General features: G+C 36.9%; 51 protein-coding genes and 1 tRNA gene (2 of these 52 cut by a window edge). 6 read left to right on the top strand and 46 right to left on the bottom strand.

Annotated features, from left to right (window positions below; genetic code table 11):
* The 3 genes in view from M2919_RS01635 to M2919_RS01625 are tightly spaced (at most 55 nt apart) and all read right to left on the bottom strand, a layout consistent with a single transcriptional unit that may run on beyond the window.
* Positions 1 to 403 carry the 5' portion of a YpmS family protein gene (locus M2919_RS01635; protein WP_248849025.1) on the bottom strand. 239 nt of this gene lie to the left of the window's left edge, so only the first 403 of its 642 coding nucleotides appear in the window; the start codon lies at positions 401 to 403; its stop codon lies beyond the left edge, outside the window.
* Positions 390 to 1,220: an SGNH/GDSL hydrolase family protein gene (locus tag M2919_RS01630; RefSeq protein ID WP_248849024.1), complete on the bottom strand. Its 831-nt coding sequence runs from the start codon at positions 1,218 to 1,220 to the stop codon at positions 390 to 392. Before M2919_RS01630 ends, M2919_RS01635 begins: the two co-directional genes overlap by 14 nt.
* Positions 1,221 to 1,275: 55 nt before the next feature.
* Positions 1,276 to 2,115 carry a DegV family protein gene (locus tag M2919_RS01625; protein ID WP_222317802.1) on the bottom strand — a complete coding sequence of 280 codons (840 nt, stop codon included), beginning with the start codon at positions 2,113 to 2,115 and terminating at the stop codon, positions 1,276 to 1,278.
* Positions 2,116 to 2,241: 126 nt separating this feature from the next.
* Between M2919_RS01625 and trhA the strand changes: the two genes are divergently transcribed.
* Positions 2,242 to 2,886 carry a PAQR family membrane homeostasis protein TrhA gene (gene trhA, locus M2919_RS01620; RefSeq protein WP_126761108.1) on the top strand — a complete coding sequence of 215 codons (645 nt, stop codon included), beginning with the start codon at positions 2,242 to 2,244 and terminating at the stop codon, positions 2,884 to 2,886.
* Between the two features lie 50 nt (positions 2,887 to 2,936).
* Here trhA and M2919_RS01615 read toward each other — a convergent pair whose 3' ends face one another.
* From M2919_RS01615 to rpoN, 14 genes are all read right to left on the bottom strand, one after another.
* Positions 2,937 to 3,653: an amino acid racemase gene (locus M2919_RS01615; protein WP_126761106.1), complete on the bottom strand. Its 717-nt coding sequence runs from the start codon at positions 3,651 to 3,653 to the stop codon at positions 2,937 to 2,939.
* Positions 3,654 to 3,656: 3 nt separating this feature from the next.
* On the bottom strand, positions 3,657 to 4,901 hold the full coding sequence (locus tag M2919_RS01610) for a carboxylate--amine ligase (protein WP_126761104.1): 1,245 nt from the start codon (positions 4,899 to 4,901) through the stop codon (positions 3,657 to 3,659).
* Complete coding sequence (murE, locus tag M2919_RS01605) at positions 4,898 to 6,415, bottom strand: UDP-N-acetylmuramyl-tripeptide synthetase (protein ID WP_248849023.1); 1,518 nt, start codon at positions 6,413 to 6,415, stop codon at positions 4,898 to 4,900. The genes M2919_RS01610 and murE overlap by 4 nt, the downstream gene beginning before the upstream one ends.
* A gap of 81 nt (positions 6,416 to 6,496) precedes the next feature.
* Entirely contained in the window at positions 6,497 to 8,380 is a 1,884-nt protein-coding gene (gene asnB / locus M2919_RS01600; RefSeq protein ID WP_248849022.1) for an asparagine synthase (glutamine-hydrolyzing), read from the bottom strand.
* 209 nt (positions 8,381 to 8,589) lie between these two features.
* Positions 8,590 to 9,084 (bottom strand): dihydrofolate reductase, encoded by a 495-nt coding sequence (locus M2919_RS01595; protein WP_222317823.1) that lies wholly within the window; start codon positions 9,082 to 9,084, stop codon positions 8,590 to 8,592.
* 30 nt (positions 9,085 to 9,114) lie between these two features.
* Positions 9,115 to 10,062: a thymidylate synthase gene (locus M2919_RS01590; protein ID WP_023606211.1), complete on the bottom strand. Its 948-nt coding sequence runs from the start codon at positions 10,060 to 10,062 to the stop codon at positions 9,115 to 9,117.
* A 31-nt stretch (positions 10,063 to 10,093) separates the two neighbouring features.
* The gene (locus M2919_RS01585) at positions 10,094 to 11,992 is read right to left on the bottom strand and encodes an ABC-F family ATP-binding cassette domain-containing protein (RefSeq protein ID WP_248849021.1); all 1,899 of its coding nucleotides are present in this window, start codon (positions 11,990 to 11,992) and stop codon (positions 10,094 to 10,096) included.
* A 109-nt stretch (positions 11,993 to 12,101) separates the two neighbouring features.
* Positions 12,102 to 13,724: a glycoside hydrolase family 13 protein gene (locus M2919_RS01580; protein WP_248849020.1), complete on the bottom strand. Its 1,623-nt coding sequence runs from the start codon at positions 13,722 to 13,724 to the stop codon at positions 12,102 to 12,104.
* A 19-nt stretch (positions 13,725 to 13,743) separates the two neighbouring features.
* On the bottom strand, positions 13,744 to 15,375 hold the full coding sequence (locus M2919_RS01575; RefSeq protein WP_248849019.1) for an alpha-glucosidase: 1,632 nt from the start codon (positions 15,373 to 15,375) through the stop codon (positions 13,744 to 13,746).
* Between the two features lie 156 nt (positions 15,376 to 15,531).
* On the bottom strand, positions 15,532 to 15,987 hold the full coding sequence (locus M2919_RS01570; RefSeq protein WP_023606207.1) for a hypothetical protein: 456 nt from the start codon (positions 15,985 to 15,987) through the stop codon (positions 15,532 to 15,534).
* A gap of 80 nt (positions 15,988 to 16,067) precedes the next feature.
* The gene (locus M2919_RS01565) at positions 16,068 to 16,418 is read right to left on the bottom strand and encodes a thioesterase family protein (RefSeq protein ID WP_248849018.1); all 351 of its coding nucleotides are present in this window, start codon (positions 16,416 to 16,418) and stop codon (positions 16,068 to 16,070) included.
* Between the two features lies 1 nt (position 16,419).
* Positions 16,420 to 17,628, bottom strand: a complete 1,209-nt coding sequence (locus M2919_RS01560; protein ID WP_248849017.1) for a CCA tRNA nucleotidyltransferase — start codon at positions 17,626 to 17,628, stop codon at positions 16,420 to 16,422.
* 13 nt (positions 17,629 to 17,641) lie between these two features.
* Positions 17,642 to 18,001: a nucleotide pyrophosphohydrolase gene (locus M2919_RS01555; protein WP_202585258.1), complete on the bottom strand. Its 360-nt coding sequence runs from the start codon at positions 17,999 to 18,001 to the stop codon at positions 17,642 to 17,644.
* 27 nt (positions 18,002 to 18,028) lie between these two features.
* Positions 18,029 to 19,363 carry an RNA polymerase factor sigma-54 gene (gene rpoN, locus M2919_RS01550; protein WP_248849016.1) on the bottom strand — a complete coding sequence of 445 codons (1,335 nt, stop codon included), beginning with the start codon at positions 19,361 to 19,363 and terminating at the stop codon, positions 18,029 to 18,031.
* 84 nt (positions 19,364 to 19,447) lie between these two features.
* Between rpoN and M2919_RS01545 the strand changes: the two genes are divergently transcribed.
* Both M2919_RS01545 and M2919_RS01540 read left to right on the top strand, forming a co-directional pair.
* A tRNA-Arg gene (locus M2919_RS01545) sits at positions 19,448 to 19,519 on the top strand.
* A 169-nt stretch (positions 19,520 to 19,688) separates the two neighbouring features.
* Positions 19,689 to 20,207: an outer membrane protein assembly factor BamD gene (locus tag M2919_RS01540; RefSeq protein ID WP_248849015.1), complete on the top strand. Its 519-nt coding sequence runs from the start codon at positions 19,689 to 19,691 to the stop codon at positions 20,205 to 20,207.
* A 32-nt stretch (positions 20,208 to 20,239) separates the two neighbouring features.
* Here the strand turns inward: M2919_RS01540 and M2919_RS01535 are convergent, their stop codons facing one another.
* From M2919_RS01535 to trxB, 15 genes are all read right to left on the bottom strand, one after another.
* Positions 20,240 to 20,443: a CsbD family protein gene (locus M2919_RS01535; protein ID WP_023606201.1), complete on the bottom strand. Its 204-nt coding sequence runs from the start codon at positions 20,441 to 20,443 to the stop codon at positions 20,240 to 20,242.
* Positions 20,444 to 20,525: 82 nt separating this feature from the next.
* On the bottom strand, positions 20,526 to 21,137 hold the full coding sequence (locus tag M2919_RS01530) for a DUF5052 family protein (RefSeq protein ID WP_023606200.1): 612 nt from the start codon (positions 21,135 to 21,137) through the stop codon (positions 20,526 to 20,528).
* Positions 21,138 to 21,268: 131 nt separating this feature from the next.
* On the bottom strand, positions 21,269 to 21,727 hold the full coding sequence (locus M2919_RS01525; RefSeq protein WP_248849014.1) for a MarR family winged helix-turn-helix transcriptional regulator: 459 nt from the start codon (positions 21,725 to 21,727) through the stop codon (positions 21,269 to 21,271).
* 134 nt (positions 21,728 to 21,861) lie between these two features.
* Positions 21,862 to 23,685, bottom strand: coding sequence for an FtsX-like permease family protein (locus M2919_RS01520; RefSeq protein WP_248849013.1), 1,824 nt, complete (start codon positions 23,683 to 23,685; stop codon positions 21,862 to 21,864).
* On the bottom strand, positions 23,685 to 24,452 hold the full coding sequence (locus tag M2919_RS01515) for an ABC transporter ATP-binding protein (RefSeq protein WP_168413496.1): 768 nt from the start codon (positions 24,450 to 24,452) through the stop codon (positions 23,685 to 23,687). Before M2919_RS01515 ends, M2919_RS01520 begins: the two co-directional genes overlap by 1 nt.
* Before the next feature lie 107 nt (positions 24,453 to 24,559).
* The gene (locus M2919_RS01510) at positions 24,560 to 25,942 is read right to left on the bottom strand and encodes an aldehyde dehydrogenase family protein (protein ID WP_248849012.1); all 1,383 of its coding nucleotides are present in this window, start codon (positions 25,940 to 25,942) and stop codon (positions 24,560 to 24,562) included.
* A gap of 55 nt (positions 25,943 to 25,997) precedes the next feature.
* On the bottom strand, positions 25,998 to 26,672 hold the full coding sequence (gene pgmB, locus M2919_RS01505; protein WP_248849011.1) for a beta-phosphoglucomutase: 675 nt from the start codon (positions 26,670 to 26,672) through the stop codon (positions 25,998 to 26,000).
* Between the two features lies 1 nt (position 26,673).
* Entirely contained in the window at positions 26,674 to 28,977 is a 2,304-nt protein-coding gene (locus M2919_RS01500) for a glycoside hydrolase family 65 protein (protein ID WP_248849010.1), read from the bottom strand.
* Positions 28,978 to 28,989: 12 nt separating this feature from the next.
* Positions 28,990 to 29,805, bottom strand: a complete 816-nt coding sequence (locus M2919_RS01495; RefSeq protein WP_248849009.1) for a carbohydrate ABC transporter permease — start codon at positions 29,803 to 29,805, stop codon at positions 28,990 to 28,992.
* Positions 29,805 to 30,665, bottom strand: coding sequence for a carbohydrate ABC transporter permease (locus M2919_RS01490; protein WP_248849008.1), 861 nt, complete (start codon positions 30,663 to 30,665; stop codon positions 29,805 to 29,807). The genes M2919_RS01495 and M2919_RS01490 overlap by 1 nt, the downstream gene beginning before the upstream one ends.
* 58 nt (positions 30,666 to 30,723) lie before the next feature.
* Positions 30,724 to 32,022, bottom strand: a complete 1,299-nt coding sequence (locus M2919_RS01485; protein WP_248849007.1) for an ABC transporter substrate-binding protein — start codon at positions 32,020 to 32,022, stop codon at positions 30,724 to 30,726.
* A 274-nt stretch (positions 32,023 to 32,296) separates the two neighbouring features.
* Positions 32,297 to 33,646: a Sapep family Mn(2+)-dependent dipeptidase gene (locus M2919_RS01480; protein ID WP_248849006.1), complete on the bottom strand. Its 1,350-nt coding sequence runs from the start codon at positions 33,644 to 33,646 to the stop codon at positions 32,297 to 32,299.
* 80 nt (positions 33,647 to 33,726) lie between these two features.
* A complete protein-coding gene (locus M2919_RS01475) occupies positions 33,727 to 34,062 on the bottom strand; it encodes a thioredoxin family protein (RefSeq protein WP_248849005.1) in 336 nt (111 codons plus the stop codon).
* Between the two features lie 7 nt (positions 34,063 to 34,069).
* Positions 34,070 to 35,245: a nucleotidyltransferase gene (locus tag M2919_RS01470; RefSeq protein ID WP_248849004.1), complete on the bottom strand. Its 1,176-nt coding sequence runs from the start codon at positions 35,243 to 35,245 to the stop codon at positions 34,070 to 34,072.
* A gap of 78 nt (positions 35,246 to 35,323) precedes the next feature.
* Entirely contained in the window at positions 35,324 to 36,241 is a 918-nt protein-coding gene (gene trxB / locus M2919_RS01465; protein WP_126761403.1) for a thioredoxin-disulfide reductase, read from the bottom strand.
* A 224-nt stretch (positions 36,242 to 36,465) separates the two neighbouring features.
* On the opposite strand from trxB, the gene M2919_RS01460 reads away from it, so the two are divergent.
* The gene (locus M2919_RS01460) at positions 36,466 to 37,809 is read left to right on the top strand and encodes an MATE family efflux transporter (protein WP_248849459.1); all 1,344 of its coding nucleotides are present in this window, start codon (positions 36,466 to 36,468) and stop codon (positions 37,807 to 37,809) included.
* Between the two features lie 38 nt (positions 37,810 to 37,847).
* On the opposite strand, the gene M2919_RS01455 is transcribed toward M2919_RS01460, so the two are convergent.
* The 5 genes from M2919_RS01455 to tyrS form a co-directional block, all read right to left on the bottom strand.
* Positions 37,848 to 39,638, bottom strand: coding sequence for an ABC transporter ATP-binding protein (locus tag M2919_RS01455; RefSeq protein WP_248849003.1), 1,791 nt, complete (start codon positions 39,636 to 39,638; stop codon positions 37,848 to 37,850).
* Complete coding sequence (locus M2919_RS01450) at positions 39,638 to 41,386, bottom strand: ABC transporter ATP-binding protein (RefSeq protein ID WP_126761036.1); 1,749 nt, start codon at positions 41,384 to 41,386, stop codon at positions 39,638 to 39,640. Before M2919_RS01450 ends, M2919_RS01455 begins: the two co-directional genes overlap by 1 nt.
* A gap of 79 nt (positions 41,387 to 41,465) precedes the next feature.
* The gene (locus tag M2919_RS01445; RefSeq protein WP_023606181.1) at positions 41,466 to 41,690 is read right to left on the bottom strand and encodes a YneF family protein; all 225 of its coding nucleotides are present in this window, start codon (positions 41,688 to 41,690) and stop codon (positions 41,466 to 41,468) included.
* Between the two features lie 108 nt (positions 41,691 to 41,798).
* Positions 41,799 to 42,686 (bottom strand): deoxyribonuclease IV, encoded by an 888-nt coding sequence (locus M2919_RS01440; protein WP_248849002.1) that lies wholly within the window; start codon positions 42,684 to 42,686, stop codon positions 41,799 to 41,801.
* Between the two features lie 129 nt (positions 42,687 to 42,815).
* The gene (tyrS, locus tag M2919_RS01435) at positions 42,816 to 44,078 is read right to left on the bottom strand and encodes a tyrosine--tRNA ligase (RefSeq protein ID WP_126761031.1); all 1,263 of its coding nucleotides are present in this window, start codon (positions 44,076 to 44,078) and stop codon (positions 42,816 to 42,818) included.
* A gap of 190 nt (positions 44,079 to 44,268) precedes the next feature.
* Between tyrS and M2919_RS01430 the strand changes: the two genes are divergently transcribed.
* Complete coding sequence (locus tag M2919_RS01430) at positions 44,269 to 46,641, top strand: transglycosylase domain-containing protein (RefSeq protein WP_248849001.1); 2,373 nt, start codon at positions 44,269 to 44,271, stop codon at positions 46,639 to 46,641.
* Between the two features lie 60 nt (positions 46,642 to 46,701).
* Here the strand turns inward: M2919_RS01430 and ccpA are convergent, their stop codons facing one another.
* The gene (gene ccpA / locus M2919_RS01425) at positions 46,702 to 47,703 is read right to left on the bottom strand and encodes a catabolite control protein A (RefSeq protein WP_126761027.1); all 1,002 of its coding nucleotides are present in this window, start codon (positions 47,701 to 47,703) and stop codon (positions 46,702 to 46,704) included.
* Between the two features lie 201 nt (positions 47,704 to 47,904).
* On the opposite strand from ccpA, the gene M2919_RS01420 reads away from it, so the two are divergent.
* Complete coding sequence (locus tag M2919_RS01420; RefSeq protein ID WP_248849000.1) at positions 47,905 to 49,008, top strand: M24 family metallopeptidase; 1,104 nt, start codon at positions 47,905 to 47,907, stop codon at positions 49,006 to 49,008.
* An 87-nt stretch (positions 49,009 to 49,095) separates the two neighbouring features.
* Here M2919_RS01420 and M2919_RS01415 read toward each other — a convergent pair whose 3' ends face one another.
* The 8 genes from M2919_RS01415 to ribF all read right to left on the bottom strand — a co-directional run.
* Complete coding sequence (locus tag M2919_RS01415; RefSeq protein ID WP_126761023.1) at positions 49,096 to 49,629, bottom strand: DUF2179 domain-containing protein; 534 nt, start codon at positions 49,627 to 49,629, stop codon at positions 49,096 to 49,098.
* A gap of 56 nt (positions 49,630 to 49,685) precedes the next feature.
* Complete coding sequence (locus M2919_RS01410) at positions 49,686 to 50,573, bottom strand: metal ABC transporter substrate-binding protein (protein WP_248848999.1); 888 nt, start codon at positions 50,571 to 50,573, stop codon at positions 49,686 to 49,688.
* 146 nt (positions 50,574 to 50,719) lie between these two features.
* On the bottom strand, positions 50,720 to 51,865 hold the full coding sequence (gene dnaJ / locus M2919_RS01405) for a molecular chaperone DnaJ (RefSeq protein ID WP_126761019.1): 1,146 nt from the start codon (positions 51,863 to 51,865) through the stop codon (positions 50,720 to 50,722).
* Between the two features lie 142 nt (positions 51,866 to 52,007).
* Positions 52,008 to 53,834, bottom strand: a complete 1,827-nt coding sequence (gene dnaK / locus M2919_RS01400; protein ID WP_126761401.1) for a molecular chaperone DnaK — start codon at positions 53,832 to 53,834, stop codon at positions 52,008 to 52,010.
* A gap of 33 nt (positions 53,835 to 53,867) precedes the next feature.
* On the bottom strand, positions 53,868 to 54,425 hold the full coding sequence (gene grpE, locus M2919_RS01395; protein WP_126761017.1) for a nucleotide exchange factor GrpE: 558 nt from the start codon (positions 54,423 to 54,425) through the stop codon (positions 53,868 to 53,870).
* Positions 54,426 to 54,445: 20 nt separating this feature from the next.
* Complete coding sequence (gene hrcA / locus M2919_RS01390) at positions 54,446 to 55,492, bottom strand: heat-inducible transcriptional repressor HrcA (RefSeq protein WP_126761015.1); 1,047 nt, start codon at positions 55,490 to 55,492, stop codon at positions 54,446 to 54,448.
* Between the two features lie 146 nt (positions 55,493 to 55,638).
* Positions 55,639 to 56,778 (bottom strand): radical SAM family heme chaperone HemW, encoded by a 1,140-nt coding sequence (gene hemW, locus M2919_RS01385; protein WP_248848998.1) that lies wholly within the window; start codon positions 56,776 to 56,778, stop codon positions 55,639 to 55,641.
* A gap of 3 nt (positions 56,779 to 56,781) precedes the next feature.
* On the bottom strand, positions 56,782 to 57,671 hold the 3' portion of the coding sequence (ribF, locus tag M2919_RS01380) for a riboflavin biosynthesis protein RibF (RefSeq protein ID WP_248848997.1). Its footprint extends 58 nt past the window's final position; only the last 890 of its 948 coding nucleotides appear in the window; its start codon lies off the right edge, out of view; its stop codon occupies positions 56,782 to 56,784.

Raw genomic sequence — 57,671 nt, 5'->3', positions numbered from 1 at the left:
GCTGGATGTTTCCATTTTCCATCACATACGGGTCAAAATATAAATAGAATTCTACTGGATAGCCTAATAATTTAAAAGTTCCAGTCAATAACGCCTGATCTTCTAAATAGAAATCATATGACACACCAGATTCCTTTAAAAATTCATTTAAATAGTGACTGATAACAAAATTTAATTGTTTTTTAGTACTAGTAAGTTGAAAACTTGGATCTGCTTGTGTTTTAACTCGTTGTTCCACTTCTTGTCGATATGTCACTTCTCTTTTATCCGTGATTCTATACCCTACAAACAAAATGATCGCTAATAAGGCGCCTATTAAAGAAAAGAACGCAATACGCCACGGATTTCTTTTATCATTCTTTTGTTCGTGCTTGGTTTCTAAATTCGTCTCATTTTTTTTCAAGCCACTCACTCTTTTCACTTATTAATTTTTCGGTAAATTGATTCGCAATAAGCTGGTACCCCATCCGATTTGGATGAAATTTATCTTCATCAGACAATAGATTGTTTTCAGTTGTTTCTGATGTGGTATCCATACCAGAAGATAATAATTCATCTATTGGAACAAAGTACGCTCGTTTATCTTCTTTTGTCACTAATTCGCTTCGCTCATTCCACCGTGTCACAATCTCATCCATTCCTTCAATTTCTTGAAAAGTTAAATAAAAAGGATTGTAAATACCTAACTGAAAAATGGGTGCCTTTTTATTATACATTCGAATGGTTTCATACAAAGCAGATAAATTATTTTGATAATCAGTCGCTGGTTTAGCAAAAGTTGTAACATCCAACTCTTTAAATAATTGCTTTCGTATCACTTTCATCAAGTCATTTCCGCCAACAGTTAGTAAAATAAAGTCTGCCTTTTTTAAACTCGCTTGAATCTCATCATTCGACTCAATCCGCTTTTTAATTTGAATACTCGTGTCACCTGCTTTACCAAAATTAGATGCGTCAATCGCCTCTATACCGGTAGCTTCTCGTAATTTATCAGTGACTATCGGGACATACCCACCTTTATTTTCAATATCACCAATACCTTCAGTCAGGGAGTCGCCGATTGCCACGTATTCTAAGCTATCCTTATATTTAATGCGTTGCTCATTCGGCTTCATTAAATTTGGCTGTTTTGGAATGAAAAGAGTCAGAGCCACTACAGCTAAGGTTAAACATAGGATAAAGCCTAATAATTCACCAAAATATTTTTGAAAAATTCTCATATTATCCCTCTTATCTATTTGGAATAAAAAAACAGATCAAATGATCTGTTTTTAATTAATCTGTATAATACATAATCGCAAATGCACCTTTACCGGTATGCGTTGAAATAGTTGAAGATGTTGTTAAAACAGGTATGTGCATGTTGGGAAATAATTTTTGCAATTCTTCTTTATAATAAGAAGCAATCTCTAAACCGTTTGCATGTGAAATACCAATAGCTCGAATATTCTTTTTTGAAGCTATATCTTTCTTTACTTCTTCAAACCATCTTATAAAAGCTTTGGCACCACGGCCCTTGCTCATCGTTTCTAAACCGGTGTCTAAAAGTTGCATGACGACGCGGATATTAAACACATTTGATAAAACCCCAGTCGCACGACTAATTCGGCCACCTTTCACTAAATTATCTAGCGATGCAACACCGATATATAAGGTAGTGTTTTCTTTTACTTTTTCAACTTCTTGAATAATTTCTTCTTTTGTAGCACCTTCAAGTGCCATTTCTGCAGCACGGATAACTTGAAAGCTTGTCCCTTGGTCTGCAAAAGTACTGTCAATCACAGTGACATCGGTTTTACTAATTTGTGCAGCCTGTCTAGCTGCTTCGACTGTACCACTTAGCAAATTAGTTAAGTGAATGGATATAACGCTACTACCGTCTTTCCCTAATTCATCATAAGCTTCTACGAATTCGCCAATTGGAGGTTGACTTGTTTTAGGAAGAGCTTTAGCATTCGCCATCATGTCCATAAAATCGTCGCCATCCAAATCCGCATCACGATAAATTACATCATCTACCATGACGGAAAGCGAAACAATTTTAATTCCTAATTTTTCAGCCAGTCCTGGTTCCATCGTGCAAGCTGAATCTGTCACAATTTTAACTTTGGTCATATTTATACCCATCCTTTTACAAAAGAGTTTTTTCGTGTAGAATAAGTATCAGAGAGATACTTCCTTTCAAGTATAACAGATAAGAAAGGGTTTTTCACTTAAAAATAGTCGAAAGGACGTGGAAATATGGAGCAATCCTATTCATCGAAAAGATATTTAATCGTTAATGAGGTTTTAAACGCCGTCACACACGGAATTGGCGTTGGTTTAAGCATTGCTGGATTAGTTATTTTATTAGTCAAAGGAGCAAAGATGGGGTCGCCTATCCATGTCGTTTCTTACGCCATATATGGTGCTACCCTCATTCTTTTATTTTTATCTTCTACCCTCTTTCATAGTTTAATTTTCACTAAAGCGAAAACGGTCTTTCAAGTTTTTGACCATAGTTCTATTTATTTACTTATCGCAGGTAGCTACACACCATTCTGCTTAACAGTCATCAAAGGTCCTTTAGGTTGGGGACTGTGCTTAGCAGTATGGGCTTTAGCAATTGCTGGCGTCATTTATAAATCCTTGTTTTTAAAGAAAAAAGGAAAAACAGACGTCGTGCTTTACATTATTATGGGTTGGTTATGTCTATTTGCTTTCAAACCACTTTTTAATGGACTTGGCGTTGAAGGGACATTACTCCTTGCTGGAGGCGGGGTTGCTTATACCGTTGGCGCACTGTTTTACAGTCTGAAAAATGTTAAATTCATGCACGTTGTTTGGCATTTCTTTGTTCTGTTGGGTGCTGGTTTAATGTACTTCTCCGTTTTATTTTACACATAAAAAATAATTAAAAAAATCTACCTGTTAACTCAAGTTAACAGGTAGATTTTTTAACGACGCGATAAAACACGTTCAATCGTTGCATCGACTAATTCAGATTGCGCGTCAATTACCGGAAATTTTGTTTGTAATGTTTCAGCTTGCATTAGCGATAATTCCGTACATCCTAGAATAACCACATCACACGCCTCTTCTTCCATCATTTCTTTCAAAATATATTGATAGCGTTCTTCATTTAAATAGTTTTGAGCCTTGATATCATCATAAATTAGCGTCATAACTTCTTCTTGAATCTCTTTGGATGCCATGACAAGCTCAATTTGCTCATGTTTTTCCATTTCGTGATGATAAACACCCGAGGATACCGTACCAGTTGTGGCTAAAAGGCCTACTCTAATCTTTCGATTGAGATGAGAATAGCTCTTGACAACCTGCTCTACCGCAATACGGGGCATGTGTAAAATAGGAATCTCCGTCTGTGTTTGTAGCTCATTGTAAAAATAATGAGCTGTATTGCACGTTAAAACAAAAAAGGAAGGATGTAGAGGTGATAATTGTCGGATATCTTCCGTTAAAGCCTCTACTGGACTGTCTAGCGTCGTATCAAGAATGTATGCGGTACGATCAGGGACCGTTGCATGATTAAATAAGCAGTAATTTAAATAATCTTGGTCTTTTTTTGCAGGCGTCCGTTTATTTAATAAATGAACGAAGCTTTCAGTTGCTTGTGTGCCCATACCACCTAATATGACAAAGAAATCTTTCATAGCTTACCCCTTCTTTTGTTTAAAGTATTTTTTAAAACGAGCATGATATTGATAAAACATATAACGCACTAACACAAAGCGGCGCAAGTTCATATCCTTCTTAAAAAAGATAGTTGAACCATATTTTTTATTTTGAATATAATCCATTGCTTCTTCTTTGTCAGGGCTATCGGCAATATACTCTTTTAACACTTTGACTGGTGCACCAATCCATAACTTGTCACCATGTCCAATAGTCGTTTTAGTGAATGGTTTATTTAAGACATAATCTTCCGTAATATATTTAGCTAGATTATAACCAAATAGTGTCACATAGAAACTACTACGTCCTTGTCGTAAGTTAATTTCAAATAATTTATACTCACCGTCACGCGCATCGTATTTCATATCAAAGTTAGCAAAGCCTGTATATTCAATCTCTTCTAAAAATTTCTTAATGCGGCGGTAAATATCATCATTAAAGTCTGGCATAATCGCCATATAGTTACCGACTGAACCAGGTGTCGGATCCTCTAATAAAGGATGCCCTAAGCACATCATTCTAACTTGATGATGTTGGTCAACATAGGCATTTAACACACGCATATGTGAATCATCTCCAGGAATGAAATCCTGACAAATCATCTCTGCTGTATAGCCATTTTCATAAATTTTATTTAAGATATCTTGAAATTCTGCTTGATTTTCAATAATATACGCTTTCTTACGTCCTTCAAACGATACATCTAAATATGACACGCTATCCGCTGGTTTTAAAGCGACTGGAAACGAAAATGGTGGCGCTATCTCGTCGGTTGTTTCCATCATGTCCTTAGTAATAACCATTGTTTTAGGATAAGGTAAACCGTACTTCTCACACGTTTCATAGAATGACACCTTATTGGACAATGTCTGCTGTAATTCTGTGTCAATCGTCGGACAAACAAACCAAGATGTCAATTCATCTTTATGTCGTGCTAAAAGCTCCGTATAACCATCTCCACATGGAATTAACATTAGAATACGATGATCATTTTCATATTCCTTTGCTACTTTACGCATTGTTTCGATAAATGTAGGATCTTCATTAAAATGTGAAACCACATGTAAATTAACAATCTTACTATATTTCGTTGCCGCTAATTCAGCTGCGCCATACGCTTCAGAAACCATACCATAGGCTTCATAAAAAGAACGTGCCATTCCATAAACGTTAATATCACTACCAAGTAATATCGGCACAAATTTTTCTGTTAGTGACGTGTTCATTTTAATCCTTCTTTCTCTATCCATTTTTCTACGACAGTTTGGTCACCTAAGTAAGGAATGTGTTCGCCGTTAATAATTTGATAACGATCTGAACCTTTCCCTGCAATAACTAAAACATCTTGTTCGCTCATTTCCGATAACGCCATATTTATTGCTTTTTCTCGGTCTAATTCAATCACCATATCCACCGAACTCGTCACATTTTGTTTTATCGTTTCAGCAATATCAAGCGCTGACTCGCTACCAGGGTCATCCGTTGTAATATAGGCTTTGTTAATGGACTCTGAGATAACTCTAGCAAAATCGTAACGTCGTGACTGCGCCTTATCTCCCGTACTGCCAATTACCAAATGCACTCGTTTTTCTGGATACTCACTTTTAACAAACCCTACCAGTGTTGCCAAGCTCAAATAATTATGCGCGTAGTCGATATAAACCGGACTATTGTTAGGTAACATCAGTTTTTTCATGCGTCCATCAATCTGTGCGACCGCCAAACCTTCTTTTTGAGAAGCAGCTTGCGCTCCGACTAAACTTGTTGCAATTAAGGCACTTGTGGCATTGCTATGATTAAAGTAACCTTCCATTGCTAGTTGATACGTGGTCGATTCAATCGGTAAAGAGGAATGGTTAACTATAGAAAATGAATGAGCATTGATTGATTGCCAATTAACATCGACATCCGCTTGTTCCCCAAACGTTATGATATCGGATGTATAATGTTTAGCGTATTCATATAAAAAGTCAGCATAGTCACTGTCAGCGTTTAAAATAATTTGGCGACTATTCGCTAATAATTGTCGCTTACAATAAAAATAATCATCAAATGTTGGATGTTCGATATCACTAATATGGTCTGGCGAAATGTTCAGAAAAACTCCGACATCAAACGTAAGATTATATACGCGCTCTAATTTATAAGCTTGCGAAGAAACTTCCATGACTAGATGGGTCATGCCATTTGTCACTGCTTGACGCATCATCCGATAAAGGTCAAGGGATTCCGGCGTAGTTAGCTTGGATTTAAACGTTTCACCCGCACCTAAATTAGTTTCCAACGTAGAGAAAAACGCGACATGTCCTTGCGTTTCTCTTTTTAAAATTTCATAACATAAATATGTCGAAGTCGTTTTGCCTTTCGTACCAGTATATGCCACAATTTTTAGTTCTTTTTCAGGATGATTGTAAAAGAGTTGACTAACAACAGCCATGGCTTTTTTAACATCTGTGACAATAATACCTAGCACGTTCTCATCTACTTCATAAGGTGTTTCGCTTATATAACAAGTTGCACCATCTTTAATTGCTTGTTCTAAATAAGAGAGATGAAAGTTCGCCCCTTTGCAAAAGAAGAGCGTATTTTCTTTTATATCACGCGAATCATATGTAATATGCTGGATTTCTGCCAATCCATTGTCTCCAGGTACGTTCGTATACCATTGATTATGAAAGATGATTTCTTTTAAAAGATTGTGTTTTTTTATTTCTTCCACCCAAGTGTTTAATTGTGTCATATTTTTACCACCTTTTTTTATACTATCTGAGTCATATATACAAAAAACTGGTAAGCATTTGCTTCCAGCTTTTTGTTTTGCTTACGCTACCGGGATAGCTTGTGGTTTTTCTTCATCGATAAAGTAAATCTTATACCATACTAAGAAAGTATAAATCGTCCAAATCTTACGACGATCATCATTTTCACCACGGAAGTTTCCGTCTAATAACGCCACAATTTTATCTTGCTCGAAGAACTCATTTACAAAATCTTCTAAGAAAAGTTGACGAATGTGAAGGTAGAAACGTTCTTCACGTAACCAGTCTTTTATCGGAACAGGGAAACCGAGTTTTTCACGGTCTGCCCATTCATCTGGCAGGTGACGATTCGCTGCTTTTCTAAAAGCATATTTTGTGTTTTCAGCATTGATAAGATGTTTCGTCGGGATGCGCTCAGCAAGCTCCATCATTTTAATATCGAGTAAAGGCACACGTATTTCTAATGAATGAGCCATACTTAGTTTGTCGGCTTTTAGTAAAATATCTTTTGGCATCCATTGATGGACGTCAAGATATTGCATTTTTTTAACTTCAGGTAAATGTGGCACACGTTTGTATACGTCCATTACAATATCTTTCACCGTCTGACTCTTTTGATAATCTGATTTCAAGTAGTTATCCGCTTCTGCTTCTTTAAAGACTTCCGCTTGACCGATAAAGAATTCTTCTGCCGGTGCCAGTGACGTATATAAATGCAAACTGCCTTTAAACGTTGGCATTTTATCAATTGTGCGTGCAATATTATAACGTGCTTTTTTAGGTAATTTCTTTAGTCCTTCAGCGACAACGCGCACCATTTTAGAGCCACTATTAAATCCATAGTTTTGATAACCCGCAAATAATTCATCGGCACCTTCACCTGACAAAACTACCGTTACTTTCTCACTGGCCATTTCTGACAAGAAGTATAATGGCACACATGATGGATTAGAATCAGGCTCGTCTAAATGATATTGAATTAATGGGAAGTATTGAAATGCTTCTTCTCCTGTAACAAGTTTAGAATAATTTTTAAGTCCCAATTTGTCGGTTAAACGTTTCGCTTCGTGAGATTCATTATATGTTTTATCTCCAAATCCAATCGAGAATGTATAATCAGGGCGTAGCGTCGCTGTCACATAACTTGAGTCGACACCACTTGATAGAAATGATCCGACTTTGACATCGCTAATAGCGTGAACTTCAACAGATTCTTTAACAGCTGCTTCAATTTCATCAACGGCTTGTTCTAAGGTCATGTTTTCTTCTCTAAACTCTGGATCCCAGTAACGTTCTATCTTCAACTGACCGTTATGGTACGTATAGTAATGGCCTTCTGGTATACGGTAGACATTCTTGAAGAAGGTCTCACTTAAAGCTGAATATTGGAACGTCATATAAGGTTTTAATGCTTCTTTATTTAATTCTTTTTTAAAATCTGGATGAGCCATAAGACTTTTAATCTCAGAACCAAACATAAATGTCCCATTCATCTCTGTGTAGTAATATGGTTTGATACCAAAGTGGTCACGCGCGCCAAATAATTCGCCAGTAACCGTATCCCAAATCGCAAACGCAAACATACCACGTAAACGGTGTAAGATGTCTTTTCCAAATTCTTCATAACCATGAAGAATAACTTCTGTATCCGTTTTTGTTGTAAAGATATGTCCTTTTTCTATAAGCTCATTTCTTAAGTTTTGAAAATTATAAATCTCACCATTAAAAATAATGACTTTTGTTTTATCTTCGTTATATAAAGGTTGTGAACCGCCCTCTAAATCAATAATACTTAATCTACGAAAACCTAGTGCTACTTGTTCATCTACAAAGTGACCCGAACTATTAGGACCACGATGAACAATCGTTTCCATCATATTATTAATTACGGTTGTTTTTTCATCGATAGTTTGAGTTGTGTTAACGAATCCTACAATACCACACATGTTGTCCTCACTCCAAAAAAACATCGCTAGACGATGCTTGTTTATTTTCACGCGATGATTTAGTTATCTCACGATGAATCTAACTTATAGTAACACACCAAGTCACTATTTTAAAGTATTTCTACAACTTTCACGCGTCATCTTAACTTTTATATAATAAAATAAAAAAACTTAAAGCAGCTATCTTTCGGCTACTTTAAGTTTAAAATCTAACTGTTTTTTCGTTTATATGTTTCAAAGGTATGGGCATAACGATTTTCAGCATCCATCGTTCCTTCGCTTATATCAATCATACTCCAGTCATCCCAGTTAGGTTCTGGAATATAAGTATCCCCTTCAAAGGTTTCATGAATGACTGTACGATAAAGAATATCCGCATGAGGAAAAAATTGTCGATAGACATTTGCCCCACCTGTAATAAAAACAATACCGTCATACGACTCAGCATAGGCAAGAACTTCCTCAACAGTATGCATAACTTGAATGCCTTCCGCTTGATAGGAAGTATCAGAAGTTAACACAATCGTGTGACGATTAGGCAACGGTCGCTTGTTCATTCCTTCAAACGTCTTACGTCCCATCACAATCGTATTATTTTCTGTGGTATTACGGAAAAAAGATAAATCGTTTGGTAGACGCCACGGTAACGCATCGTCCTTCCCTATCAACCCCTCTTCATCTTGTGCCCAAATAGCTGCTAACATAATAAAAATCCTCCTAAAATCTCTCGTTCTTTAAACCGCAATCGGTGCTTTTATAGCTGGATGCGGATGATAATGCTCAATCTGTATATCGGTCATATCAAAATCAAAAACTGACTGTTTATCTGGATTTAACCATAATGTTGGTTTTTCTTTTGGCTCGCGCGCTAACAATTCTTCTACTTGGCCGTAGTGGTTTGCATAAATATGAGCATCGCCAAGCGTATGAACAAACTCGCCTACTTCCAATCCTGTTTCATGTGCGATTAAATGCGTTAGCAACGCATAACTCGCGATATTAAATGGAACACCCAAAAAGATATCTCCACTTCTTTGATATAACTGACAACTTAGTTTACCATTTGCAACATAAAATTGGAAGAGTGTATGACAAGGTGGCAACGCCATTGACGGAACATCTTCAGGATTCCAAGCGGAAACTATTAACCGACGCGAATCTGGATTGGTTTTAATCATTTCAATAACATCTTTAAGTTGGTCAATTGTTTCACCTTTTTTCGTTTGCCAGTGACGCCATTGTGACCCGTAAACGTTGCCTAAATCACCAAATTGTTCGGCAAACTTTTCATCGTTTAAAATACGGTCACAAAACTGTTGTTTCTCTTTTTGATAAACAGTATTGAATTCGACATCCTTTAACGCACGACGTCCAAAATCGGTCATATCTGGTCCTTTATATGACTCACTTTTAACGTAACGTTCAAAAGCCCACTCATCCCAAATGTGGTTATTATGTTCTAATAAATAGCGGATATTGGTATCTCCTTTAATAAACCATAATAATTCACTTTTGATCAAACTAAATGGGACACGCTTAGTTGTTAAAAGAGGAAAACCTTCACTTAAATCAAAGCGCATTTGATAGCCAAATATACTCTTCGTTCCGGTTCCTGTCCGATCTGTCTTTTCAATTCCTTCGTCTAAAACTTTTTGACATAAGTCCATATATGCACGTGTCACCTGTTACTCCTCCTTAAATTTTAACAAATTATCACTCTTCAGCAATTTCACTCAAATATTCCCAACGCTCCATCTTTTCAAGCAGTGCCTCTTCCGCTTCTTCTAAGGCGGTCTGTAAATTTTGTAACGCAGTAAAGTCAGAGCTTTGTTCCACCATCTCTTGTTGAATCTCTTCTATTTGTGTTTCTAACTTATCAATATCCGTAAGAATCGTCTCCCACTCTTTTTTCTCGTGATAAGAGAGGCGTTTTTTTTTCGGCTTTTCTGGCACGATAGGTTGAATGGCTTCTTTTTCTGATTTTACTTCTTTTCTTTTTTCTTTTTCTTGCTCTTTTTGATAGGTCAAATAATCACTCATTGTACCATAATAAGAAGTGATGTTTCCATGCCCTTTAAAAACTAATAAACGTTTCATTGTTTTGTCTAAAAAGTAGCGATCATGACTGACAGCAATCACTGCCCCATTGAATGTCGCTAAGTAGTCTTCTAAGACGGTTAATGTGTCAATATCTAAGTCATTAGTTGGTTCATCGAGTAATAGCACATTAGGTTGACTAATTAATAATTTTAATAAGTACAAACGACGTTGTTCGCCACCTGACAATTTATGCACGAGTGTTCCATGAGTGGCTCTAGGAAATAGAAAACGTTCTAACATTTCTGTCACACTGATAGCCTCTCCCGATTGTGTTGTGACTCTTTCCGCTGCTTCTTGTAAGTATTCAATCATTCTGACGTTATCACTAATAGGCTCATTGTTTTGCGTATAATAAGCCATTCGCACGGTCTCACCGATTTCTAAAACACCACTATCGAGCGGCAATTGTTGAGCGAGAACATTTAGTAAGGAAGATTTTCCTGCACCGTTCTTTCCAGTAATTCCCAGGCGCTCATTGGATTGAATCAATAAATCAACCTCTTTTAAAATCGGTTGATTATTTAAGTTTAAAGAAGCATTTTTTAATTCTAACACTTTTTTACCTAATCGTTTCGTCGCAATATCTATTTCAACGTTATCATCGTTGAGTCCTTGTTGCTTAACTTGATGTTCCAAATCTTTAAAACGATCGATACGTGCTTGCTGTTTCGTTCCACGTGCTTTAACACCTGCACGCATCCAAGCTAATTCTTGCTTATATAGCTGTTTTTGTTTATGTTGCTGCTTAACCGCTTGTTCTTCTCGTTCACTTTTTTGTTCTAAATACGTTTGATAATTCCCTTGATATTCGTGTATCCGTCCGCCAGATAACTCAAATATGCGATTGGTTACTTTATCTAAAAAGTAGCGGTCATGCGTGACCATGACAAGCGCACCACGATATTGGTTTAAATATTTTTCTAGCCATTCAATCGCTGCATAATCTAAGTGGTTCGTCGGTTCATCTAGTAAAAGTAAATCCGGTTCTTGAATTAACACTTGAGCTAACGCCACACGTTTTTGCTGTCCTCCAGATAAATCACACACGCGACGGTCTAACTCGCTAATGCCTAGTTGTTGTAAAATAATCTTGGCATTTGTATCTGCTTCCCAAGCGTCTTGTTTGTTCATCATTTCTTCTGCTTGCGCATACGCTTTTTGAGCCTGAGCAGATTCTCCGTCTAGAGCTAATTGATTTAACGCATGTTCATACTGTCTGACTGCTTTAAAAATAGGAGAGTCCCCTTCAAATACTAATTCTAAAATCGAACGTTCATCTTGAAAAACTGTATCCTGACGTAGATAACTGACAGTGTAATCATGTGGTTTTTCCAATTGACCACTATCAGCAACATCGACTTCTGCTAATATTTTTAACAAGCTACTTTTACCTGTCCCGTTGATACCAATTAAACCTATTTTATCTTTTGAATGAATTAAAAAAGAGATGTTATCAAACAACATCTTATCCCCGTACGTTTTTGTTAATGAATCGACACGCAACTCTTTCATCTTGTTACACCTGTCTTCCTTTTAATCATCCATTCATTTTAACAGAATGAACTATATTTTTCAAAATCATTTAAATCTAAAAAAAGCTGCCTTGATAGACAGCTTTTTACTAGTGACGATATAGACGTGCTTCAAACGGTTGTAACATCGTTAAGTTGTGACTTGATTGATTAGATAAAATCAAGTTATCCTCTTGATAATCTGATAGCCATGTTTCATGACATACTTTTTGACTTAAATTGACTACTATCGTAAAACATTCCTTGTCATCGAAACGTTGATAAGCAAAGACATCCTCATTGTCCGTAGATAAGTCCAAAAACTTCCCGTCAATAAAGGCCGCGTGCGTTTTGCGTAATTGAATCAATGTTTGGTAAAAATGAAACAGTGAATCTGGTTGAGATAGGGCATCTGCCACATTAATCCAGTCTTTACTTTGATTGACGGCTAACCAAGGCGTCGTTTCTGAAAAACCTGCATAATGACTGTCATTCCACTGCATCGGTGTACGAGCATTATCACGTGTCGTTTCTGAAACAACACTCATTGCTTCAGCTTCAGATAGTCCTTCTTCACGTAATCGGTAATATAGATGACGCGAGTCAACAGCGTCAATATCCTCAATCGTTCGAAACTCGTTGTTAATCATCCCGATTTCTTGACCTTGATAAATAAAGGGGGTTCCTTGTAACAGCATATAAGCCATTGCTAATGCTTTCCCGGATTTTTCTCGCCATTCAGGTGCATCATTTCCAAACGCTGAGATGCTACGAGGTACGTCATGGTTTTCCATATAAAGTGCATTCCAACCCTTATCGTCTGCTACCGCGTGTTGCCAACGGATTAACGCATCTTTAAATGGCTTAATCGCCACCCCTTCATCTGTTTTATCCCGCCATAGATTAATATGTTCAAATTCAAAGATCATATCAAAATAGCCATCATCTCCAACCCAAATCGGTGCTTCTGCAGCTGTCACACCTGAGGCTTCTCCTACAGACATCATCCCATGTTTTCTTAACAAAGCACTCAATTCATTGAGATACTTATCAATTCCTGTGACGTTTTGATAAGGAGCACTGACATTCGTCGGGTCAATCGGTGTATCCCAACTCGCTTTCTTAACGTGTGATATAGCATCAATACGGAAACCGTCTATTCCTTGAGCAATCCACCATTCAATCATTTCAAACACATCTTTTTTCATTTGTTCGGATTCCCAATTTAAGTCAGGCTGTTCTTTTGCGAATGCATGGAAGTAGTATTCTCCTCTACCTTCATGATATTCCCATACAGAGCCACCGAAAATAGATTGCCAATCATTAGGTTCTTTGCCATTTACAGGAGGATGCCATATGTAGTAATCACTATAAGGATTATCTTTTCCAAGACATGATTGTTTAAACCATTCATGCTGATTAGACGTATGATTGATCACTAAATCCAAAATGAGCTTGATGCCTAGCGCCTTTGCTTCCTTCACTAACTCATGAAAATCAGCCATCGTCCCAAATTCTGGCGCAATTGCTTGATAATCAGAGATATCATAACCATTATCAACATTTGGCGAGGCAAAAATGGGCGTTAGCCATATAAAATCTATACCTAACTCTTTCAAATAAGGCAGCTTAGCCGTTACTCCTTTTAAATCGCCAATACCATCTTGATTGACATCCAAAAAACTTCTTGGATAAATTTGATAGCCAACTGCTTCTTTCCACCACTTTGTCATAACTAACTCCTTTTATCTTTTAATCTTCATTTTTAACTTCCACGACAAACGCTTCCCAAGGGGCAAGTGTTTTATTTTCTAATGACGTTACCGTTTCTTCAGCATTGTGAATCACTGTCTGGATAACTTTATCTGTTGCGTGAAACGCCTGTTCTTCATTAGAAAAATTCGTCACAATTAACCAACGTGTATCGTTTAATGTGCGGTAATAACTAAAGACTTCGTCAGCTGTTTCCACTAGTTCAAAGTCCCCCCACACCATAACAGGGTGCTCTTTACGTAAATGAACGAGCTTTTTATACGTATAAAAAATAGAAGACTCATCTGCTAATGCTTGTGCGACATTAATGTCACTAAAATTAGGATTTAAACTGAGCCATGGCGTCCCTGTCGAGAAGCCACCGTTTTCAGAATCATCCCACGCCATAGGTCGACGTGCATTATCACGACCTTTGGTATTAATCGAACGAATAAGCTCTTCTTTTGAATAGCCATTTGCCAAACGCTCGTGATACATATTGAGCGTTTCAATATCAGAAGCTTCACTAATATCATTAATAGGCGTATTTGTCATTCCAATTTCTTCGCCTTGATAAATATAAGGTGTCCCTTTCATCATGTGTAGTAAAATAGCTAACATTTTGGCACTCACCACGCGATGCTCATTATCATTTCCCCATCGTGAAATCATACGAGGTAAGTCGTGATTGTTCCAAAACAGCGAGTTCCACCCTTCATTTCCTAACTCGATTTGCCATTTAGCTAAAACCTCTTTTAATTCTTTCTTATCTAATGGTTTTAAGTCCCATTTGTCTTTTCCTTCTTGCTGATCTAATCCAATATGTTCAAATTGAAAAACCATTGATAACTCATTACGGTCAGGATGTGAGTACCATTTGGCAATCTCAGGTGTTGCCCCCCATGTTTCGCCAACAGTTAGTAAATCATGTTGACCAAACGTCGCTTGATTCATTTCTTGTAAATAATCATGGAGAAGTGGACCGTTACCCGTAATTTCTTTCATCGGCTGTTTTCCTATCAAATCAATCACATCTAAACGAAAACCACCAATCCCCTTATCTATCCAGTAGTTCATCATGTCATATACCGACTGACGCATTTCTTCATTTTCCCAATTTAAATCTGGCTGTTTTTTACTAAATAGATGTAAGTAGTACTGACCAGACTCCTTGTGCCATTCCCAAGCACTACCAGAGAAAATTGAACGTAAATCGTTTGGCGCACTACCGTCTGCTGCAGCGTCCGCCCATACGTAATAATCACGATACGCACTATCTTTTGATGATTTTGCTTCTAAGAACCAAGGGTGTTCGTCTGACGTGTGGTTCACAACTAAGTCCATAATGACTTTTATATTCCGTTGATTCGCTTCTTCAATAAATTTATCCATATCAGCCATCGTGCCAAACTCTGACATTATCGCCTCATAATCTGAAATATCATATCCGTTATCATCATTTGGTGATTGATAGACAGGTGATAACCAAATAGCACCTATCCCTAATTCTGCTAGATAATCAAGCTTTTCAATCATCCCTGGAATATCACCAATTCCATCACCATTGCTATCTTTAAAACTTCGTGGATAAATTTGATAAACAACAACTTCTTGCCACCAGTGTTTTTCCATTGTCTCACTCTTTTCTATATCATAATTAAACTTACTCATCATAATTTATCATCTTTTATCATGAAATACATGAAATCGCTCGCTTTTCAGCAAAGTGTTAAGAAACTTTGGTCAAGAAGACAAAAAAAGCTGCCAATTATTTGGCAGCTAAAGTTGTTATTTATCTTGATAAAGTGTTTCGACTGTTTCTTTCGGATCGATGACGATGTATAAGTTTTTGTTCTTGCCAATTTTAGTCGTTTGATGTTTGTTATCCAAACCTTCTTGACCTTCTGTCATTTTATCTTCGTATGGGAAGTAAATTAAATCTTCAGTTCCATTGTCAAAAACAATTGCCATTTTTTCAATATCTTCGTATTTTAAAGCACGAGCAAACATTCCCATCTCAAGTCCGCCCAAGTTGATATCATCCGTTTGTACATGATCAGCTTCTTCTAAAATTTCAATTCTTAAAGCTTCGCAAGGATTGATTTTTTGAAAATCACTGCCGTTAATTCGACCAAAGCTTGTTGAGATTTGTTTAATCCATAAGTCGCCAATATTTTCACGTTTTATCGTCCAAGTTTCACCATTGCGGAAGAAGAATTTTAATGCAGTCATTTGTTTTGTCATTTGAATCGCTCCTTTTATCTTTATAAGTTCATTATATCACAAACTTTTATAATAGCAAGAAATTTGTGAAATATTATTTTTTATTTGATTGACGATAAAAAGCGGTCGACATCCACAACAGCACGTTGATGTTTGCCAGTAGCAATTAACTGAGAGGAATCTCTGATTTCGAAAATAAAAGAAAAGCGATTCCCTTCTCTCGTGACGTCTTTCACATCAATTTTGATTTCTTCTGGTATGCGCGACGCTCTTAAATGGTTTAATTCAATAAACGTTCCTACAGATGTTTCTCCTGCTGCTAACTCAACTAATTGGTGACAAGCATTTTCAGCAAAGGCAATTAAGGCAGGAGTAGCTACAACTTCTAACTCGCCTGACCCCATTGCACTTGCAGCATGTTGTGCTTCAGCTTGATAATTAAACACTGACATATTAATTCCTCTTTTCTTTTTCTATATAAGTAATTAATGCCACTTTATCATTTGCAACTTTACCACATAACACTGCTTCTTCAAGTTCATTTAGTGTTTCACCAAGCCATTTGCCCGGCTCTTTGTGTAAAAAGTTTAAAATATCTCGACCATTGATAGCTAAATCCGCCTTACTATGAATAGGCAAGTTATCATGTCGTTTAAGAGTGTCTCTTGAGCAATCAACGCCCGTTTTCAAATAACGAATGTGTTCGACTGTGGTAACTTCAAACGGTGACAAGCCATATAGTGTCATCGTATCCCAATCACTTGTTTTTAAAAAGGTTAAGGCGTCCGTCACGTTAATAATATGTAATTTTAATTGATTAGACAGTTTCCAGCTTTTAATAAAGTTTAAACGCGACTGACCTTTAAGTTCCAACGCATCGACCACCAGTCCCCACACAGCAAGTTCACTTTCAATCGGTGACGCCTCCAGTGTGAGTAATGACATCAATCGTTGTTTTTTATTCGCAAAGCCGGGGCACATTTCTGATAAATTGCTATCTAGAAAACTCACGAGTCCTTTATTACGGTAATCCCCCATCATCATCTTAATCCATTCAATATGTGTTCTTTCGATTGATACATGGGCTAACAATGGATGATGTTGTTTAATCGCTTCAAAAGTTTTCGCTTCAATCTCAAATCCTAATTGACTCGCAAAACGAACCCCACGCAACATGCGTAAAGCGTCCTCATAAAACCGTTCCGTCGGCTCTCCTACGGCACGTAATTGTTTATTTTCCAAATCGATTTGACCATCAAAATAGTCAATAATAGCACCCGTTTTAGTCATTGCTAGAGCGTTTATTGTAAAATCACGTCTTTTTAAATCTTCTGCTAAGCTTCGAACAAAGGTAACCTCATCTGGACGTCGAAAATCTTGATAGGTCGACTCCGTTCGAAACGTAGTGACCTCATACTGACCATAATCAGAAATAACAAGAACGGTTCCGTGCTCGATACCGACATCTATCGTTTGACTAAAAACCTGTTTGACTTCTTCAGGGTACGCACTTGTCGCAATATCAACATCGTGTATCGGCCGATTTAATAAATAATCACGAACACTTCCCCCTACAAAATATGCTTCAAAGCCTGCTGCTTCTAACTCTTCTATAATATGTAATCCTTTGATAAACTCTTCTGGTAATGGGTTACTTAACATTTGCCGTCGCTCCTCAACTTTTGCTACTTTTATCTTGCTCTTTTCGCTCGAAACGGTGAGCATCTCGCTGATTAAATTTTTCCATATTACGATTAAATATGTCGGTCATATCGAGGTCTAGAGAGTTCGCCATAATCAAGGTAGTAATTAACACATCTCCTAACTCCTCTGCTACTGACCCACTATTTTCAGTCGCTTTCTTTGGCTTTTCACCATAAACATCACTTACTTCTCGTGCCAATTCTCCAACTTCTTCAGTCAAACGCGCTAGTTGTGATAGCGGGGTAAAGTAACCTACTTTAAATTGTTGAATATAGTCGTCCAATTCTTGCTGCATCACTTTTAATGTTTTGTCATTGCCTTCAATTTTCATCTATCTATCCCCTTTCCTTCTCTATCATTAATCAAATCGTTTTCTCTTTGTAGACGAAGGAATGGCGAGAATATCACGATACTTCGCAACCGTCCGACGTGATATTTCAATATCTTTTTCTTTTAGTAAGGATACAATTTTTTGATCAGATAGTGGTTTTCTTTTATCTTCTTCAGCTATTATACGAGCAATTTCTTTTTGCACACTGTCAGCTGACACGTCATCTTGAGAATCATCCCCTTGACTTAAACCGGTAGTAAAGAAAGAGCGCAATTCAAATGTACCTGCATCTGTCTGTAAATACTTGCCATTCACTGCTCGACTAACAGTTGACTCATGAACGTTAAGTACTTCAGCAATTTCTTTTAATTTCATCGGAACCAAAGGAGCACTATGATCTAAAAAGAAAGATTTTTGTCTCTTAACAATCTCTGTTCCGACATTCAAAATCGTGTCGCCACGCTGCTCTACGCTACGCTTTAACCATTCAAACTCTGCCTTTTTTTCATTTAAATACTCTTGTACTTCTGGGTCCTCGACTTGTGCCATTCGTTCAAAATAAGAAGACTGAAAGGCAACAGTTGGCTTGCCACTTTTTGTCGATAAAACCTCAATCTCTTGATGATCATTTACTTTGACAATAATGTCTGGATATATCGTTTGCGAAAGAACTTCTCCATACCCAGCTCCTGGATTAGGCGTTAATAATTGGATATAATCAGATATTTTTTGAATTTCTGAAACAGAGATTTGATAATCTTTCGCAATCTTTTCCCATCGACGATGAGCAAAGTCTTCAAAATGTTCTTCTATCACAATATAAGCCATACTAGGAGCAGATTCATCGCGTTCAATTTGCAACATGAGACACTCTTGTAAATCTCTAGCCCCGACACCTGCCGGTTCTAATTGCTGCAATAACGTCAGCGCATCTAAGGCTTGTAAATACTCTGCTCCTGTTTGTGACATCATATCTTCTAACGTAATCGTTAAATAACCATTAACATCGATATACTCGACTAAGAAGAAGACTAACTGACGTAAATAAGTATCACGATAATTTAAATGAATCTGTTCAACCAGATGTTCAAACAAAGATGTTTGATTGTCTGGAATTTGATTAAGGTAGTTTAACTCTTCTTGGTCGTCTCCTTGATAGCCACGAGATTTATACGTCGGTTCAGCATAATCTCGAGTAATCTTAACATCTAAAAGAGGATTTTCTAATGCTTTAGATTCTAAAAACTTAAATAAATCTTCTGTATTATAATGCAACATCTGAATCGATTGTTGTAACGTTTGAGTCATTGCCAGTTTTTGGACTTGTTTTTGTTGTTGGGATAATTGTTGACCAAATTTCATTTGCTCGGCCTCTTTCTTTCGCAATAATCATTTTCAACTTGATATTTGTGTCTGTTTTAGGTACACTAATAACTGTGTCATTTGGCACCCTTAGTGTAGTGGATATCACGCAAGATTCCGGTTCTTGAAACAGGGGTTCGACTCCCTTAGGGTGCGTCATTAGTTTATCACGTTTATCAAGCCATAGTCAAAACGCTGCTCTGCATTGTTTTGGCTTTTTTATTTGTCTATCTTTCAAAAATGTAAGCTTTTTGTTAGTTTAATCAATAACATTATTTGAACGAATGAGATACAATTAAGATAACAAATAAAGGAGTGATTTTACATGAAAAAAATAGGACTTGTTATCGGACTTGTTGCGGTGGTAATGCTTGGAACTGGATGTGGACTAAAAGATAATCTTGAAGAAAATAATAAAAAATATGATGTTGCACAACAATCATATGATATGAGCTTTGAAGAAGCGACAGATAAAGTAATCGAGCAATATTCACCTGAAACACCTGTGGAGAAAGTTGCATTTGATTTACCAGAAAATGATGAGTCAAGTCAAATTTCTTACATTTATCATTTAGTCGGTGAACCTACTTTTGTGATTAATGCTAAAAATAGTGAAATAACAGAAAAAACAGACAAAAGCAGTCAAGCTAATTTTACATTAGCAGACATTAAAACGCTAAAGGATCCACAAGAAGAAGCGAAGAATATCATGGATGAGCAAAAATCACCATTTGCTCGTATCTTAAATTGGACTTTGGTTAAGAAAAATGAAAAACTAATGTTTGATTATGAAGTGAAAACATTTAGTGGCTCAAAACACATTGAAATCGATGCAAAAGAATAAAAGAAAACTCCCTCAAAATTGAGGGAGTTTTTTTATGGTTGTTCTACATCATCTTTATGTTCTTTTTTATCTAAGAATTCGTTGGCTTTTTTTGCTACTTTGTCAACTTCTTCTTCGACTTTCTCTTTGGCTTTTCCAAAAGCACCTTGAGCTTTACCTTTTAGTTCTTTAGACTCGTCACCAGATACTTTACCTAGAGTTTCATTAACTTTGCCTTTTACTTCGTCTTTGTTCATATGAATTTCCTCCTATACGTTTCTGATTGTCTTACAATAATATTATCTCATAAACGTAGGATAAATAACAAGAAAAATGATTTTATTTTAATAACAAGTCAGCATCATAAATCGTGTAGTCACAGCGATAGATAAACAAATAATGCCCGTCAATAAGTAATCCTGTACTTTTTGGTACTTCTGTTTGATAGATAGAAACTTTGTCACCGGCATACGTTGCAAGAGGTGTACCATTTTGACTACGGATTAAAATTACTTTCTTTTTACCCGTAAATGAGTTTTTAAATTGATTGACCAATTCATTTAACATAGGAATCCCACGCTGATGATTCTGAATATCAACTTCCTTAGTATAATCGTCAAACACATTTGTTAGCTTTTCTTCTTGAATAATCATTGATGACCCAACGTGATGAATTTCATTTCTACCAACTTCAATTTTGATGACAGGCGAATCTGCCGTATCTTCATTAGAATCAAATGTTTTATCGCGTTTAATCATAATAGATTTCCCTTTTATTTCATCCATCATCTGACTCTCTTCATCATACGTTCTCACAATCATATTTAGACCTTTAAAGCTTTCTTCAAATCCTTTAAATTTCAATTTTATGTTTTGACAGCCAGATAAAATTAAAACAGCACTTAAAGTCGTGAGAACAAACAAGATTGTCTTTCGTTTTCTATTTTTCATTTTAAACTCCCCCTTATTTCATTTTCATTGTACCCTTTTTAAGTAAATTATTCTATGATAAACATCAAAAAAGTCATGGACAAGTTCTGTTGCTATAAACAGAACTGTTCCATGACTTTTTAAGTGACGCATTAATCATTCGTATCATTTTCCGCGACATGCTCATCTAATTCATCATAGTGGCGCTCGACAAAGCGAATCGCTTTTAATAACTGATTTTTTTCAGCTGCGGATAAATCTTCTATCTCGTCTTCTAAAATATCTAAGTATTGTTCGTATAACGATTGCGATAGCTCTTTGCCCTCTTTAGTAAGAGAAAGATGAAATAATCGCTTATCCTCACTTGATTGATCTTTTGAGATATATCCCATTTCAGATAAGTTTTTTAAAATTCGACTCATATAACTTTTATCAAAATCTAAACGCTGTTCAATATCCTTGGCTGATAATTGTTCATTATCATGTAGTTCTAACATCACTCGGATTTCGTTGAACGTTAACATCTCGTTGGCCATTTTCTTTTCGAGTGAATTTAAATAGCTTGAAAAGATTCGAATAAACGAACTAATTTGCTTTACTTCTTCTTCCATGGTCATAGATATCATTCCTTTATCTAAAAGATCAGCCTACAATACTATCATACTTGAAATATAGCAAAACTACAATTACTAACCCTTTAAATAACCAAAATGATTAACGGATAACCATCCACTCACTTGGATTGTTAAGATTTTGTAGTTGGTAACACAATTCGCTCATACATTTTCACTGTAATAAGGTAATAGACGATATAAACAATAAAGAACATCACAAACGGCATCAGTATTTGGCTATACGCATTTGGTAAAAACAACTCAAACATTTTCAACCCAAATAAAACATGGACGATACCTAAGATACTTGGTACAGCAAACAATGCAGCGATTTCTTGACGAATTGACCGTTTCAGATCAGCTTGTGTTACACCGAGTTTATGTAACATAACATAACGCTTTTCATCGGCATAAGCACCCGATAAAATCTTAAACATGAGTGAGCTTGCTAACATAGCTAAAAAGGCAATGCCTAAGAAAACACCCATAAACATAAAGCCACCCGTAAAGACTTTAATTTGTTGATACATTTCATACTGACTACTATTAAAGATAACTTTTTCATGACGCTCTTTTTCTAAGTTATCTATTTTCGCCAATGTCGTTTCATTTTCCCGGAAGTTTTCAATTTTCACTGCCACATGCTTTTGTTCTGATAAAGGTAAATTTTCAAATTCCTCTCGTGAAACAATCTTAAATATTTTAGTTGTTGTTTCTTCTGTTTCATAAGGATCAAGTAATTCTTTCAAACCACGATAGATAAACTGTTGGTTTTCGTCAAACGAGATAGTGTCCCCGACTTGCCAATCTGTCCAACGTTTCGGTTTAATCGTCATGTCAAAACCAGCCTGATACGTTACTGGCTCTTTTTTTAAATCATCTGCTAAAAGATAGTAAAAAGATTGGTCTTGTTTTATATGATAAACTGCTTGGCGTGTCACAGGTAAGTTATTTATTTCATCTGCAATTTCAGGTGTCGGGTCTTGAGTTACGATGTCATATTGGTTTTCCGCCATAATATCATCGTTAATAAAATGATAAAACGCGTTGGCGGTAGTGACCGCACCTAGTGATAAAGCTAATAGCATGGCAACCATACCTAAAACACGTGTTAAACTATTCGCTTTAAAACTTAACTGTGATAAGGTGAAAACCCGTAAATTCTTCATCGCAAATGGACTATCTTTTAACTTAGTAATCGCCCATGGGAATAAAGCAGAAAAGAATAGAAATGTTCCAAAGGTAATCGTGATAATCGCTATAAAAATACCGATTAGCTGTAATTGTTTTAGATTCCATAGACTCATATAACCGATTGCTAGTAAGATAATAGAAAGAATGGTTTTAACAACTGTCCTGAAACGTTTCGTGTTAATATTTTCAACACTTTCTGCTTGATAGAGCAAATCGAGTGTTTTGGCTTTATAAAAACGTGAAATATTCAAGAAGCCCGTTATCATAAACATGACTAAGAAAAACACAAGGGTTGAAATCATTCCTTTTGAAGAAACCGCTTGATAGCTGGTCTCTCCCATACCCATTTGTGTCATTAAAAGGCGACTCAAGGCAGAGGATGATAGTATCCCTAGAAGAATCCCCGCGACCACTGATAAAAAGCCGATTACCATAGTTTCAATAAACATCATCTGACCAATTTTACTCTTCTTGGCACCGAGCGTCAGATACATTCCGTACTCTTTTTGTCGCATTGCGAGTAAAAAAGAATTTGCATATAAAATGTAAACAATTGTAATTAACGACAGTAAAAAACTACCGAGTTGGAAAATGACTGTAATCATCGCAAGTGTCGGAAAGCTTTCTTGGAGAAATTGACTGTTAAAAGCTAAAGATTGAAACGTATAAAAAACACCTGAAGCAATAATCAATCCCATCATTAAAACAAGATAGTCACTCCATCGTTTTTTGACGTTGGTTAAAGCTAATTTTACTAACATTATTCAATCACCTGCTCTACTTCCGCTTCTGATAATACTTCTAAAATTTCTTGATAAAAGTCTTGTTGCGACTCGCCGCGCTTTAATTCGCGGTGAATTAAACCGTCTTTTATAAATAAAATACGCTGGCAATAACTTGCACTCATCGGATCATGTGTCACCATTAAAATAGTCGTAGCTAACTCTTCATTTAATTGTTTTAACGTATTAAGTAACGTCCGCGCATTTTTTGAATCTAACGCGCCAGTCGGTTCATCAGCTAAAAGAATATCTGGTTGATGGACTAACGCTCTTGCAGCAGCGACACGTTGTTTCTGACCGCCTGATACTTCTGTTGGATAGTGGTGCATGATATGGCTAAGACCTAATCTATCAGCAAGTTCATCCACACGTCGTTCAATTTTAGCATTGTGAATTCCTTGTAATGACAATGGTAACGCCATATTTTGACGCATCGTTAAATTTTCTAGCAAGTTAAAATCTTGAAAGACAAAGCCGATATGCTGACCTCGAAACTGGGTCAATTGTTTATCTGATAAATGATTCAACTTCGCATTAGCTATGGTGATATCGCCATTTGTGGGCTGGTCTAACGCTGATAAAATATTTAATAACGTCGTTTTACCAGAACCAGACGGCCCCATAATCCCCACAAATTCTCCTTTTTCCACTTCAAATGAAATGTCTTTTAATGCTTCATGCTGTTTTTCATTCTTTTTTCCATATATTTTTTGGATATGTTTTGCCTCTAATACTAATTCACTCATAAGTAATCCTCCCTATTTCTTTATACTATTTATTCTAATGGACTCTCATAAAAAAAGCCTTTGGATTACCTTACAATCCAAAGGCTGAATCTAACAACTTTGTCACATTACTTCAAAAACCATCTGATAATCCGTTCTTTCGATCGGCTATATGGGGCACGCATAAGTGAGTGGTCAAAAATATTGGTGCGTTTTAATATCGAACTACTATGAGTAAACGTATCGAACGTGGCTTTCCCATGATAGCTCCCCATCCCAGAAAAACCAACACCACCAAAAGGCAAGTGATTATTTGCCATATGCAGTAGGGTATCATTCACGGTCGCATCACCGAATATAATCTTATCCATTAACACTTTTAATGTCTTAACATCACGAGTAAATGGGTAAAAAGCTAATGGCCGTTCATACTGTTGCACGTACGATACCGCTTCAGCTAATTCATCATATACAACAATCGGTAAAATTGGGCCAAAAATTTCTTCATGCATGCTCGCTAACGAGTCCTTAGTATTTGCTAATAAAAGCGTTGGACTCATGTACCTGTTTCGGTGCGTAACGTCGCCGCCATAAATAACAAAAGACTCATCTTGGTTAAGCAACTGTCGTAACCTATCCCAACTTTTCTCGTCAACTATTCTTCCGTAATCTTCAGAATTCTTAGGTTCAGCACCATACATCTTTTCAATTGCCGCTACCAATGCTGTAATAAAAGCGTCTACGACTGAACGATGTACTAAACAGTAATCAGGAGCGACACATGTTTGTCCATTATTCACCCATTTCCCCCACGCTACTCGTTTAGCAGCAGTTGTGATATGAGCTGTTTCTGTTACAATCGCAGGGGATTTCCCTCCAAGCTCTAAAGTCACAGGGGTTAAATATTGAGCAGCTGCTTGCATGACAATTTTTCCGACCTTAGTACTTCCTGTAAAAAATAGTTTATCAAAACGATAAGAGAGCACATTTTCATTCGTTTCTTTCGTACTAATATATGTGTCAACATAAGCTGATGGAAAGACTGTTTCAATGATTTGTTCAATCACCTTATTAACATTCGGTGTACTCGGTGATAATCCAACCAACGCCGTATTCCCACCCGCTATCGCGCCTATTAAAGGGTCAAAAGCAAGAAGAACAGGATAGTTAAACGGCGCAATGATTAAGACGTTACCATAAGCTACTGCGCGTCGATAGCTTTTAGCTGGTTGAAGATACAGTGGTGTTCGAACCGTTTCATCTTTAGCCCACGTCGGTAACTTCCATATCATCTCACTTAAATGTTGATAAAGTAATCCAACTTCTGTGATATAACTTTCCATTGATGATTTACCTAAGTCTAAAGCAAGTCCTTCTAACAATAATGCTTCATATTCTTTAATCGTTTTTTTTAGCAGACGTAAATAGTTTAAACGCGTGTTAATAGAGATAGGATGTTGTTCTGCAAAATAAGTACGTTGTGTTTCAATGATTTTTTCAATATCTAACATAGCTCTCATCCTTTCATTTTGTTTATCGTAACGCAAAAAAAAGCTAACGTCCACTTTAGACGTTAGCTTTTTCTACTTCCTTTAAAATTTGTTCTAGTGAAAGTTCAGCAGTTGACGTCACATAGTAGTGAGCATCTTTCATCGCCTCTTCACTGCCTACACCAACCGAAAACATACCGGCTTTATTAATACTTTCAATTCCAGCTTCCGCGTCTTCTATTCCTACACAGGCATCAGGTTCAACCTTTAAAAGTTTTGCTGCTTCAAGGAAAATCGCAGGATCTGGTTTGCCTTTCGCGATTGTAGAAGGGTCAACAATCGCATCAAATTTTTCTTTTATTCCTAGATAGCTTAAAATGGCAGGAGCATTTTTACTTGCCGAAGCAATCGCTAATTGATAACCGTGTGATTTTAACTCATCAATAAGTGTTGCTATACCCGGTAAAATATCTTTTTCGCTGATTTGTTCTATCAATGTCACATATTCATCATTTTTTTTATCAGCAAGTTGCTCCTTTTCTTTTTCTGAATAGCGGTCTTGTTGATTGCCATGAACTAAAATTCTTTCTAACGAGTCCATGCGACTGATTCCTTTTAATTTTTCATTAAATTCTCGGTCGATGTTTATTCCTAACTCACTCGCAAGATTTTTCCATGCATGATAATGATACTCTGCACTGTCCGTAATGACACCATCTAAGTCGAAGATAAACGCTTTAATTTTTGACATTTTACGCCTCTCCTCTTTTAACAAGTGCTTCATGAACAGACTGTTCATTTGATAAAGTATAGGCATGGTCATTCACAAAGACTTCTAGCGGTTCGCCTTCTGCTAATCTTAATGTCATACCCGTTTCATCTACTTCGACTTCTAATAGACGTTCGCGATAATTAATCTTAAATGCATAACGTTCCCAAGCAGATGGTAAAAATGGATGGAAACTTAGTTTTTCTTCCAGAGTTCTCATTCCTGCAAACCCATGCACGATTGATAACCAGCTACCACTCATGGAGGTGATATGAAGTCCATCTTCAGTATCATTATTATAGTTATCTAAGTCTAAGCGTGCTGTGCGGGCATAGAGTTCTACAGCTTTTTCTTCCATTCCTAATTCAGCTGCTAAGATACTGTGTACACATGGTGATAGGGAAGACTCATGAACAGTTAAAGGTTCATAAAAATCAAAGTTTCGTTGTTTTTCTTCTGTTGTATATTCATGATTTAGGAAATACAACGCTTGTAACACATCGGCTTGCTTGATATATGGAGAACGTAAGACACGATCCCAAGACCAATTTTGATTTAAGGGTAAGTGTTTCTTATCCAACTCTGCAACAGGTGTTAAGTCTTTATCTAAGAACGTATCATGTTGAACAAAAATCCCTAGTTCTTCATTTTCAGGATAGTACATATTATCGATAATATCTTGCCAATATGCTAATTCTTTTTCCGTTAATGACAAATCAGATAAACGTTCATCAGAAATCTTTGCAATCGTTTCTAACGTATAACGCAATACCCACGTCGCCATTTGGTTAGTATACCAGTTATTGTTTACGTTGTTCTCATACTCATTAGGTCCAGTGACACCATGAATCATATATTTTTGACGGCGTTTTGAGTAATGAACACGGTCTGCCCAGAAACGTGAAATAGCAACCATAACTTCAATTCCCTTATCTAACAGATAACTTTCATCGCCAGTATAAGTTGTGTAATTAAAAATAGCATGGACGATAGCCGCATTACGATGAACTTCTTCAAATGTAATTTCCCATTCGTTATGACACTCGATACCATTAAACGTCACCATTGGATAAAGCGCACCTGCTAGTCCTTGTTGCTGAGCATTGTGGAACGCTCCAGGCAATTGCTGATAACGATACTCTAGTAGTTGTTCTGTTACTTGCTTATCGGCCACAGATAGATACATAGGCACAATATAAGCTTCTGTATCCCAGTAAGTCGCTCCACCATATTTCTCACCAGTAAAACCTTTAGGCCCAATATTTAAGCGTGCATCTTCACCATAATAAGTCGCAAACAATTGGAACAAGTTAAAACGAATACCTTGCTGTGCTTCATCATCACCTTTAATCATGACATCCGCTTTTTCCCAGCGTTCTGCCCAGACGGCATCATGACGCTCACGCAGCTCTTGCCAATCTTTTTCTTCATGTTTATCTAATAAGGCTTTAGCTTCATTATAATGTTCCTCTTCAGGAATATCCCGAGTTGTTATGACCGCCACACGTTTCTCTAATGTTACGCTTTGATTGGTATCCAGTTCGGTCACATAAGATTCGCCAACAAACTTCTCATCTTCCGTATATGTAGGCGCAACATGGGAGCTAATACGATGACGCATCATTGTCGTGACGCTAAAACGTGGCGTTCCAAAATCATTTTTGATGGTTTCCATTGTTAAATATGCATGATTATCTTCAGTCGAACGTGACTTTTCTTCCCAAAACATCTCATCATAGTTACTATCTTCATTTTTTACTTGTCCATCCAAAGTAGAACCAAAAATAATTTCAGCTGAACCTTTTAAAACAGACGCTTTAACTTTTACCAACGCTAGCTCCTGTTGAAAAACACTAACATAACGTTCAAACTCAAATTTTACCGATGTTTCATTATCATGATACGTGAATTCGCGTGTTAAAACACCCGTTTTCATGTCTAACTCCAAGTAAAAATCATCAAAATCTACTTGGTTTAAATCAATCGTTTTTCCATTAACAGCGATGTCAATTCCGATAAAATTTGTCGCATTTATTACTTTTCCAAAATATTCAGGATAGCCATTTTTCCACCAACCGACTCGTGTCTTATCTGGATACCAAATACCTGCGATATAGGTTCCTTGGTGTGCGTCACCTGTATATTGTTCTTCAAAGTTTCCACGCATCCCCATATAGCCGTTACCAATCGATGTTAAACTTTCTTGTAAACGGCGATTTTCACGGTCAAGTGAGGTCGTTTTTACTTTCCATGGGTCAATATCAAATAAACGTTTAAACATGTTCATTCTCCTTTTATATTATTTGACAGCGCCATCTGCCACGCCATCAATAATTTGCTTCTGCATTATGAAATAAAAAATAATTACAGGAACAATAGCGATTACTAATCCAGCAAGTGCTAAGTGCCATTGTTTTGTATACTCTCCAAAGAAAAAGAACATTTTCAGTGGAATTGTTTGTTGTCCTTCTTTATTGATTATAAGCGATGGTAATAAATAATCATTCCAAATCCACATGGTATTTAGCAACGCTACCGTCACTGTTGTCGGTTTTAACATTGGAAAAATAACGTATCTAAAAATTTGAAAACGACTTGCTCCATCAATAATGGCTGCTTCATCTAAAGCTCTAGGTATAGATTTCATCGCACCATGATATAAGAAAATGGACATACTGGCACCAAATCCAAGATACATAAAGATTAAACCACCACGATTAAGTTGATCTAATTTACCAAAAATTGTAACCAGTGGAATCATTACTGATTGAAACGGAATTAACATTGCCGCAACAAACATCATAAATACAACACCACTAAGTTTGCTTTTTACTCGTTGCAACGCATAAGCTGCAAGTGAAGAAAAAATCACAATAATTAACACACTCAGAACTGTAATTAATAATGAGTTGAATAGTGTCTTAATAAAGTCTAAATCTTGGAAAGCTTGTGGATAGTTTTCGAATGTTAAATCTTTAGGAAATCCTAAAGTATTATTAAAAATTTCTTTTTTTGTTTTTAACGAGTTAGAAATCATTAGATAAAATGGAAATATCCAAACTAAAAGTAATAAAAAGCCTAATACGCCAGCTATAGATTTTTTTAATCTACTCATTATACTTCCACCTCTTTCTTCTTAGTAATATAAACTTGTGTTAGTGAAATAACAGCGATAATCACAAAGAATACTATGGCTTTAGCTTGAGCGTAACCCATTTTATTTTGTGCAAAAGCAGTATTGAAAATGTTCATCGCAACCATTTGTGTTGAATTATATGGCCCTCCGCCTGTTAACGAAAGGTTTTGGTCATACAGTTTAAATGAATTAGAAAGTGTCATAAACAAGCTAACCGTAAAACCTGGCATAATCATAGGAAATTTTATTTTCCAAAATTTTTGCCATTCATTCGCGCCGTCTAAACTTGCCGCTTCAATCAATGACTCATCTACACTTTGTAGATATGAAATATAAATGACCATGATGTACCCTGACATTTGCCAACACATCACAATAACTAAAGCCCAAAAACCAGTCTGCGTAGTTGATAACCACACTTTTAATGATTCAATACCCAATGCAGTCCCAATACTAGCGAATGCTTTTGTAAAAACAAATTGCCAAATAAATCCTAAAATCAATCCACCAATTAAGTTTGGCATAAAGAAAATTGTACGTAATAGATTATTTCCTTTAAATTTTTGAGTAACAAGTAACGCTAAACCTAATCCTATAATATTAATCAAAATAATAGCTACTATTGAAAATTTTGTCGTAAACCATAAAGCATCGGTAAATCCTTTATCTTTAAACACATTGAGATAGTTCCGAAAACCGACAAATTCACTAATTGTGACACCATCCCAGTTTGTAAATGAATAGTATATACCAAAAATTAAAGGTAAAATTACGACTGAAAACAGTCCAATTAATACAGGTGTTATAAAGAGATAAAACCAAGTTTTTTTCTCTGACATTATAATTCCTCCTTTGAAATAAAAATAGAGAAACTGCGCGTTTCTCTATTTTTGATTTTTATTCTCGTGTTTGTTTCCAGCTATCTTGGACTTCTTTAACTAGATCTTCCCAAGTACTTTCATCGCTTACATATTTTTGAATACCTGTACCTAATGAATTCATACCCCAGTCAGTCGGATAACCCATAAACACCCAACCAGTTGAATCTCCATTATTAGAATATTCATAAACTTGTTTTGATAAAGGATCTGCAATTTTTTCAGTGTCGTATCCACTATATGCTGGAATGAACTTGAATTCTTCTAACACGGCTTTTTTACCTTCATCAGAAGTATATAGCCAATCTAGAAACGCTTTTGCTTCTTTTTGATCTTTTTCATCTGAATTTTTATTTACTGCCCAATAGTTTGGTACGCCTACAGGGATTTTATTTTCAGAAACGCCATCAACTGGAATTGGTAAGATGCCCACATTTTCTTCCGCAAATTCAGGATCTATTTCTTCGATTGTTCCATATACCCAGTTTCCTTGTTGAGTCATTGCTACTTTACCATTTGAAAATAATTCTTCCATTTGTTTTGAGTAGTCTAAACTTGTTGTTGGTTGAACTGAATATTCTTGCATAACATCAATGTACTCTTTAAATTCTTTATTATATTTGAACTCAATTTCTTTTGCTTCATATGTTTTGTTTACATCATTGTCAAATTCTGGTGCAATAAATGTATTAGAAGCATGTAGTCCTGTTACCCAAGTTTCTTTTGCAGGTAAAGCAAATACGGCTTCTAGACCTAATTTTTCTTTATCTTTATCCAGTTTTTCAGCAACTTTTCTTAAATCTGCTTGTGTTTTAATATCTTCGACCTCGATACCCGCCTCTTTAAACACTTTCTTGTTATAAAGTAGTCCATAACCTTCCATATTGTACGGTAATCCTAAAACCTTCCCATCTTTAGTCGCACCATCAGTCGTTCCCTCTAAAGCTTGTTTCGCTGCTTCTGTATCGGAAACATCTGCTAATGATTTTTCCCAAGTTTTTAAATCTTCTGGACCCCCAATGTTAAAAATATCTGGTTCTTCGCCAGAAGCAAATTTTGTTTTTAATGCCGCACCATAATCATCTCCACCACCAACAGTAGAAATATTAATTTTAACTCCTGGATTTAACTCCTCATATTGTTTGGCAACATCTTTAAATTGATCATTAAATTCTACTTTAAATTGAAAAATATCAACGACAGTTTCTTTGTCACTTGATTTATCGGCTTTCTTATCTCCATTACCACATGCCACTAATGAAACTGCTAAACCTGACACAAACAAACCTAGACCAATTTTTTTCCAACTTGTTTTCATCTGTAAAGCCCCCTAATATTTTATTGTTGCTGTGTTTTGTTTCTATATCTAGTATGGCTTGTTACCACTAACATTGCAAGCGTTTTATCAATGTTACCGATAACAATATATTGTTATAAAAAATAGCTCAAACGTACCTAAACCATTATAATTTGATTATTTTTCTTTTTTTTGTGTTACAACAAAGAACTTACCACTATTTTTATATTCATTCCCCATGTTACCGATAACAAAAAAACTCCTATCGAATTAATACATTCGATAGAAGTTAAGTTTAACTTACATCAAGTTGTTGTAAGCGATAGATAGCTTCGGCATAGATTTTCATCGTCATCTCTAATTCATCTCGTTGCCATGTCTCATTTGGCTGATGCATGGTATCCTTCGTATCTTTAAACATCGCCCCAAAAGCGACACAATTTTTCATAGCCCGTGCATAGGTAGCACCACCATTCACTTGTGGTTCACGTAAATCGCCTGTCATATCACGATATGTTTGGAGTAACGTTTGAACTAATTCGGACTCTTTTGGCACATATAATGAAGTAAGATAGTCGTGCTCGTGACAAATAAAACCATATTCTTGCGCTACTTTCTCTAACTGAGTGAGAATAAGCTCTTTATCAGTAGTCACTGGCATCCGTATATCTAATCCTATGATTGTTTTTTCGCTATCTGCACTTAATGTTGCGACATTAAACGTTAAATCTCCTGACATCTCATCAAAAGCATGACCGAATAACGAGAGGCCATTAGCGTCCTCGCCAATTTTATTTCCTAACAACTGACTGAGAAAATCTGGCTGAATAGAATCAAGTGCAACCATCAAACGACTAATCGCATTGACGCCATCCGGAGCATTTTTCGAATGAATCGCTCTGCCTTTTGCGATAAACACGTCTTCAGCCTCATCCACTTGATAAGGCCAACCTTGTTTTTCAAAATAGGATACAAGTGCTTGATAATCGGATTTTCTAAATCGTGCTTCATCAGGCACAACATTTAAGGCACTTCCACCACTCACTTCATACCCATTTACACTAGGTCCTTCAAAATAAACTTGTAATAAACCTTTTTCAGCATAAATCACTGGAAATTTAGAATCAGGTACAAATCCAAAATCAACTTGTTCTTCTTTTTCATGGTAGCGTGACATACAACGCCATAAGTTTTCCTCATCCGTACCGAAAATAAATCGTATTTTATGTTGGAATGTCACCCCTGAGTCACGTAACGCTTTTACTGCATAAAGAGCTGCCATACTAGGTCCTTTGTCATCTTGAACTCCGCGACCTATCAAAGATGTCTCAGTGACCACGGCTTCAAACGGGTTGGTTTTCCATAAAGAGAGGTCACCAGGTGGCACAACATCTAAATGACAAAGTATGCCCATTGTCTTTTCACCTTGACCTATTTCTGCGTAGCCATAGTAACCTTCTGGGTCTTCGTATACCTCAAAGCCTTCTTCTTTGAAAAGAGCTAAACACTCGGTTAAACACTGCCGTACAGGCATGCCAAATGGCGCGTTCTCAGCAGGTTCTTGTAAGTACGAAGGAATCGCTACCAGTCGCTCAATCCCTTTGATTGCTTGCTCTATATGTATATTTTCAATATATGTTTTCATCATCCAACCTCCACATTCGTATCAATGATAGTAGTACGATTATAACATAAAAAAGAATGTCCTTGACAGACATTCTTTTTTTACTCTGCTATTGATAAATAGCCAGTGACGATTTTTTCTACTTCTGATTTAAACTGCGCTGTTTGAATAATTCGTGCTTTTCTTAAGTATTCTTTTCCTTCGACAAAAAGTAAGACGACAGGAACGGTCAACACTTGAAATTCACCTGCAACTTCTGGAACATCCATCGCGTCTACTTCCATTGTATAAACATCTGGAAACTCGCTCATGATTTTTTTGATTTGGGGTTTTAAACCATGACACACACTACAATTTTCTTGGCCAATGTATAACAATGATAATTTTTCATCAGCAATATGCTGTTTGACTGTTTCAATATCTTTTAAAAGTTCCATGTTCTCCTCATTTCCCCTCGATTAAGCGAGGACGTTGATAAAAATCTAATGACTCTGTGCGATTTAAACCTAATTGATAGATGCGACTGGCTTTAATCTCAGTAGCTAGAAGTAGCCCCTCTCGTTTGGTGACATTGGTAATGATAGGTAGCGTGATTTCTTTTTTATGTTCTTTTAGATATAAACGTCCTTTTTCTGTCATACCTAACAAACGTATATATGGATGAGCATTGTTTTCTACTATTTCTTCTTTTGTTATGTTTAATAAAACATAAACGCACAGACGTTGTAAACGGGTATATGTATAACGTTTGGATTTAATGCGTTGGATAAAGTCATCAAACCTCATTGCGGCTGATACTTCTTGTTTAAACTTATACTCCAACCCTTCAACCATTTGATAAATCTTTCTTAGTTCTTCATGCGTGCTTGTTTCGATACGATACTTTAGACATGGCCATAACAATGTCCAATCATGATAAGGTCCATGTTGTAAGTCTTCCCAGACACTATTAGGGGTAAATGGCATTACATCTGTTGGCTTCTCTAATTTTAAGCCTTTCCGTAAAGCAGTTCCACTGGCAAAATGTTGATGAGAAATTTCACCATCGTGGTGATGAGAACCAATACGGTCAATCGGCACTAGTTTTTTAGGACAAGTCAATTGATGATTGGCTTTCGCATACGACAATGCTAGCTGATGATTAGGTTGCGACTTAGACCAATCGTACGTAGGAAATAAGATTTGCTGTAACTTCATCATTTGTTGCGGATAACTTTGTCGCTTATCATCAAATATATCAGCATAATCCTCATTATCAATGGCGTTGAAATAACGCTCAGCAAATCTTTCATAAGGGAAGTTAGTCGTTTCATCCGTTCCAAACGAAATAGAAGAAACGCCTATTGCATCTAGCAATTGTACTGCCTTTTCTCCAAACAAATCTGCTGGTTGCACGCTAGCTGTAACCGGTAGCTCGATAACAATATCTGCACCGTTATTTAAAGCGTACGTCGCACGTCGCCATTTATCAACTATTGCAGGTTCCCCTCGTTGTAAAAAGGACCCACTCATGACCGCAATCATGACGTCTGATTGAGATTTCTCTTTTGCTTCTTTCAACTGATACTGGTGACCATTATGAAAGGGATTATATTCTGCTACAATGCCACAACTTTTCATCCTACGACTTCCTTTATCTTTTTCCCTATTATATCACGACAAGTCTATAAAAGGCTGAGTTTCCTCAGCCTTCATTTTTTAGTCTGCTAATGATTCAATGTATTTAAAGGCTTCTTGACCGGCAATACTTCCGTCACCCACAGCTGTCGTAATCTGACGTAAAACTGTTTCACGTACATCTCCTATCGCATATACACCTGGCACAGACGTTTCCATTTTCTCATTAGTTGGAATCCAACCTTCTTCATTTGTGACGCCTAGTGATTTAAATGGTTCTGTAATAGGATCTAATCCTACATAGATGAAGACTGCATCTACTGGATAGTCAGATACTTCACCTGTTTGTGTATCTTTAATGCGTAAATTATTAACCTTAATGTCATCTCCTTGAATTTCTTCAACGACATGATTCCAAACAAAGGTCATTTTTTCATTTTTAAATGCACGGTCTTGTAGTACTTTTTGAGCACGCAATTCATCACGACGGTGAATTACTGAAACTTTGTCTGCTACTTGTGTTAAGTAACTACCTTCTTCAACTGCTGAGTCGCCCCCACCGATAACTGCCACATGTTTGTTACGGAAAAATGGTCCGTCACAAACCGCACAATATGAAACGCCTCGTCCGCTAAACTCTTCTTCACCAGGTGCACCTAAACGGCGATGATCAGAACCTGTTGCAATTATGACGACCTTCGCATCATATTGTTCATCTTCTGTATGAACTGTTTTATGAGTGCCATGATCTTCGACTTTTGTCACAGAACCGTACGCATGTTCCGCTCCAAATGCGGTAGAATCTTTATATATTTTTTCAGCTAATTCTGGTCCAGTTACAAGGCCAACTCCGGGATAATTCTCAACATCCGCTGTGTTTTGCAACTGTCCGCCATAGATTCCTTTCTCTAAAACTAATACGGATAAATCTGCTCGTGACGCATAAAGAGCTGCTGTCATTCCTCCTGGTCCAGCTCCTATTACAATTACATCATACATCATTCATTTCCCTCTTTCTTATCATTCTAGTATTACTTTAACTTGACAACCATTTTTTGTCTAAATTTTTGCCTAGTTGGTCTTATTAAGCAGATTGCCATGCTTTTCGGGCAAGGTGCTAAAATCAAAAAGCGTGGGTCTATATTATTAAAAACAGATTGACTTGTCACGGAAGCTCTATACAATAAAGCTATACATAAAGGAGTCTGATGTCTGTGAATGAAATGTTTAGAAGAAAACGGTCGCTTTCGGATCAAGAATTATTTTATTTAAGTTGGCCTATTTTCGTAGAATTATTTTTACGTGTAATTATTGGTAATATCAATGTGTTTATGATTTCAAATTATTCTGAGCCTGCAGTGGCAGCTGTAGGTGCTTCAAATCAGTTGCTCAATCTGACCGTTTTCATCTATGGCTTTGTCAGCGTAGGAACACAGATTATTATCGCTCAACTAATTGGCGCAAAAAAGAGAGAACAAATACCAAAAGTTATTACCACAGCTTTAGCAGGAGGAACTCTTTTAGGATTGTTAATCAGTGCAACATTTATTTTATTTCCTCGTCAGTTGCTCTTTTTCATGAATTTACCTGAAAACATTGTCATTATTGGTGTAGATTACTTGCGGATTTTTGGTGGTAGTTTAGTTATTTCTGCTGTCACAGCTACTATCATTGCGATTTTAAGAAGTCATGGCGAAACAAAAGTCGGTTTATATATCCCTATGGTCGCAACGATTATCGCCGTTATTGGAAACTATATCGCTCTTTACGGTCCATTTGGATTACCACACTTAGGTGTCATGGGCTTAGGAATTTCAAGTGTTGTCGGCAATAGTATCGGTTTAATCATTGCCGTTCGATTATTATATCTGAAAACAAATATTCATCTTTTTCATTTAGACGTTAGTGATTTTTCAACCGATGCCTTGAAACAAATTTTAGCACTTGGTTTACCTTCTTCTGGGGAATCTCTATCTTACCAAGCTTCACAAGTGGTCGTTACAATGATTGTCGCCTCACTCGGTCAAACGGTTTTAATTGCTAAATCTTATGTTCAAGCGATTACTCAGTTTGTTTATTTAATTGCCGCCTCAATTGCTCAAGGAAATCAAATCATTATTGGACGTAAAGTTGGAGCTAAGGAGTTGGATTTTGCATACGAGCGTGGCAAACGAAGCATGCTGATTGCTAGTTTCGTCACAATTATTATCGCTAGCTTAACATATGTTTTTGCAGAGCCTTTAATGCAAATTTTTACATCCGATGCACAAATCATCGAAATGGCGAAAGTCGTATTTTTAGTCGATATTTTTCTCGAACTGGGACGTGCGATAAACATGGTATTGATTAGTAGTTTAAATGCGGCAGGAGATGTTAAATTTCCTCTAATGACTAGTCTTGTTGTTTTATGGCTCATTAGTCTCCCTTTCTCATACGGTCTGGCCATTGTCGCAAAACTTGGATTACTAGGCGTATGGCTGGCCTACGCGATTGACGAATTATTGCGTAGTGCTGTTTTAATTAGACGCTGGAAGTCGGGAAGTTGGCGAACAAAGAGTCGTATATAAAAAAGCATCTAATCGTTCAAACGATTAGATGCTTTTTCTTATTCATTTTCTTCACTTTTTTGCAAACGATACATATCATAGTATAGACCTTGACGAGCAATAAGTTCATCATGATTTCCTTGCTCGACGATACGACCTTTATCCAAAACAAGAATGGTATTGGCATCTTTAATAGTCGATAAGCGGTGAGCAATAGCTAACGTAGTGCGTCCTTGACGCATTCTTGCTAACCCATCTTGTATCAAACTTTCAGTTTCTGTATCGATATTAGCTGTCGCTTCATCGAGAATTAAAATTTTAGGATTCGTTACAATCGTACGCGCAAAAGAGATTAACTGACGTTGCCCACTTGAATAACTAGCACCTCGTTCAATTACTTTTGCATCATACTGACCAGGTAGGGTCTTAATAAAGGCATCCGCTTGCACAAACTCTGCCGCTTCACGTATTTCAGCATCAGTAATCGTTGGGTCTAACATACGGATGTTTCCTTTAATATCACCGTAAAACATAAACGCATCTTGTAAGACAAGTCCCATTTTACGTCGTAACTCAGCAATAGGATAGTCACGAATGTCACGGTTATCAATTAAAATTTCTCCTTCATAAAATTCATAGAAGCGCATCATCACGTTAATAATCGAACTCTTACCACTACCAGTATGCCCGACTAGAGCCACAGTTTCACCTGGATGAGCAATGAAACTAATGTTTTTTAACACATGATGCTCACCGTCATAAGAGAATGTCACATTTCGAAATTCAATTTTCCCTTCTTTTATCGTCGCAGTCGAAGCTTCGTTTTGTTGTGGAGCAATTTCTTCATGGTCCATAATTTTTAAAATACGACTTCCCGCCACGACACCGTCTTGAAAAATACTTAAAAAATCCATCATACTAATCATCGGTTGAAAGAACGTTTGAACGTAAGTAATAAACGCATAAATCAAACCAATCTCGACAAACTTGTCAAGCGATTGATAACCAAAATAGTACAAAACAATGGCCGTTGATAAAGCAACGAGCAAGTTGATAACTGGCGCTAAGAGCAATGAATTCGTACGTATCATAGCATATTTTGTTTTTAAATAATCATCATTTGTCGCTTCAAACTCTTCCTCTAAGCGTTTTTCTTGTCTAAATTGTTGAATGACAGACATACCAGAAATCGACTCATTTAGTTTTGTATTCAATTGACTCAATTTTTCACGCATTTGACGATAAACTCGCGAACTGAATTTCTGATAATACCAAATAATTAGCAATAATAATGGTAGGAACATCATGATAATAAGACTTAATTTCGGATCAATCGTCCACATCGCGATGAAAGCAGCAATGACCCCAAAAATACCTGTCATAATACTTAAAAAGACAAACCAAAATTCAAAAAGCGTTTCGGTGTCATTCGTAACACGTGAAACAATAGAACCAGCAGGTGTTTGGTCAAAATAACGCATACCTAGTCCTTGTACTTTTTTAAATAGACTCACACGAATATGTTGAAACGTACGGACAGACGCTTTTGAATAAAGATATGTTTGAAAAAACCACACGATACTTTTTAAAAGAACTGCCGCCAAATAAAGACCGGCAAAATAAAAGATAATCCGTTCTGTTGCATTTCCTACTTTTAAATAACCATCGATAAACCGTTGAATAATTCTCGGAAGGATCATATTAACAGCTGATAGTGTCATTGCAAAAAGGATAGCCGGAATAAAATAATTTAAATAGGGTTTTGTATAGACGAAAAGGCGCTTAACAACATGTAATTGTTCTTTCGCCGGCATCGACTTAGCCCAAGCTGATTCGCTTTGTTTTGCCATTATATTCCCCCTCCTTCAATTTTAGAAGCCAATTGCTGTTGTTCATACATCTTCGCATACCATCCATGTTGCGTTACTAATTCATGATGAGTACCTCTTTCAGCGATATGACCCTCTTCAATAACGACGATTTCTTCACTATGCATGACACTACTTAAACGATGAGCGGTAATAACTGTCGTTCTGTCTTGACGCATTTGTTTCAAGTTCGTAAGAATCTGTTCCTCCGTCTTAGCGTCAACAGCTGATAACGCGTCATCCAATATTAATAACTCTGGATTCAGTATCAAAGCACGAGCAATCGAAATACGTTGCTTTTGACCACCCGACAATGAAACCCCACGTTCGCCAACAAGCGTGTCGTACCCTTCAGGAAACCCTAAAATATCATCATGAATGGCCGTCATTTTGGCAACCGCTTCGACTTCTTCTTGTGTGGCATCTGGTTTGGCAAAGCGAATGTTATCGCGAATCGTCATTGAAAACAAGAAGTTATCCTGGGCAACGTAACCAATCGTATTCAATAACGCATCTAGTGAATAGTCTTTTAATTCATAATCACCAAATAAGATTTTGCCGTCAAAATCATCATATTCACGCATTAAAAGTTTTAATAAGGTTGTTTTACCTGCACCTGTTTTCCCGACGATTCCCAACGTTTCACCACGTTTAAGATGAATATCAATATTTTCTAACGTCGGCGTATCTTCATCATGATAGCTAAATTGTGCAATATCTATCACAACATCGCCTTTAGCTGGTGTTTGAATGGCTGTCGGAGATTCGATAATAGTTGATTTTTCTGATAAAAGCTCTTGTACACGGTCATAACTCGCACTACCGCGCTCTAAAATATTAAACAAACGCCCAATAGCAAACATCGGCCAGACTAACATCGTGATGTAGCCAAAAAATGCGACCATTTCACCAATCGAAATGAACTCATTCATAACAAAATAGCCACCTGCTAAAATCGTAACCGCGTATGAAAGACCAATAATAAAAGTAATAATCGGATCGAATAATGAGTCCAAAAAATTGACGCGATTGATTTTAACGGTTGCTTCATCAACTTTTGTTTCAAAATCAACGATATCTTCTGCTTCTTGTCCAAATGTTTTAATAACTTTGATACCTGAGATACTCTCTTGAACTTTATCGTTAATTGTCGAAAAAGCTGCTTGCGAATCACGAAATGCAGTATGTAGTTTAGACCCTAGTTTTCGCGACGTTAAACCTAATAAAGGTAACGGTAATAAGACGATAAGCGTCAAACGCCAATCAATTAATAACATCGCAATGATAGTAACTCCCCCATTAAGTAACGAGTCTACCAACGTTAAAATACCAGCACCGGCAACCATTTGAATGGCATTTAAGTCGTTTGTCGCATGTGCCATTAAATCTCCTGTACGGTATGTTTGAAAGAAAATTTGGTCCATACGAGTGAAATGATGAAACAAGTTTTTTCTTAATCGTTTTTCTAAACGAGCTGCACTTCCCCAAATATTCGTACGCCATACATAACGTAACGCATACTGACCTATTCCTGCTACCACAATAATCCCTACCATTTTCCACAATCGACTAGACGTTAATGTCCCGATATTAATCGCATCGACAATCATCCCAATCATACGTGGGGTAATAACTTGTAAAAGCGCTACTAAAATTAAAGAGATAATTCCTAACGTATAGGCCTTCTTTTCTTCTTTAAAAAACCAACCTAACTTTTTAAAAATTTGCATATGTCTACCTCCTTTTACCTAAATAAAAAAACAGGTGCCTAAAAAAGCAACCCGTTTTTCTATCATGAATAAACCGGGACTATTTTTTCCCAGTTTGTGTTTTCATGTTCGCCATCATTTGACGCAGTTTTTTCTCTGACGGTTTTTGACCCATCTGCATCATCATCATACGTAACATATCCTCATTAACGGGAGGATTTTTTTGTAAGTAATCTTCCATGTATTTGCGTGCTAAGAAAAATCCGCCTACCACACCGATTGCTAAAGCTATCACAGCAATTAAGATAACCCATCCTGTGCTCATATCTATTCGCTCCTTCCATTAAAACTTCTACTCTCAATCATTAATTGTACTACATTTTACAGTGATTGGGAAAGTTTTTTAATGAAATTTTCAAAAATAGCCTGACATCTATGCTTCTTGAATTTGCTCAAGTAAATTAGGCTCAAAAACGCCTTTTTTTAACATCGCAATTTCAAAACCATAAGGTGCTTTCGCTGTTTTCTTATCTGGACCAACATATGGTGTTTCTAAAATTTTAGGCAAGTCAACCAGTGCTTCATGATGAACGACACGATTTAACGCTTCAAATCCTATCTCACCAAATCCGATATTAGAGTGGCGGTCTTTTTGTGCCCCTCTAACATTTTTCGAATCATTGACGTGGATGACTTTTAATCGGTCTAAACCGATAATTTTGTCAAACTCTGTTAACACTGCATCAAAATCTTGAACATCATATCCCGCATCATGAATATGACACGTATCCAACGTGACCGATAACTTCTCGTTAAATGTCACACCATCAATAATCCGTGCAATTTCATCAAACGAACGTCCGATTTCCGTTCCTTTACCAGCCATTGTTTCCAAGGCTATCTGTGGTACTTGTTCACGCGTCAACACTTCATTTAAACCTTTGACAATTTGTGCAATCCCAGCATCAGCTCCTGCTCCAACATGGGCGCCAGGATGCATGGTAATTTGCGTTCCACCTAATGCTTCCGAACGAACGATTTCATCTCTCAAAAACTGTGTAGCAAAACCAAAATTTTCTGGTTTTTTAGTATTTCCTAGATTAATGATATATGGCGCATGAATCACCATGTGACTCAAACCATTTTTTTTCATATATGCTTGCCCTGCTGGTATATTCATTTCTTCTACCGCTTTACGGCGCGTATTTTGTGGGGCACCTGTATAAATCATAAACGTTGAAGCACCATAACTTGCTGCTTCTTCTGCTGAACCTAATAGCATTTTTTTGCCACTCATACTTACATGAGAACCTAATAACATCGACTTTCCTCCTCGTATCATCACTACTACCTTATTGTATCTTTTTTTGTAAAGAGACTCAACGAAACTGTTTGATTCAATCACAAAAAAGAAAGGACAATGTTCTCAGACATTGTCCTCTATGCTTAATTAAAATTTTAGCAAGAAATATTTCTTCTTACCACGTCGAAGTACTGTAAATTGATTATCAATTTTATCTGTTTCATCTAATTGATAATCTAAATCTTGTACGCGGTCACCATTAATATAAATCGCACCGTTAGTGACATCTTCACGTGCTTGACGTTTAGATGTGACGAGGCCAGAAGTAACTAATAGTTCAACAATATTTAAGTCATCCTCTGAATCAACATTATAGTTAGGAACATCTTTAAATCCTTGTTTGATTTCTTCGGCATTTAACTCTTTGATATCTCCACTAAACAACGCCTCTGAAATCTTAAGTGCTTGTTCGTACGCTGCTTCGCCATGAGCTAGCGTAGTGACTTCACGCGCCAATACTTTTTGTGCAGCACGTTGGTGTGGGGCTGCCATAAACTCTTTTTCAATCTCAGCAATCTCTTCTAATGATAAGAAAGTAAAGTATTTTAAGAATTGAACAGCATCACGATCATCAGTATTATACCAGAATTGATAAAACTCATAAGGGCTTGTTTTTTCTGCGTCTAACCAAACCGCATTGCCTTCTGTTTTACCGAATTTTGTTCCGTCTGCCTTTTTAATAAGTGGCATAGTAAGTCCGTAACCTTGGACTTCTCGTTCGCGGCGCAATAATTCGATTCCAGATGTAATATTTCCCCACTGGTCACTACCACCTAATTGTAATGAACAATCATGGGTATCATATAATTTTAGAAAATCGTATGCCTGAAGTAATTGATACGCAAACTCAGTATAAGAGATACCTGTCTCAATACGACGCTTAACACTTTCTTTACTCATCATATAATTGATCGTAAAGTTTTTACCAACATCTCTTAAGAAGTCAATCAATAACATACTGCCTAACCAATCATGGTTGTTCGCAATAATCGCTGGGTTTTGATCATTTTCAAAATCAATAAATGATTCTAATTGTTTCCGTAAACTATCTGCCCATGATGCTACCGTTTCAGTGGTATTTAAACTTCTCTCAGCATCTTTAAATGATGGGTCTCCAATCATCCCCGTACCGCCTCCAACTAAGGCAATGGGTACATGTCCTTGTAATTGGAAACGACGTAACGTTAAAATCGGTAAAAGATGTCCAATGTGTAAACTATCTGCAGTGGGGTCAAACCCAATATAAAGTTTAACAGACTCTTTATTTAATTTTTCTTGTAAGGCTTCTTCATCCGTAATCTGGTAGACTAAACCGCGATCACGTAATTCTTGTAAAAAATCTGTGCTCATCTAACTTCCTCCTTGTAATCTATACTTCTTTATCTTATCTTATTCCCGTAGTAATGAAAAGACTTTCAACTGTTTTTAATCAAATTATCTACGACAAAAGTTGTATCTTGTAAAGAATCCTACCATTGAATAAAAGATTTTGTTATAATAAAGTGATTCTATCAAAGGAATTAGGGGTGATGAAACAAAAATGAATAAAGAACGGGTGTTTTTCGGACTAAATGTTTTCCTTAGCGTCTTACGTTCGCTAGGTTACTTTTTTATAACAGTCTTGATATTAGGGGGCACCTTGTCATTAGGGATTGGGTTAGGCTATTTTGCTTTTCTTGTTTCAGATACAGAAGTACCAAATAAGGAAACAATGGTCAAAGCAATCAATGATATTGAATTAGTCTCCTCCTTTACCTATGATAATGGAGAAAAAATCGCTGACTTTAAATCAGATTTAGTTAGAACGCGTGTCAATTCCGAGCAAATCTCACCAATTGTAGAACAAGCACTGATTGCGACGGAAGATGAATACTTTAACGTACATAAAGGCATTGTACCTAAAGCCTTACTTCGTGCCGTTATCTCAGATATTACTGGAATTGGCGGACAATCTGGCGGTTCAACCTTGACTCAACAGTTAGTTAAGCAACAAATTTTAACAGACGAAACCACATTCTCACGAAAAGCCAATGAAATCCTTTTAGCTCTTCGCTTAGAAAAAATGTTGTCGAAAGAAGAAATATTAACTGCCTACTTAAATGTTTCCCCTTTCGGAAGAAATAATAAAGGACAAAATATTGCTGGAATTCAAGAAGCAGCGCGAGGATTATTTGGAAAAAATGCTGATGATTTATCACTTCCTCAAGCAGCGTTTATTGCTGGGTTACCACAAAGTCCTATTGTTTATTCACCCTACACTAATCTTGGACAAATCAAACCAGATGAAGGGTTAACTTATGGTCTAGAACGGAAAAATCAAGTGTTATATAGCATGTATCGTGAAAAATTTATTGATAAAGCACAATACGAAGAAGCTTTAAACTACGATTTAAAACAAGACTTCTTACCTCAAGAAATTATCACTGATCAGACGAATAACTACTTATACTATCAAGTAGAAAATGACACGATTGAAACGCTTATGACAAAGATTTACGAAAAGGATAACGTTAGCGAAGCCGATATTAAAAAAGATAATAATCTCTATGACAAGTACTATCAATTAGCTGAACGCGAATTACGACGTGGTGGATATGTCGTCCAAACAACAATTAACAAAAATATTTATGAAGCAATGAATAATACTGCTCAAAACAGTGGCTATATTTTAGATGATGGTTCAGGCAATACCGTTCAGCTAGGTAGTGTCTTAATGGAAAATCAATCAGGAAAAATCATTGGTTTCGTAGCAGGGCGAAATTACGAAGAAAGTCAAAATAACCACGCTTTTAATTCACGACGTTCACCCGGTTCGACAATGAAACCTATTGTAGCGTACGCACCAGCCATTGATACAGGAATGATTGGCAGTGAGTCACAACTTTCCAATCATGCTCGTAATTATCCGGGTGGTGGAAAACTCACGAACTACGGAGGACAGTCAGGAAATGAATTTAAGTCGGTTAGCAAAGCTTTAGCTGTATCAGACAACATTCCTGTCGTAAACTTGTACGAAAAACTAATCGAACGAACCAACGTTTATGATTATTTCCAAAAAATGAACAGTACAATTAATCCAGATAACTTCTCACACCTCTCTCTACCTCTTGGTACGGGAGAAGTGACAGTTGACGAACAGACGAATTATTATCAAACATTAGCAAATAATGGCGTTTATCAAAAAGGCTATATGATTCATAAGATTGTAGCGCCAAATGAAGAAGTTATATATGAACATCAAGATGCCGGTATTCCTGTTTTCAAACCAGCTACCGCCACTATCATGCAAGATTTAATGCGCCACGTCTTAAATGATAATAACGGAACTGGTCGCCCCGCGAAAGGCGCGCTATATGGATTAGATAATAACTTAGCCAATGCCGACTGGGTAGGTAAAACAGGGACATCAGAATTAGAACGTGACTACTGGTTTATTGCATCAACACCCGGTGTGACATTAACAACGTGGATTGGAAAAGAAGATGGACATTCTTCGATGGATTATCGTTGGGGTAATAATAATATGCAAATGTGGGCAATGATCGCAAACGCTGCCTATCAACAACAACCTGACTTATTTAAAGTCAATCAACGTTTTGAATTAGATAATAGCGTGATTAAATCAGAAGTATCTGATCTAACCGGAACAAAAATGGGGAATATCACTATAAATGGACGTAACATTAACGTACCAGGTAAAAAAGTACAAAGTTACTTCGCGCAAAATGGTGCGGCTAACCCTGACTTCCGCTTTGGTATTGGCGGGACAGATGCCAATTACCACCAGTTCTGGAATGCCCATTTACAACCTAAAAAAACACCCCCAAAACCAAAAAAAGAAACAAAACCGACTTCAAGAGAACCTGAAAAAGACGATGAAAAAGAGTCAGATAGTAAGGACGATGAAGATTAAAAAAAACTTGGTATGTAAGTTGCCTGAACGGCGAACTTGCATACCAAGTTTTTTATTATATTATTTTGTTGAATCTTTACGACTAATGCCATGAGGTAAAATAACTGTTTTTTCGTCATTTTCCTCTTTATTCATCATTTTCGTAAGTAGACGCATTGAAACGGCACCGATATCATATAAAGGTTGTGTTAAACTTGTCATTTTTGGACGTACAATGTCGGTTAATAGCGAATTATTTGTTGTAATAATTTCAAATTCTTCAGGAATCTTAACGCCTTTATCTGTTAATGCATTTGAAATACCTACTGCTAATAAATCATCGGCAACGTAAGCTGCTGTTGCGCCAGCAAACAGTAAACGCTCAGCTAGGTCTTCCCCATTTTTATAGACATATTCTGACTCGAATACTAATCCTTCAGTATACGTTAAGTCATGTTTTTTCAATGCTTCTTTGTAACCAGCTAAACGCTCTTTCCCATTAATCGGGTCAAGTAATGAGCCACTTACAAAGGCTACTTTTTCATTGCCATTTTCAATCAATAATTCAACGGCTTCTTTTGCTCCTTCGTGATAGTCAATATTAACTGAACCTACTTGCTCATCTGGATCAATAGATCCCGCTAACACAACTGGTGTTTTAGAGCGAGAAAACTCTCCACGAATCTCATCTGTAATATGATGTCCCATAAAGATAACGCCATCTACTTGTTTAGCAAGCAAGTTATTTAACACATTGATCTCTTTTTCGGCGTTTCCGTCTGAGTTCGCTAAAATAATATTATACTTATACATCGTTGCAACGTCATCAATACCACGCGCAAGTGATGAGAAGTAGATGTTGCTAACGTCTGGGATAATAACGCCGACTGTGGTTGTTTTCTTACTTGCTAGTCCTCTAGCCACTGCATTTGGTCGGTAATCCAAGCGCTCAATAACCTCTAATACTTTTTTTCTTGTCACAGGTTTTACATTTTGGTTGCCGTTCACAACACGTGATACCGTAGCCATGGAAACGTTCGCTTCACGAGCTACATCATAAATTGTAATTGTTTGTTTTTCCATTCTTCTTTTCTCCGTTTCTATTTACATTTCATTTCAGAAAATAACATATTCTATAACTACTGATAACATATCAGAAAAATAAAGCAAATGCAAGCGTTTTAGTGTTGTTTTCATGAAAATGAAAAGAAAATTTAATTTTGATATCGATTGAAAGAAATGACTTTATGTTCTATAGTTATATCATGAAAGGATGTGTTGTTAATGTATCAACAACGTATTAATGCTTTACAAGAATGGATGAGAGAAAATCAAATTGAAACAGCGTATTTGAATCATCCGAATAATATTTCTTATTTTACTGGTTTTGATAACGAACCACATGAAAGAATTCTGGCACTGTTCGTATCAGCTAATCATGAGCCTTTCCTCTTTACTCCGGGATTGGATGCAGAAGACGCTAAACGAAGCGGTTGGAATTACGATGTCGAAAGCTACTTAGATAGCGAAAATCCTTGGGTTATCATACGTCACGCATTTGAGAAACGTCATTTTTCTGTCAATCATTTAGCGATTGAAAAAGATAACCTATCTGTCGCGCATTTTGATGCCTTTAGCGACCAATTTTCAAATGTACAGGTCAAAGCTGACCTAACCCCTTTTATTCAACGTCAAATGCTTATCAAAACGGACGATGAAAAACAATTAATGATCGAAGCTGGTGATTGGGCAGATGTCGCATTCGAAGTTGCCTTTAATGCAATTAAAGAAGGCGTCAAAGAGTTTGAAATCTTAGCAGAAATTGAATACCAGTTAAAACTACGTGGGGTTTCCTCAATGAGTTTCGATACGATTGTTCTTGCGGGCGAAAATGCAGCAAGTCCGCATGGCGTTCCTTCTGATAATACAGTCAAACCAAATGAATTTGTTTTATTTGACTTAGGTGTGCTTTGGAAAGGCTATTGTAGTGATGCCACACGAACTGTTTCTTACAAAGAACCCACGGCTCATCAAGAAAAAATTTATAGTATTGTCTTACAAGCACAATTAGAAGCTGAAAAAGCTATCAAACCAGGTATTACAGCGGGTGAATTAGATAAAATTGCGCGTGATGTCATTACCGAAGCTGGATATGGCGAATACTTCAACCATCGTTTAGGACATGGTATTGGGACAAGTGTTCACGAATTCCCTTCACTTGTAGAAGGAAATGATATGGTCATTGAAAAAGGCATGTGCTTCTCAATCGAACCAGGTATTTATATCCCTGGAGATGTCGGCGTACGTATTGAAGACTGCTACTACGTTACCGAAGACGGTGCGTTACCGTTTACTCAAACACCAAAATCTCTTCAAATTATTGAATAATAAACATACTGAAACAGTATAACGACCCCCAACTGTTAGATATAAATTCAACGGTTGGGGGTCATTATATAATTTAATTAAAATAGGCTATTTTTTTATCCGTTTTGTCCAAAAGCCACCGGATATATATTTAGGTTCATGCGAAATCACAAACGCTTTAGGCTCGTCTTCTGATATTTGACGATACAGGACACGCTCATTTTTACGAGAAGTCAACACTTCTAAAATCATCCGCTCGCCTTCTCTTCCATATCCATAAGTGACTGTCACACCATAACCCAAATCTCGAAGTTGTTTGGCTAACATACTTTCAGTCTTAGGTAAAATTACTGTAACCATCATATAGCCGAGCGCGAGTTTTTCCTCGATTTTAATCCCGACAGCAATCCCCGTTCCATATCCAAGTGCATAGGCCATCAAGTTTAGCGGGTTATCCAAACGATTTAACACCATGCTTAAACCAACCACATAGACAGTAATTTCAAAAATACTAACAAGTGGCGCTAATAAACGGTACCCTTTCATCGTCAACATAAAACGAATGGTATTTAGCGTAATATAGACAAAGTTAATGCCAAAAATAAACAGTAATAATTTTAAATCCACGACTTTCCCTCCCATGTCTATTCATTGTAACGACTATTCGTTCTCAGGTAAATTTTTCTGAACGATCAGCTTTATTTGTTATGGATACTATAGGAAAGTGCTTTTAAATTTTCCTCCATAATAGAAAGATAGTCCTCTTTTTCTTCTCGTTCTTTTTTGCTCAAACTTTCAAGTGTGTTCAACGTTAAAATCTCCGCATTGGTTTCTTTCGCAATCGTTTCTGCCATTTTACTAGAACCACCTTGCTCGGTATAAATCACAGTAATATTATTTGCTTCCATGAAATCTTTTAACTGAGCCAATGTCTTAGAACTTGGTTCCGCATCAGGTGTCAACCCGGCAATCGCGACGGGATGTAAGTCATAACGTTTCGCTAAATAACCAAAGGCAGCATGTTGTGTTACAAAAGTACGGTTTGGCACATTTTGAAACGCTTGTCGATAATCCGTATCTAACTGCACAAGTTCTTCTTGGAAATTTGCTTCATTCTCTCTAAACACTTCTTTATTTTCAGGAAATGCTTTGCTCAATTCATCAGTAATATGTGTTACTTGTTGTTGTGCTAGCACGGGGTCTAACCATACATGCGGGTCATAGACATGATGATGTCCACCTTCACCATGTTCATCATTCTTTTCCATTTGTAATGTTTCACTTGCTTCAATAATTTTAATCTCACTGTCCTTTAAAGAATCAAGTAAACGCGGTACCCATGACTCCATTTCTTTTGAATTGTAAATAAACACGTCGGCATCTTGAATTCGTGCCAAGTCTTTAGCACTCGGTTCGTAATCATGTGGCTCGACATCTGAATCGATCAGCATCGTCACATTTGCCTCATTTCCTACAATTTTTGAAGTAAAATCATACATAGGATAAAAAGTTGTTATAATATCTAATTTATCAGCATTTTTTGATGTATCATCTATTTTTTTACACCCTGTTATCATCATCCCCATTAAAAACACTGCTGCTATTACTAGTCATTTTTTCTTCATAGTATCTTCCTTTTCATTAGAATCGTTATATTTATAATACTGTTTTATTATACAGATATAATTTAAGGATGCCATAAAAAAAAGAAAAAGTAAAATGTCGAAACATTTTACTTTTTCTTATCAAAATTAAACGCGTCTTTCATTTTATCAAAAAAACCTTCTTCATGTTCAAAATTATCGTCGCCACTTGCTTTAGCAAAAGCGTGGAGCGCTTCTTTTTGTTCATGGTTTAAGTTTTTAGGCGTAATGATTTTCACATTAACATGATGATCGCCGTTGTTAGAACCACGTAGACGCGGTGCCCCTTTGCCTCTTAAGCGGAAATTAGTTCCAGACTGTGTGCCTGCAGGAATTTTTAATTTAACCTTACCATGTACAGTTGGGACTTCTACTTCTGCTCCTAATGTTGCTTGGACAAAGCTAATCGGTAATTCATAAAATATATCGCTACCGTCACGATCAAAGATATCACTATCTTCAACATCAAAAATTACGTATAAGTCTCCATAAGGGCCACCATTATAACCGGCTTCTCCTTGTCCACTTAAGCGCATTTGTTGACCGTCTTCCACTCCGGCCGGAACATTCACTTTTACAGAGTGCGTGCGAGCTTGTCTACCAGAACCATGACAATCTGAACATGGATCTTTAATGGTTTGACCAGAACCACCACATTGGTCACACGTTTGACGGCTCATGACACGACCTAAAGGCGTTTGTCGTTCAACATTAATAGTCCCTTGACCATGACATTTTGAACATGTTTCAGGATGTGTCCCCGCTTTAGCTCCGCTACCGCCGCACGTTTGACAATTATCTTCACGACGGAACTTAATCGTCTTTTCAGCACCGAAGATAGCTTCTTCAAATGTTAAATCCAAATTGTATTGTAAATCTGCTCCTTGACGCGGTGCATTTGGATTAGCAGTACGACCACCGCCTCCAAAAAACGATTCAAAAATATCTTCAAAACCGCCGAATCCACCTGCGCCTCCAAAGCCACCAAAACCGCCGCCTGCACCGAAGTTTGGATCAGTACTTGCATGACCATATTGATCATAAGCCGCTTTTCGTTGTGGATCACTTAATACTTCATAAGCTTCAGATACTTCTTTAAATTTATCTTCTGCATCAGGTTCTTTATTTATATCTGGATGATACTTTTTAGATAATTTACGGTACGCACGTTTTATCTCATCATCAGAGGCTGATTTTGATACCCCCAGCACTTCATAATAATCTCTCTTAGACATGGGTATTCCTCCATTCCCTATAAACTAATAAGCCTTTTAAATCATAACATAAATCACTTATATAGCAAACTACTATCATTTAAAAAGCTTACAAGTAGAGAAGCCAATCAAAACTGATTGGCTTCCTTAACTTGTTTCAAAATTATTTGTCGTCTACTTCTTCAAAATCAGCATCGACAACATCATCAGCGCTTCCTTGTGCGTCAGCATTTTCTGCTTGAGCTGCTTGTTCTTGTGCAGCTTGTTCATACAACTTAACGGTTAATGCTTGAACGATTTCATTCAATTCATCACGTTTTGTTTTCATTTTTTCTAAGTCATTTTCTTCAACCGCTGCTTTTAATTCATCACGAGCTGCTTCTGCTTTTTTCACTTCATCCTCGTCCACTTTACCTTCTAGTTCAGATAATGTTTTGTCAACTGAGAATAATAAAGCATCCACATCATTACGTAAGTCAGCTTCTTCTTTACGCGCTTTATCTGCTTCAGCGTTAGCTTCTGCATCTTGAACCATTTTTTCAATTTCTTCATCTGTTAAACCTGAAGAAGATTTGATAGTGATTTTTTGTTCTTTTTGTGTGCCTAAGTCTTTAGCACTTACGTTTACAATACCGTCTTTGTCAATGTCAAATGACACTTCAATTTGAGGTACGCCACGTGGTGCTGGTGGAATATCCGTTAATTGGAAACGGCCAAGTGTTTTATTGTCCGCTGCCATTGGACGTTCACCTTGTAACACATGAATGTCAACTGCTGGTTGATTATCAGCTGCTGTAGAGAATACTTGTGATTTGCTTGTTGGAATCGTTGTATTACGGTCAATTAACTTCGTAAATACGCCACCCATTGTTTCGATACCTAATGATAACGGTGTGACGTCAAGTAATACCACGTCTTTGACATCTCCTGAGATAACGCCACCTTGGATAGCCGCACCCATTGCTACTACTTCATCCGGGTTAACTGATTTGTTTGGATCTTTATTTGTTTCACGGTGTACAGCTTCGACAACCGCTGGAATACGTGTTGAACCACCAACTAAGATAACTTCGTCTAATTCAGAAGCTGATAGACCTGCGTCTTTTAGCGCTTGACGAACAGGTGCTTTCGTACGTTCTACTAAGTCTGCTGTTAACTCGTCAAATTTTGCACGTGTTAATGTCATTTCTAAGTGAAGAGGTCCTGCTTCTCCTGCTGTAATAAATGGCAAGCTGATTTGTGTGCTTGTCACACCTGATAAATCTTTTTTCGCTTTTTCAGCTGCGTCTTTTAGACGTTGAACAGCCATCTTATCTTTTGATAAGTCGATACCATTTTCTTTACGGAATTCAGCAACTAAGTAATCAATCACTTTTTCGTCAAAGTCATCCCCACCTAGATTATTGTCTCCGGCAGTTGATAATACGTCAAATACACCGTCACCAAGTTCTAAAATAGAAACGTCGAATGTACCGCCACCTAAGTCAAAGACTAGAACGCGTTCTTCTTTATCTGTTTTATCTAATCCATAAGCTAAAGCTGCTGCAGTTGGCTCATTTACAATACGCTCAACTTCTAGTCCAGCAATTTTACCAGCGTCTTTTGTTGCTTGACGTTGTGAGTCATTAAAGTAAGCTGGGACAGTAATAACGGCTTTTGTTACTTTTTCGCCAAGGTAATCTTCAGCAAAACCTTTCATGTATTGTAATACCATTGCTGAAATTTCTTGTGGTGTATAAGATTTGCCTTCCATTTCTACTTTATAACCAGCTTGTCCCATGTAACGTTTAATAGAAGCAATCGTATTTGGGTTTGTTACTGCTTGACGTTTAGCAACTTCCCCTACTTGAATTTCACCATCTTTGAACGAAATAACAGATGGTGTCGTACGATTTCCTTCTGGGTTAGGAATAATTTTTGCTTCGCCACCCTCTAAAACTGCTACTGCTGAGTTTGTTGTTCCTAAGTCAATACCAATAATTTTACTCATCATTAAGTTCCTCTTTTCTTTTATGTTTTATTTTTATTGTGCAACGATAACCATTGAAGGTCTTAAAACTCGGTCGTGTAGTTGATATCCTTTTTGTAATACGGTCACTACTTCGTCTGCTTGTTGCCCTTCTTCTAATGGTACAGTTTGTACCGCTTGGTGGACATTAGGGTCAAAAGTTTCGCCTAAAGCTTTGATTTCTTCAATGCCGGCATTTTTCAATGCAACAATAAAGCTTTCATAGACCATTTCAATTCCCTTTTTCAAGCTTTCTCCCGTTTCTTCTGACACTTCAATATCGAGTGCACGTTCTAAGTTATCTAATGCTGTTAAAAGCTCTTTACCTAGATCTTGCGAACGATACTTTAACAATCCTTCACGCTCTTTTTGGAATCGATTACGCATGTTTGCTATTTCAGCTTGGGCGCGTAAAAACTTATCTTCCATTTCAGATAAAGATTCTTCTAATTCTTTAACAGGATCTACTTCTTCTACCGTTGTTTCTTCAACAATCTCCTCTTGTTGTTCTTCTTCAGCCGCCGTTACGTCTTCGTCGATAGGCGCTACATGTTCTTCGTTATGCTCTGTCATGCAAACCTTCCTTTCTCTTTCTAAGATGTGGAAAACGAGTCAATCAAACGATAATAATCGGTCAAATGATTCGCTAATTCATGGCGAAAGACATCCATTAAACCAAACATCTTAGCATAAGACATATTGGTTGGACCTAAAATTGCAATCGTTCCTTTTCCATGTCCAGGAACTTGATACGAGGCTGTCATCAGACTCATCCTTGCCAGTTCATCTTTTTCAAGTTCGTTACCAATCTTGATTTCTATGCCATCATCTGGTACCTCAATTAATGACACAACTTCATCGTGATTATCCATTAAAGAATAAATCGATTTAAATGAGGGTACATCTGAAAACAAATCAAAATCGAGTAAATTCATTTTCCCACTCACATATACTTTCTCTTCAAATGCCTGACCTAATGCCATTTCAAAAATATCCATGACACTGCCTGGCGATTGAAAATATCGTTGTAAAATCAATGGGATTTCTGTCCGTAATTTATGATAAACGGTAATCAAAGGTTCTCCGATTAGTTTATCATTAATAATTCGCACGATTTGTTCAATGTCCGAACTTGAAATCGATGGTGGTATCGTGAATATCTGACTTTCAACATTTCCCTTATCCGTTACAATAATAGCCATCAATTGTTGATTGTTTAAAGGAACAATTCTAAATCCTGTCAGTCGGCGCTCATTGATTTCAGGTCCCAATGAAAACGCCGTATAGCTTGTTAAATCAGAGAGTATTTTCGCTGATTGCTGAATAATATCGTTAATCTCACGAAAATCTTTACGAAATGAGGTTTTGATTCTACTTACTTCTGCTGGTGTCATCGATCTTGGCTGTAAAAGGTGGTCGACATAAAATCGATAACCTTGAACAGAAGGGATTCTTCCTGAAGAGGTATGCGTTTTTTCCAAGTAACCTTTTTGTTCTAAGGCGGCAAGGTCATTACGTATCGTTGCAGAACTCGCCTTAACTCCAGCGTTCATTAACGTTTTAGATCCTACAGGCAATCCGTCAGAAGTATAAAGTTGAATAACCAACTTTAATATTAACTGTTGGCGTTCTGTCAGCAAACTCTCACCTCCTCTGATTTTTTAGCACTCTTATTGTATAAGTGCTAACTACATTATCTAGTATAACAACCTGTGTTTTTTTTGTCAACAGAAAAGACCAACAAATTAGCACTCTTTATAATTGAGTGCTAATTTGTTGGTCATTGTTATTTATCTAATAAGAAACGCTGAAAAACATTGTTCCCAAGTGCTAAGCCTCGACGCGTTAAGGCGATATGTTGCGTATCTTTCACAAGCAACTTTTCTGCAACAAGTTCTTCAATAACATTCCCAAAAACTTCATCTAGGGATTGTTTAAATTTTTCATAGAATAAGGCATATGAGACGCCTTCACGTTTTCGCAAACCTAAAAACAATTCTTCTTCCATACGAGCCTGTTCAGTTAAAATTTCTTCATCACGTATAGGCCTTTTCTGTTCTTTTAATGGCTGCATATATTGCTGTATCGGACCGAAATTACGATAACGCACACCATCTAAATAACCGCTAGCTCCAGCACCTAGTCCATAGTATTCTTCGTTATTCCAATAGACTAAGTTATGCTGACTCTCTTTACCAGGTATCGCAAAATTACTGACCTCGTATTGTTTACGACCGTGCGCCTCCATAAACGATGCCGCAAGATCAAACATATCTCCTTCTTCATCTTCATCTGGCAAATGCAAACGTCCCTGTCTAGCTAGATTATAAAAAACGGTTTGATTTTCTAAGATTAGCGAATACAGAGAGTAGTGTGGTAAGTCTAACGAAAGAGCTTTATCCAATGAGTCTTGAAAGCTCTCTAGTGATTGGCCGGGTAGCGCGTAAATTAAATCAATGCTCACATTGTTTAATCCGCTCTTCTCTAATAATCTCATCGTATCAAAAACATCAGAGGCAGTATGTTTGCGCCCAATTTTTTTTAACAAACGGTCATCAAAACTTTGAACGCCCATTGAAAGCCGATTGACTCCATAATTTTTTAAGACAGCAATTTTATCCGCTGTTAAATCACCAGGATTCGCTTCCACGGTAAATTCGACTCCTGAAGCTAGAGGTAATTGTTCATGAATCCCAATCATTAGTTTTTCTAATTGCTTGGCACTCAAGGAAGTCGGCGTACCGCCACCAATATACATGGTAGAGAGCGGATGAGCTGAAACTTCCTCTTTTAGAAAACTCATCTCACGAATGAGCATATCGATGTATTCATCAACAGGTTGTCCTTCTATAAAAACTTTATTAAAATCACAATAATAGCAAATATGCTCACAAAACGGGATGTGAAGATACGCCGATTTTATCATCTTCTAAGCGCCTCTCTTCTCAAAATATTCTCGAGTGTCAATTTTATCTTGATTTAATTGTGCAATCAGACCTTCAGGGCCGTCAAATTTAATTTCGCCTCTGAGGTAATGACACCATCGAACGCTCACTTGTTCTCCATAAATATCAGCATCAAAATCTAAAATATTAACTTCCACAGTTTTTTCACGGTTTTTCTCAAACGTAATGTTGTAACCTATTTGAGCCATACCATGATACGTCTTATTAGCCACTTCAAATTCAACAGCATATACACCATTTTTTGGCAAACGTGCTTTTTGAGGAGTACGAATATTTGCGGTTGGGTAACCTAGCGTCCGTCCGCGTGCATCTCCATGAACGACAACACCCTCAGTCTCGTAATCATAGCCTAATAGATGGGTGACTTCTTCCATTTTACCTGCTTCTAACGCAGCTCTAATAGCCGTCGAACTGATTTTATCACCTAAGGCTTCTTGTTTTTCGACACGTACGACTTCAAAACGATTTTGACTATATGTAGGTAATTGCGCCATAGAGGCAATATCTTTAGGCCCATACGTATAGTCAAATCCTGCCACCGCTACTTGTGCGTGTAATCCGACAATGTATTGGTCGACAAAATCTTGTGGCGCTAAACTTGCAAAGGCAGAAGTAAACTCGACTACATATAAATAGTCGACCCCTAATTCTTCCATGCGGCGCGCTTTTTGTTCTACAGTTGTTAAGTATTTCATCGTACCCGGTTCTATTTTTTTAAAGACGATAGATGGATGTTGATTAAACGTCATGACAGCAAGCTTTAATCCTCTGGCCTCGGCTTGTTTTTTACCTTCATTAATAACAGCTTGATGCCCCCTATGTACACCGTCAAAGAACCCAAGCACCATCACCA

Source organism: Vagococcus lutrae, assembly GCF_023299185.1.
In the GTDB taxonomy this organism is placed as follows: Bacteria; Bacillota; Bacilli; order Lactobacillales; family Vagococcaceae; genus Vagococcus_A; species Vagococcus_A lutrae.
Note: the sequence above shows the minus strand (reverse complement) of the source record. Positions and strands in the feature narration are given on the sequence as shown.

What these genes read in the sequence shown, in the direction of transcription:
- M2919_RS01630 (WP_248849024.1), bottom strand. Translation starts at nt 1,220, where the DNA reads ATGAGAATTTTTCAAAAATATTTTGGTGAATTATTAGGCTTTATCCTA.
- M2919_RS01625 (WP_222317802.1), bottom strand. Translation starts at nt 2,115, where the DNA reads ATGACCAAAGTTAAAATTGTGACAGATTCAGCTTGCACGATGGAACCA.
- trhA (WP_126761108.1), top strand. Translation starts at nt 2,242, where the DNA reads ATGGAGCAATCCTATTCATCGAAAAGATATTTAATCGTTAATGAGGTT.
- M2919_RS01615 (WP_126761106.1), bottom strand. Translation starts at nt 3,653, where the DNA reads ATGAAAGATTTCTTTGTCATATTAGGTGGTATGGGCACACAAGCAACT.
- M2919_RS01610 (WP_126761104.1), bottom strand. Translation starts at nt 4,901, where the DNA reads ATGAACACGTCACTAACAGAAAAATTTGTGCCGATATTACTTGGTAGT.
- murE (WP_248849023.1), bottom strand. Translation starts at nt 6,415, where the DNA reads ATGACACAATTAAACACTTGGGTGGAAGAAATAAAAAAACACAATCTT.
- asnB (WP_248849022.1), bottom strand. Translation starts at nt 8,380, where the DNA reads ATGTGTGGTATTGTAGGATTCGTTAACACAACTCAAACTATCGATGAA.
- M2919_RS01595 (WP_222317823.1), bottom strand. Translation starts at nt 9,084, where the DNA reads ATGTTAGCAGCTATTTGGGCACAAGATGAAGAGGGGTTGATAGGGAAG.
- M2919_RS01585 (WP_248849021.1), bottom strand. Translation starts at nt 11,992, where the DNA reads ATGAAAGAGTTGCGTGTCGATTCATTAACAAAAACGTACGGGGATAAG.
- M2919_RS01580 (WP_248849020.1), bottom strand. Translation starts at nt 13,724, where the DNA reads ATGACAAAGTGGTGGAAAGAAGCAGTTGGCTATCAAATTTATCCAAGA.
- M2919_RS01575 (WP_248849019.1), bottom strand. Translation starts at nt 15,375, where the DNA reads ATGGAAAAACACTGGTGGCAAGAAGTTGTTGTTTATCAAATTTATCCA.
- M2919_RS01570 (WP_023606207.1), bottom strand. Translation starts at nt 15,987, where the DNA reads ATGACAAAACAAATGACTGCATTAAAATTCTTCTTCCGCAATGGTGAA.
- M2919_RS01565 (WP_248849018.1), bottom strand. Translation starts at nt 16,418, where the DNA reads ATGTCAGTGTTTAATTATCAAGCTGAAGCACAACATGCTGCAAGTGCA.
- M2919_RS01560 (WP_248849017.1), bottom strand. Translation starts at nt 17,628, where the DNA reads ATGTTAAGTAACCCATTACCAGAAGAGTTTATCAAAGGATTACATATT.
- M2919_RS01555 (WP_202585258.1), bottom strand. Translation starts at nt 18,001, where the DNA reads ATGAAAATTGAAGGCAATGACAAAACATTAAAAGTGATGCAGCAAGAA.
- rpoN (WP_248849016.1), bottom strand. Translation starts at nt 19,363, where the DNA reads ATGAAATTTGGTCAACAATTATCCCAACAACAAAAACAAGTCCAAAAA.
- M2919_RS01540 (WP_248849015.1), top strand. Translation starts at nt 19,689, where the DNA reads ATGAAAAAAATAGGACTTGTTATCGGACTTGTTGCGGTGGTAATGCTT.
- M2919_RS01535 (WP_023606201.1), bottom strand. Translation starts at nt 20,443, where the DNA reads ATGAACAAAGACGAAGTAAAAGGCAAAGTTAATGAAACTCTAGGTAAA.
- M2919_RS01530 (WP_023606200.1), bottom strand. Translation starts at nt 21,137, where the DNA reads ATGAAAAATAGAAAACGAAAGACAATCTTGTTTGTTCTCACGACTTTA.
- M2919_RS01525 (WP_248849014.1), bottom strand. Translation starts at nt 21,727, where the DNA reads ATGGAAGAAGAAGTAAAGCAAATTAGTTCGTTTATTCGAATCTTTTCA.
- M2919_RS01520 (WP_248849013.1), bottom strand. Translation starts at nt 23,685, where the DNA reads ATGTTAGTAAAATTAGCTTTAACCAACGTCAAAAAACGATGGAGTGAC.
- M2919_RS01515 (WP_168413496.1), bottom strand. Translation starts at nt 24,452, where the DNA reads ATGAGTGAATTAGTATTAGAGGCAAAACATATCCAAAAAATATATGGA.
- M2919_RS01510 (WP_248849012.1), bottom strand. Translation starts at nt 25,942, where the DNA reads ATGTTAGATATTGAAAAAATCATTGAAACACAACGTACTTATTTTGCA.
- pgmB (WP_248849011.1), bottom strand. Translation starts at nt 26,672, where the DNA reads ATGTCAAAAATTAAAGCGTTTATCTTCGACTTAGATGGTGTCATTACG.
- M2919_RS01500 (WP_248849010.1), bottom strand. Translation starts at nt 28,977, where the DNA reads ATGAACATGTTTAAACGTTTATTTGATATTGACCCATGGAAAGTAAAA.
- M2919_RS01495 (WP_248849009.1), bottom strand. Translation starts at nt 29,805, where the DNA reads ATGAGTAGATTAAAAAAATCTATAGCTGGCGTATTAGGCTTTTTATTA.
- M2919_RS01490 (WP_248849008.1), bottom strand. Translation starts at nt 30,665, where the DNA reads ATGTCAGAGAAAAAAACTTGGTTTTATCTCTTTATAACACCTGTATTA.
- M2919_RS01485 (WP_248849007.1), bottom strand. Translation starts at nt 32,022, where the DNA reads ATGAAAACAAGTTGGAAAAAAATTGGTCTAGGTTTGTTTGTGTCAGGT.
- M2919_RS01480 (WP_248849006.1), bottom strand. Translation starts at nt 33,646, where the DNA reads ATGAAAACATATATTGAAAATATACATATAGAGCAAGCAATCAAAGGG.
- M2919_RS01475 (WP_248849005.1), bottom strand. Translation starts at nt 34,062, where the DNA reads ATGGAACTTTTAAAAGATATTGAAACAGTCAAACAGCATATTGCTGAT.
- M2919_RS01470 (WP_248849004.1), bottom strand. Translation starts at nt 35,245, where the DNA reads ATGAAAAGTTGTGGCATTGTAGCAGAATATAATCCCTTTCATAATGGT.
- trxB (WP_126761403.1), bottom strand. Translation starts at nt 36,241, where the DNA reads ATGTATGATGTAATTGTAATAGGAGCTGGACCAGGAGGAATGACAGCA.
- M2919_RS01460 (WP_248849459.1), top strand. Translation starts at nt 36,466, where the DNA reads ATGTTTAGAAGAAAACGGTCGCTTTCGGATCAAGAATTATTTTATTTA.
- M2919_RS01455 (WP_248849003.1), bottom strand. Translation starts at nt 39,638, where the DNA reads ATGGCAAAACAAAGCGAATCAGCTTGGGCTAAGTCGATGCCGGCGAAA.
- M2919_RS01450 (WP_126761036.1), bottom strand. Translation starts at nt 41,386, where the DNA reads ATGCAAATTTTTAAAAAGTTAGGTTGGTTTTTTAAAGAAGAAAAGAAG.
- M2919_RS01445 (WP_023606181.1), bottom strand. Translation starts at nt 41,690, where the DNA reads ATGAGCACAGGATGGGTTATCTTAATTGCTGTGATAGCTTTAGCAATC.
- M2919_RS01440 (WP_248849002.1), bottom strand. Translation starts at nt 42,686, where the DNA reads ATGTTATTAGGTTCTCATGTAAGTATGAGTGGCAAAAAAATGCTATTA.
- tyrS (WP_126761031.1), bottom strand. Translation starts at nt 44,078, where the DNA reads ATGAGCACAGATTTTTTACAAGAATTACGTGATCGCGGTTTAGTCTAC.
- M2919_RS01430 (WP_248849001.1), top strand. Translation starts at nt 44,269, where the DNA reads ATGAATAAAGAACGGGTGTTTTTCGGACTAAATGTTTTCCTTAGCGTC.
- ccpA (WP_126761027.1), bottom strand. Translation starts at nt 47,703, where the DNA reads ATGGAAAAACAAACAATTACAATTTATGATGTAGCTCGTGAAGCGAAC.
- M2919_RS01420 (WP_248849000.1), top strand. Translation starts at nt 47,905, where the DNA reads ATGTATCAACAACGTATTAATGCTTTACAAGAATGGATGAGAGAAAAT.
- M2919_RS01415 (WP_126761023.1), bottom strand. Translation starts at nt 49,629, where the DNA reads ATGGGAGGGAAAGTCGTGGATTTAAAATTATTACTGTTTATTTTTGGC.
- M2919_RS01410 (WP_248848999.1), bottom strand. Translation starts at nt 50,573, where the DNA reads ATGGGGATGATGATAACAGGGTGTAAAAAAATAGATGATACATCAAAA.
- dnaJ (WP_126761019.1), bottom strand. Translation starts at nt 51,865, where the DNA reads ATGTCTAAGAGAGATTATTATGAAGTGCTGGGGGTATCAAAATCAGCC.
- dnaK (WP_126761401.1), bottom strand. Translation starts at nt 53,834, where the DNA reads ATGAGTAAAATTATTGGTATTGACTTAGGAACAACAAACTCAGCAGTA.
- grpE (WP_126761017.1), bottom strand. Translation starts at nt 54,425, where the DNA reads ATGACAGAGCATAACGAAGAACATGTAGCGCCTATCGACGAAGACGTA.
- hemW (WP_248848998.1), bottom strand. Translation starts at nt 56,778, where the DNA reads ATGATAAAATCGGCGTATCTTCACATCCCGTTTTGTGAGCATATTTGC.